Raw genomic sequence first — 56367 nt, 5'->3', positions numbered from 1 at the left:
ACGCGGCGCCTGCTCGAATCGCGCGGAGCGCTTTCCCTCAAGGACGACAAGCCATAGTCGTGCGTTCCGGCGTTTCGCCGTCGTGCTCGCGGGCTATGCCCTGTGCCTCGTGCCGAATCACCGCCATTCGGCGCTGACCCCTTGACGCCTCCGGCCTGGATCGTTGATCCGGGCCTGTGCATGCTGCGCACTTGCCAACGGCGGGTGTGTGGCTGAGTGGGGTGTAGGCGGTCTTGCTGTTCCCTTCACCGTATCACGGCGTTCTCGCCGTCAATGACTGCGCGTGCTCGCACGCTTGCGGCCTGCCGGCCGTCTTCGATCCATGACTGCTTGCGCTGCGCCGTGCTGGCCACGGTTCCGGGCAATTCCGCCCGAGCAACCGGAGTACGATCATGTCGCAACTGTCCTTTTCCTCATCCGATTTTTCGCTGTTGGTGCGCGACGCACACGGGCGCTATCTGCCGGCGTCGGCCGACGACATTCTGGAAGCGGCGCGCCACGTGATCGACCGGAAGATGCAGCGCGGTGCCGAGTTCACTTCTCCGGCGGCAGTCAAGGAGTACCTGCGCACCAAGCTGGCCGGCTTCGAGCATGAGGTATTCGCGTTGCTGTTCATGGACACGCGCCATCGGCTGATCGAATACCGGGAGATGTTCCACGGCACCATCGACGGTGCTTCGGTGTATCCGCGCGAAGTGGTCAAAGAGGCTCTGCGGCTCAATGCGGCAGCGGTGATCGTCAGCCACAACCATCCGAGCGGGAACCCGGAGCCAAGCGCTGCCGACCGGGCGCTGACCCAACGGCTCAAGGAGGCGCTGGGCCTGGTCGATGTGCGGGTGCTCGATCACGTCATCGTCGCGGGCAGCGCCACGGAGTCATTTGCCGAGCGAGGCTTGATCTGATCCTGGGGCTTCGGCCCCTTTTTGCTTCGACAAATGGAGGTGAAGGAAGGGGCCCCACTGAGTGTGTGGATGCAAAAGTCACCGAAGCGACTTCTGCACCGCTCAAGCACCGCCCCGTACTTCCTGCCATTGCTGACCATACGCATGAGTCGATGCTGAATGGCGCCCTTGCGAGAACCGGCTTCAGCCACTGGTGAACCAGTAGAAGATGAGGGGACACCCTTCCTTCGAGGGGAAGTGTAACCTAATACGCCTGCTTCAGCTCCTTCTTCTCTAAAGAATTGAGGAGATCAATATCCTTCCAATCCACTTGCGCATGGCTTGTACTAATACCTGCCAAAAATACCTGAAAATCCGCTTTGCTGGGCTGGGTAAATTGAAGGATTTTAAATAGGCTTTTTATCCAAGTGGTCTTTTGCTTATCAGGCACGTAGGGGCACGAAAGGAGATCGAGTAGGAGGTGGGCTTTTTCGCTATTCATCAAAATATCAGAAAGATCGGATAGTTTTTCCACTGCCGCATCCAAAAGCTTCTTTCGCAACCCTTGGTACATGTTGGAATCTCGCACATAGAACAGAGAGGCAACAATGGTAAAGTATGTCAATTTTCCCGCACTAACAAAAAGCTCATCAATAATCTCTGGTGGCAACAGGTGATTATCCCCCAGCTCCCGCGTTGCTAGCGCGATATTAAATGATTCAAGATGTACAAATCCTTCAATATCGCTGGCATGTTTCATGCCACATTGATCATGCAGTAACGAGCAGGTTAGATCGAAAATCTTTTGGTGTACGGTTGGATATCCGGCGGATAGATGTTTCTTGCTGAATCGTGCGGCCAAAATCAAGGATGTACTAAGTTTGTACGACGCACCAACCGAGGGAGCAACACTGTAAAGGAAGAACAACACATCGAGCAGCACAACAAACGCATCAACATATCCACTATCTTGGATGGCATCAGAGGGATCATCATGATTCACCAGCCTCTTGACTCGCTCAGTAATTACTGAAATTAAGAACGAGGCAATCTCATCGTAGGTCGCGTCATTTGAATGACATAGAGCCTTCAATGAGTCAATGTAGCTTTTGGTTAATTTCCACGTGTTATGAATTTCTCTGGGGCTGAGCACCCCCATCCCAGTTTGATCCAGAAACTTGTCAAAAAATGAATTGGCTTGTTGCCCAGCATCATAGACAAGCCTTGCCTTGGATGAGGAGAACGGCCTCCCTATGCATGTTGACTTTGCTGTATTTGTATGAAGATTGAAATCAATTAGAACGTCTGCATACTTATCATGAATTCTATTCGCAATGGACTCATTTCGAGCAAATATAAAAACATCATCTACGTAGCGTCGAAATTCATAGTCCTGCTTGAATTTTAAATCCGCTAGCGATTGAATTACCCTTCTATCAATTTCCTGAAATAGTATCTCAGCAAATACCCGGCTCACCTCAGGCCCTATTGGGATTCCATTGGTTTCATTATGATTCCCGTGACGAATGACCCCATCAAACTCTTGGGCAAAGGTCGAGGAGACAGAGACATGCGATTTTGTGAAGGGCTTATCCTTAACTGCCCAGGAAAGGCAGTGTGTATAGATACTGTCAAAACATTTTGTGACATCAAGCGTCTTTAAAAAAGAAAACCTCTTCTCCAGTGCAAGATAATCTCTCGAGTTGAAGAATTTATACAGACGGTCATATCCTCGATACGAAAAAAATGAGGGCGCATGCTTGGCATATCTATCGAGACCATCGAGAGCGATGGAGCCGGTTTTGTATTTATTAATATTTTCCCAGGAGCTTTTTGAATAAAAGCTGCTTGCAACCGTTTTTGGCGCGCGGATAGATGCCGGACTTATTGAGCAATAATGAATTATTAGTTGCTCATATTTTTCATAGAAGATCCTGGCTTTCCATTGAGAAGCTGGATGCAATAGAGCAAGACGCCGAAAGCTCTTTGAGTCCTTCTTGATTTTATATGTATATGGTATGGTCGAGTTTGGTGGTTTACTGACCCCCTCATACAAAACCAGAGATTTGATGACGGCACGTTGCACGTGTCCGACGCTATCTAGGGCGGCAATCTGATCATAGAGACCATCATTTGAAAAAACGATTGGGGTTTCAAATGGGGTAGTCTCAGTAATAAGAACCCTGTTGTAGTCGCTGCGACGAATTCTATTTTTCTTCATTTTATCGCCCTAGTAAATCCAGCAGCTCTGGATCTGAGATATTCTTGTCGCCGAGAAGTGAACGAAGCTGCGGCTACTGTGCCCCTTTGCAAAACTTCGCGTTAGCAATTGACGTTTCTGATGCGCAGAAAGCATTGCATTCGTTACCGGAAAAACTCGGCCATTTTTCGAGAGCACTGCATTTCTCAGAAATCTATCCAATTCCTTCAGACCGGCAGCACCTTCTGATACCAATGGATAGCTATGATATATTCCAGCGATTTTCTTCCCGCCAGCTTTCGGGTTGTAAACACTGAAATTCTGCGTCAAAAATGCTACGCGATCACGGAGTAATCCCCAGTCATTCGACTTGGCATAGCTTAGAAATGATCGAACAATTCTTGTTTTCATTCGTTTGATCTTTTTCCTTGCAATATCCACGTGGACTTTTCGATAAAGCTCCCCATCCTTCGTTTTTCCCGCTTCCTGTTTCGTGGGATTTTTGACCAAAAACTGATACCCAAGATAGTCGAACTGAAGGAGGTTTGGCGCGATTGCGGAACTTTCCTTTTCCACCCTGGCCGCCGCTGCGACAATATTTTTCTTATCTGGATTTAATTCAAGTCCGGGAGGAAGCCAAGTGCACAAATCACGCAGAAAATCTTTCTCCTCCTCTCTTGCCGACGAGACAATAATTATGTCATCGACATAGCGAGAGTAGTAAAATGTATTGCTGGCCCAGCGTACCTTCTGATCGAAATCCCGCATCAAAATTTCCGATAGGACAGCACTAATAGACAGCCCCCTTGGTACGCCACGGCCTCCAATTGCAGCATGGGCGTTAAGCAGAGACTCGATTAGTTTTCTGCTATGCGGACTCAAATTCTTGATGCTGGTAACAGCATCAAGGACATGATCCTTCTGGAAAGACTCGAAGAATGATCGAATATCCAGACGATAAACCCGATAGGGAACTCCTTCTTCTAAAAGGAGCTTGAGGTTTTTGACGATCTGAGATCGCCCATCCACGGCTAGTGAAGTACACCTCTTTAAGTTCAGTCGAAGTTTTCGCTCCACCAGCTCGTCTTGATGTCTGGCCAAGCGATAAACAGTTTTCCCTTTAAGAGGAAAGCCTGTCAGAGGTGCGGATGGGGGATCAAAATGGGAAATGGCAGATATAAGTGCTTGACTGAGGAGCTGGTCTCGCAAGGCAGCTTGACCAGCAGCAGGAACCCCGAGGAAATCTCTCTTCCATAGCACGCGTTCAAGCGTCTTGATACAAAAAGATTGATCGAATGAAGATGACCTCGACATCTACTCCTCCCCTTACTTCAAATCGTTAATCAAAAATGCAGCCTAGTACGGATGCCCGTGTCTCATAAGCCGATGTCACTTCATCGCGAAAATCAATAGCGTGTACAAATAGATATTAAGCGAAACACATGCTTGCGTCTCCGCTTCGCAGACCGCGCTGCTCCAGGTTCGCTATTCGCTCATCCCTGACGGGACTGGCTATCGCCAGCCTTCCACATCCCTGACGCCTCCGGCCCGGCTTCCAGCTTCGGGCCTGCGCGCTTCGCTTGCGTGCGGTCGGCACACAGGGATGGCCGTTGCCTTGTCCAGCCGTCTCCCCTGACTTCATCACCTTGCTCGCGACTGTAGCCCGCGGCCGTGTGCCGTCAAGGCGCGCAGGGCCGTGTCCTCGGCTGCGCCTGCGGGCCGCACCAACCCTGCACTTGTTTCCTTGACGGCCCCCGTCCGCGCGCTCCTGACCGTCGCGGGCGATGAACTCAGGAAAGACGGTGGCAACAGGGCCAACCGGGTTCCTCGTGCCGACCGCACCGAACAGCCGAAAGGCTGGGCTCCGAATCTAGGAATCCGGTGTGCGGTTTGAACAGCAAACCCTTTTCGTCAGGAGAAATGCCATGCAACTCGCATCCCGATTCGCTTCCCGTTCCCCGTCGCTGCGCAGCGATTACCCGCTGTCCGATGACCAAATCCGCCGTGTGGCCCCGTCCATCTTCGCGGACGCCCCGCACGAAAGCCGTTCCGAGCGGTACGCCTATATCCCGACCGCCGCTGTGCTGGCGGAACTGCGCAAAGAAGGGTTCCAGCCCTTCATGGTGGCGCAGACCCGAGTGCGCAACGAAGACCGCCGCGACTTCACCAAGCACATGATCCGGCTGCGCCATGCCAACCAGATCAATGATGCAGAAGCCAATGAAATCGTCCTGCTGAACTCGCACGACGGCACCAGCAGCTATCAATTATTGGCTGGCCTGCTGCGCTTTGTCTGCCAGAACGGATTGGTATTCGGCGACACCGTGGCCGATGTGCGCGTACCCCACAAGGGCGACGTGGCCGGGCACGTCATCGAAGGCGCTTACGAAGTGTTGAGCGGCTTCGACCGGGTGAAGGAATCCCGCGATTCCATGCGCGCCATCACCTTGAACGATGGCGAATCCGAAGTGTTCGCCCGCGCCGCGCTGGCCCTCAAGTACGACGACACCGACAAGCCCGCACCCATCACCGAATCGCAAATCCTGATGCCGCGCCGGTTCGACGACCGCCGCCCGGACTTGTGGAGCGTGTTCAACCGCACGCAAGAGAACCTGACTCAAGGAGGCCTGCGCGGGCGCAGCGCCAACGGACGCCGCCAGCAGACCCGCCCCGTGCAGGGCATTGATTCCGATGTGCGCCTCAATCGCGCCCTCTGGATGCTGGCCGATGGCCTGCGCCAGTTGAAAGCCTGACCCCCCCACGCGGCAGGGGCAGGCAGCAGCCCTTGCCGCTTCTCTCGCTGCTGCATCCCAACCGCTAGGAGTTATCACCATGAACGCCGTTACCCAAACCGAAACCCGCGCCATCGAAACCACCGCCGCGCCGCTGGAAGTGGCTGACCCGACCAAGAACCTGATTTTGGTTCCGCTCTCGCAGTTGCTGCCGCGCCGTTCCAAGCGCAACGCACGCAAGACCCCGCGCCTGTCCGTTCCCGAACTGGCTGCGAGCATCGCCCGCATCGGCCTGCTTCAAAACCTTGTCGTTATCCTCGCCGCCGATGGCGAACAATACGAAGTGGTGGCCGGCGACCGCCGCTTGACCGCATTGAAGCTGCTGGCGAAGAAGAAGCGCATCGCCGCCGACTTTGAGGTGCCTTGCCTGCTGGTGCCGGACGCTTCGGCCCGTACCGTCAGCCTCGCGGAAAACCTGCTGCGCGAGCAGATGCACCCGGCCGACCAGTTCGAGGCGTTCGCCGCACTGGTCAAGGAAGGCCGTCCCATCGAAGACATTGCCGCCGACTTCGGCGTGTCCCCGCTGGTAGTGCAGCGCCGCTTGAAGCTGGCCAACGTCTCGCCGCGCCTGCTGGCCGACTACCGGGCTGGAGCCGTCACGCTGGAACAGTTGATGGCCCTGACCATCACCGACGACCACGCCGCGCAGGAAGCCGCGTTCTACTGTGCGCCCGAATGGCAGCGTGGCGCATCCGTGCTGCGCGAACGCCTGACCGAACGCGAAATCGACGCCACGCATCCGCTGGTGCGCTTCGCCGGGCTGGACGCCTACACGGCGGCGGGCGGCGGCCTCCGCCGCGACCTGTTCGCGGAAGGCGATGCCGGAACCTACCTGACCGACGCCGTGCTGCTGGAAACGCTGGTGCGCGGCAAGCTGGATGCACTGGCCGGGGACGTGCGCGCCGAGGGTTGGGCGTGGGTCGAAGCCGTGCCGCACATGAGCTACGCCGAGCGGCAGGCGTTCCAGAACGCACCGCGCCAGCGCCGCGAACCGAGCGCCCGCGAAGCCCGCCGCATCGCATCGCTGCAAACCCGCCTCGATAAGATCGACGCCGAACTGGAAGAAGCCTATGACGCCGAGGACGAGGACAAGACCGAGGCGCTGGAACCGCGCCGCGAACAGGTCGCCGGGGAACTGCAAGCCGTGGAGCAAGCCTTGCAGGGCTATGCCCCGGACGTGCGCGCCGTGGCCGGTGCCATCGTCACCCTTGACCGCAGCGGCGAAGCCGTGATTCATCGCGGGCTGCTGCGCGAAGCCGAAGCCAAGGCGCTGCGCACGCTGGAACGCTTGCGGCAGGGGTTCGGCAGCGCGGAAGGCGAAGCCGGGAACGACGACGAAGGCGAGGACGCCGAGCAGCCCAAAGCCGCGAGCCTGTCCGACCGGCTGGCGCAGCGCCTGAGCGCGCACCGTACCGCCGCGCTGCAAATCGAAGTCGCCCGGCATCCGCAAGTCGCGCTGGCCGCGCTAGTGCATGGCATGGTGCAGACCGTCTTGCAGGACAGCCACTACGGCCGCGACCTGCCGCTGGGCGTGCGCCTGACCGTGCAAGACCGGCTGGAAGGCATGGCCCCCGACTGGCCCGATTCGCCTGCCGCCGTGGCCCTGCGCGAGTTGCAGCAGGTTGCGGGCGAAGCGCTGCCGCAGGACAGCGCCGAACTGTTCGGCGTGCTGCTGGCGATGGAGCAAGGCGAACTGGTGCGGTTGCTGGCGGTATGCGTGGCGGCGACCGTGGACGTGGTGACGTCCCGCGCCACGGCGCACCAGCCGGGCGCGGAACTGGCGCAGGCCGTGGGACTGGACATGGCGGCATGGTGGCAGCCCACCGCCGAAGGCTACTTCAAGCACGTTTCCAAGGCGGTGATTCTGGAAGCCGTGGGCGAGTTTGCGCCGTCGCACGCTACCCGGTTGGCGAAGTTGAAGAAGGCCGACATTGCCAGCGAGGCGGAACGGCTGGCCGATGGCACGGGCTGGATGCCCGCAGTGTTCAAGAGCGGACACGACACGGAGCCGCAGGAAGATGCGCAGGACGTGGATGCGTCGGAAGATGCCGCCGACGAAGTGGAGGCCCACGCACTCGCCGCGTGAGGGTGCAGCATGGCCCCGGCGTGATGCGCCGGGGCTTCACCAAAACCGGGCGCGGTAGGTCTGCCGCGCCCGGTTTCAACGTCCACAGCAAAATCGCGCCGTCGCCGCCTTCGACCAGGCGGCGACGGCGCGCGCGCAAGCGTATTGCGCGCGGTACGGCGATCGGTGCCCGCTGGCGCGGGCAAGGTTTCGATGGCTCCCCGCCGCAATGGGCGGAGCTTGTGGGGCTACGCCCCGGCTTGCTGCGGCAGGTTGTGCCAAGGCGTGCCGTCCTCGACGCTGGCGGCTCGCGCCTCTACGTCACGAAGGGCGGTTCACCGACACGCCGCCCGGCCTTGCCTATGGAACTTCCACGCCACGCCTCAAGTACGTCGCCGCAAGCGGCGGCGGGGGCGTTCTCGCCTGTCGTTGGGAGATTGACCTTGCCCGCGTCAGAGCACAAGCCAGTGCAGCCGTCACGCGGGGATGCCGAGTTGGCCACGTCTCCATTCGGGAGCGGGCGGCCGGTGCGTCCTTGGCTTGTCGTGAATCCTGGCGAGGGAACGGCTGCGCCTTGGGCTTCATGGCCGCAACCTTCCAGCGAAAACAATTTCCCCTGCGCTGCGCGCATTCCTCGCGGCAAAAATTGTTTTCGCTTCCAGGTTCTCCACGGTGTTGCGACCGCTGCGCGGTGCGGCCAGCCCATCCCCCGCCGGCCGGATCACAACAAGGACGCACTGGCGCGACCTTGTTCAACCCGAAAGGAGAAACATCATGGCTAACATCGGCACCTTCACCGCAGAGAAAGACGGCTTCACCGGCACGCTTCGCACCCTGACGCTCAACGTCAAGGTCAAGCTGGTTCCCAACGACAAGGGCGACACCGAGAACGCCCCCGACTTCCACCTTCAGGCGGCCGGCCACGAGATCGGCGCGGCGTGGAAGAAGACCAGCCAGGCCGATCGTCCGTACCTGTCGGTTTCGCTCGATGACCCTTCGTTCCCGGCGACGGTCTATGCCCGCCTGATCGAGAACGAGGACGGCACGCACGACCTGATCTGGTCGCGCAGCAAGCCCAAGGCGGCCTGACGGCCGCCCACCGCGCCCCGCCCATTGCGGCGGGGCGCAACTCTATGCACGCATGACCTTATTCCAGTCGATGCTATGACCGGCAGCTTCAAGCTCACGCGCAAGTGCCTGTTTCCAGCCCCCGCCGCTATCCATCGTCTCCCAAACGACACCGGCGAAATCGCTTGGAATTTCCACCGCCCCGCGTTTGAGAGCACATACCTTGTCTCTGCCCAGGCGACCAATGAAGTACCCCAACTCCAAAAGCACATTCTGACGGGCTCTGGGCTCAGGCGTTCCTCCTTTTACGCAGCCCTCATCGTCTGGCGTAAGCAGAACTACTGCGAAACCAACGTCACTGTGAGCAACCACTTTTTCGATAATCGTTCGGCCTTGGTTAGCCTGTTCGTGCAAGATGATGGCTTCAAGCCCGATTCGCTCAAGAAATCGTGCCACTGTTTCACGAGCACCATCATCGTGACCATGAACAATAAAGACCTTACGCGAAAATTGAGCTTTTAACATGGCATCCGTGCTCCCCTTGGCCTGGATATAACTCTTGTAATCTCGCACAAAGGGAATGATTAGCTGACCAGTAAGTGCGTGGATTCCAGCAATGACCTTTTTTCCGGAATAGAAAAAATGGTGTCCGAAGTTGGTAGCGTAGCCGGGATCTGCCGCCAGCTTTTCGATTAAAAGCAACGTCAACCCCAGCGCCTGTTTGGGCTCATCTGGCCAAGCAAGCTGGGCGCTTCCAACCATGCTGCCCCCGGTCTTTTCACTTTCAGCGATGAACGCCTCAACGTCGAGACCTTCCGTGAGCTCGGCGTTGTATGGCTCAAGGTCGGGATGTCGTAGCAGTTGAGCCAATTTTTTGAGAGGTCTTTCGTACGTTTGAAGCTGTGAGGACTGCAAGTCTAGAACTGCATTGTTTATTTCCGAGAATAAGTCTTTAGCCATCACTCATCCCCGTCCGACTTCAATCTAGCTTCGGCCGCTTTTTCAAGAATACTCTCCCGATACTTTTCCTTCATTTGTTCTGCGAGAGGGCCAACGATAGGGTTCGAAGAATATTCCCCTAAGCGCTCGTCGATCATTCGATTGACCGATTGAATTGCGCCCTCAATGCTGGCGGGATCATTTGGATCAAAGTTTACGACTCCCAGTTCGCCGTCCAACTCGCTCAAGGCGCGCTGCGCATCTTTCAGGTTTTTCTGAAGCTTATCCAGTCCGGTAATTTTGAACACGACTCACCTCCTTTTATTTATTCTGAGGATCGGAAAATGATGAGACTTCCCGAGCAATGTGATCCATTAGTTCGTGGACGCTTTTTGGATCACTACCTGCATACGCAAGGACCAGAAGCGTGAGTGGGTGAACATCCAGCACGGCACAAACATCTTCAATTTTATTCAATGTTGGGCTTTTCAGCCCTCGCTCCAGAGAGCTGAGGTAAGTCCGGCTGGACACATCCGAGAACGCCTCCTGGCTCAGACCACGCGCCTTTCTGATCCGCCGCAGTGCATCGGGCAACGATGGCTTGAACGCTGTCATTCTGAACTTTCCCCAAAATCCAGAATGACAACCTGTTGCGCCCTATAGGGCTACAATCTATAGTGTGCATTTTCATGTCTTTGCTGAAATCCGCAACTGCGGATTTCGCCGGAATCGGGAGTCGCGTCCGTGCCTTTCCTGACCGCCACAATTCCGCTTCTGCGTTTCCGTGCATATACGGATTCGATGGCTTGTGCCTTCGTGCTTTCTCGCCAAAGCACGCATCCGCTTCAGCGGTTCCGCGCTTCGGTGGAAAATCGTATCCGTGCATGCTCGGGTGCGTGGGGATTCGAGTCATGACACAGCCGCTCGTCACCGCTGAACAGCGGGCGCAACTGCTCGCCGTCGGCGAGGCACGCACCGCTGGTCGGAGCATCGACCCGATGCCGACGGTACGGCTGTTCACTCCTGACGCGCACGCCACCTGGCTGCTGGCCGCGCTCGATCCGGTCGATGGCGATACGGCATGGGGGCTGATCGACTTGGGAATAGGCATGCCCTGCCTGGGCCATGTGAAGCTGTCCGATCTGGCGTCCATCGTCGGGCCGCACAAGCAACCTGTGATGCGCGATCGCTACTTCCAGCCGGCGCGGCTGCTGTCGGAGTATCTGCGGCTGGCCGAGGAAAACGGCTCGATCACCGACTGACCAACCCCAGCCAACGACAGCGCATTCTGACTATTTCAGTCTTACCCAAGACCCGGAAGGTCTAAATCCACACTCTTGCACCGAAGCGGTGCGCTTCTGCTGGAAACAGTCATGATCTTTGGCGCGGGCTGCTGCACGGTGCTCCATGCTGCGCACCATTTTCGTGGCGGCGCAGCCGTCGCATTCAGACGATTTCCGCAATGCCCTGGAGCGAATCAGTCTTGACACCAGCAGTTACAGCTTACCCCGATCTCGATGACGACTTGATGGCGACTCGATAGCTCCCGCATGGCGGAATCCGTGGCGACGTTCCTGCTGAATGACAGGAGGTTGCGTCATGGCTGACCCGAGCGCCGAACACTGGTATCCAACCGCCGCGTATCTCTACACGCTGCACCTCGACGGCCCCGCGCTGGCGTGGGAATACCTGCGCCGCCACCCCGACTACCGCCGCGACTGGCTGCGCCGTCGCCGACAGCCAGAGGCCGCCGGACGCTGGGGACTGCGCCTGCTGGAAGATCCTGCCCTGGATGCGCGCGACGCGCACCCGACCTGGTTCCCTGACCATGATGCCGTCGTGCAGCTCTACCCGGACGCCGACCCGCCGCCGGATGCGGCGGCCTTCGCGTTCTGGCGCATTCCCGGCCAGAAGCATCTGATCCACGATGGCAAGCGCTTGGTGGTGCTGGCACGCTGGCCGGGCTGCTGCCTGCGGCTGGTGATCGCTCCCGGCCTGGCCGATGGCATGGCCTACGCCTATGCCATCCGAGCCTGCACCACACCTTGCGTCCGCTATCAGGCGCTGGCGGCCGAGCTGGACAAGCTGGCCACCGCTGGCGACGCCTTACCCGCGGGAATGGCACGGCCACGACCGACACTCGCCACATTGCTGGAGTTGAACACGCTCCAGGCGCTCGACGGCACCCTGGCGGGCGCGTCCTTGCGTGAGGTGGCTGAAGGGCTTTTTGGCGTGGATGCCGTCGTGGCCGACTGGCACAAGGACAGCGCTGTGCGCGCTCGTGTACGTCGGCTGGTGCGGCGTGGCGAGGCGCTGATGCGCGGTGGCTATCGCAGCCTGGCGCAGCTTCCGCCGGTTGCATCGCAGTAAGGGGGACGTTTTGCAGCCCCTGCATTTCGTCCCTTAGCAAGAAGCCCATCTTTCTTGAAAGTGCCTCTATCCGGCCGCGTGGTGTGGCCGGGCTTGATGGAGGACCATCCCATGCGACCCGCTCCCTTGCGGCCTGCCGCCGCTGCTGTCGCTGCGCCCGCGCAGCCCCAACGCTATCTCACCAACGACGAAGCCGCCGACTACCTGCGGCTGTCGCCGCGCACGCTGGAGAAACAGCGCGTGATCGGCGGCGGGCCGAAGTTCCGCAAGTTCGGCCGCCGCGTCATGTACGCTGTAAGCGACCTCGATGCCTGGGCCGATGCACGCAGCTTTGATGCGACTTCCGACCCGGAATATGCCGAGCGGCACGCGGGCGACTACCGTGACGGCCGTTGACCTCTGGCTCGCCGATGGCCATCGCCATGTCCAGCCCATCGCTGCCGCTGCGGCAGCGACCAGCGCAGCAGCGGGAACAGCTCGAACTGTTCCGCGCGCTGCCGGGCGACATGGCGCCGCGCGACAGCCAGGACTTGATGGCCTTTCCGTTCTTCTCGCTCGCCAAGTCGCGGCGCACGGCACCGATCGACTTCCGGGCGGGTGGCATCACCATCCGCGTGGAAGGGACGCAGGAACACGGCATCGCGACGATCTGGGATGCCGACATCCTGATCTGGGCCGCCAGCCAGATCGTCGAAGCCAAGGACGCGGGCATCAAGCCATCCCGGCTGATGCAGGTGCGTCCCTACGAGATCCTGCGCTTCATCGGACGCGGTACGTCGCTGCGCGACTACCAGCGTCTCAAGGCCGCGCTCGACCGGCTGCAATCGACCACGGTGGCCACGTCCATCCGCGAAACCACGGGAAGGCGCTTGCATCGCTTCTCGTGGATCAACGAGTGGAAGGAACTGGCCGACGCCAGCGGCACACCGCTGGGCATCGAGCTGATCCTGCCGGACTGGTTCTATGCGGGCGTGGTGGACGCCGCCCTGGTACTGACCATCGACCCGACGTATTTCCGGCTCACTGGCGGCATCGAACGCTGGCTGTACCGCTTGGTGCGCAAGCACGGCGGGCGGCAGGAACACGGCTGGCAATTCGATTTCCAGCACCTGTACCGCAAGTCGGGCAGCGTGGCGCGTTTCTACGACTTCGCCGCCGATCTGCGCACGTTGGTGGCGCGGCAGTCGCTGCCCGGCTACGTCCTGGGCATCGAGCGGATGCCCGGCGAGAAAACCGAGCTGCTGACCTTCCGGCCCGTGCCGCCCACGGCACGGGGATAAGTGCGGGAAAACCTGTTAATTCACTCGTGCTATCAGGCAACAGAAGGCTCGTGCTATCAGGCAACAAATCCTCGTGCTATCAGGCAACAAAATTGGCCGCAAACCCGCGCCAGCATTGGGTTTCGCCGGCCTCTAACATTCCTAACTTAAATTCTCTAACTTTTAGTAGAGAAGCACCGCTTCGGTGGACAACCACCCAACGGCACGGAATGCAGAAGCGAAAGGCTGGCTTTCCAACACGGAGGGCCGCGCCATGATTCTCGCTCTGCTCAACCAGAAAGGCGGTGTCGGCAAGACCACGCTCGCCACGCACATCGCGGGCGAACTGGCGCTGCGCGGCCAGCATGTCGTCCTGCTCGATGCAGACCCGCAGGGTTCATCGCTGGACTGGACGCAGCGCCGGAGCCAGCAAGGCTTGCCACGGCTGTTCAGCACCGTGGGCCTTGCCCGCGAAACGCTGCATCAGGAGGCGCCAGAACTCGCCAGACGGGCCGATCACGTCATCATCGACGGCCCGCCGCGCATCGCCGCCCTGGCGCGCTCCGCGCTGCTGGCGGCCGAGCGCGTGCTGATCCCGGTGCAGCCCAGCCCCTATGACGTGTGGGCCAGCGCCGAGATGGTGGCGCTGATCCGTGAAGCGCAGGTGTTCCGGCCTGCGCTGCGCGCGGCCTTCGTCATTAACCGGCGCGTCAGCACCACCATCATCGGCCGCGAGGCGCGGCAATCGCTCGCAGAACAGCCGCTGCCCGCGCTGCGCTCGGAAGTGCATCAGCGCATCGTGTTCGCCGACAGCGTGGCCGCTGGCCGGCTCGCCCGTGAGACGGCACCCGACAGCGCCGCCGCCCGCGAAATCACCGCCTTGGTGGACGAACTGCTGCGGTGGCCGACATGACGGCGAAGCAGCCACCACGCGGCAAGCGCGTCGGCATCGGCGCACGTCCGCCAGCGAATCCGCACGCAGAAGCGTGGATTCGCCAAGGCGATGCCGATGCGCTGGGCAAAGGCGACCTTTACACGGCGCGCCTGACCCTGGACATCACGCCCGCCATGCGGGCGCGCATCAAGGTCTCGGCCTTCACGCAAGGCGTGACCGTGGCCGACCTGCTGCGCGCCCTGCTGGAGCGGGAGTTTCCCGAGCACCACAGGGAGAACACACCATGACCGCATCCGCCTTGCCTGCCGCGAACGCGACACCGGTTACGCAATTGCCTGCGCTTTCGGCACTCGCCGGACAGGCCGGCAACGTGCCGCTGACGCGCGTTTCACTGGCCTACATCGAGGCCCGTTTCAAGCTCTACCTGCGCTTTGGAGAACCGGCGCGCACGCTTCGCCTGGACGGCTGGCGGCGCTGCGCCGTGTTCCTGCCGAACGCGATGCTCTGCCGCATCCGCTGGCAGGCCAACGACTACGGCACGATCCGCTGGCAGCTCATGGTGATGCAGGCCGCCACGCCGCTCGATGCTGCGCAACGCATCCCCGGCGTGCAGCCGGGCGCACGCCTGCTGCTGCACGCCGAAGGCGATGCCAACGTGCGCGCGGTGCTGAAACGCATCGACGGCATCGAGGCGCTGGGCATCGCACCGGCCGCCGTGTCTCCCGCGTACTGGCGCACGCTCGCCAACCGGCTTGCGGCGCGCTCGCCGTTGCCCGAATACACCGCAGAGCGGCACGCCGCTTGGCTGGCCGGGAGGACATTCACATGACAGCCATTTCCACAACCGGCGCCGCGCCGAGTCCTCGTTCGCGCCTGCGCGCTCGCATCGTGCTGGCGGGCTTCGCCGCCGTCGGCCTCGCTGCGCTGGCCTGGGCGGCTTTTGTGTCGCCGCTACCGCGCCTGACCTACAACCCGTCCGACAGCGTGGCGATCGGTTGGTATCGAATCGAACTGTTCGACCCGCGCACTGCCTCGCTGCCACGTCCGCTGTCCGTGGGCAGCATCGTGCTGGTGCCGCTGCCCGCCAAGGCCGCCATGTTGGCCGCGCAGCGCGGCTACCTGCCGACGCGCGTGCCGCTGCTCAAACGTGTGGGCGCAGTCGCGCCGCAGCACGTTTGCATCGTTGCTGGTCAGGTACGCATCGACGGCGAGCCTGCGGCCGCCGCGCTGCCTGCCGACCGGCTGGGCCGGCCGCTGCCATCCTTGCAGCTTTGCCGCCGCCTCGAACCGGGCGAGCTGTTCCTGTTGAGCGTGACCAATCCGGCGTCGTTCGACAGCCGCTATTTCGGCCCGGTCAGCGCATCCGCCGTGATCGGCGTCGCGCATCCGGTCTGGCTGGAGACACGCCCATGATGGCCGTCGATTCGCTGCACGTTGCCGTGCATCTCATCGTGCCATCGGGCATGTCGTTCCGGCTGCTGTTGCCGTGTCGTCGCGCGTGCAGTGCGAGCGTATCCGCGCCGCACTTCGCGCTGTCTCCGGCGCAGCCGTCCAGCGTGCAGGCGTCTTGCCTCGAACGTGCCCGGCCTGCGGCCATCGCCGCGTTCGCCGGCGGGCTGACTGCAAGCAGCGCAGCGCCGCCGGGCCGCCGACGCCCGGAGCGACAGCGAGGGGCAAAGGCGGAAGGCAAGACAAAAGGACGCGGCACGGGGCCGCGTCGAAAGCCTGTCTGCACGTGGGGGTGGCGCGGCACGGAGCGGCTTCGCCGCCGTGCCGCGTGGGGCGCGAGGCCCGCGCCGATGCAGGCGTGCCCGCGTGCTTCGCACGCCCGGACACGCCAGAGCTTGCAGGGAGCGCAGCCATGACCGACCGCCGCGATGACGATTTCCGCATCCGACCCAGTGCCCCGAAGAACCGGGGCCAGGGCTTCGTCTCCAGGGTGCTCAAGCAGGCAGGCAAGGCCAGCAGTGGCAAGTCGTCGATGCGCCGTCCCGCAGCCGGCGGCAGCAGCGCACGCGCTGGCCAGCGGCCCGGCTCTCGACTAGGGCGCGGGCATACGGCGGCACGCTTCGCAGGCGCGAAGCTCACGCCTATGTCGCGGCGCGTGACCATCAAGACGTTGCTGGTCAACCAGCAACGGGCCAGCCCGCAATCACTCGCCAAGCACCTGCGCTACATCGAGCGCGACGGCGTGGGCCGCGATGGCGAGCCGGGCCAAGCCTACGGGCCGCTGACCGATGCCGCCGACCTCGACGCCTTCAAGGAACGCTGCGCCGACGATCGGCACCATTTCCGCTTCATCCTCTCGCCGGAGGACGGCGCGGAGCTGGAAGACCTGCGCACCTACACGCGGCACCTGATGGGCCGCATGGAAGCCGACCTGGGCACGGGCCTCGATTGGGTAGCCGTCAACCACTGGAACACCGACAACCCGCATACGCACATCGTCGTGCGCGGGCGCGACGACACCGGCAAAGACCTCATCATCGCGGGCGACTACATCGCCGACGGGTTCCGCCATCGTGCCGCCGAACTGGCGACCGAACGGCTGGGGCCGCGCACCGAACTGGAGATCCAGCAGACCTTGCGACGCGAGGTGGATCAGGAGCGGTGGACGAGCCTGGATCGCACCTTGAAGCGCGAGGCCGGCGATGATGGCCTGGTGCATGTCGAACGGCTCAATGAACCCCGACTGCAACGCCAGCGCTTGCTGCTGATCGGCCGCCTGCAACGCTTGCAGCTCCTGGGCCTGGCTGACGAGATGCAGCCGGGCACCTGGGCTGTCCATGCCGATGCCGAAAAGACCCTGCGCGCCCTGGGCGAGCGTGGCGACATCATCCGCACCATGCAGCGGGCCATGCGCGGCGAGCCGCGCGAGCTGGCGGTGTTCGAGCCGGGCCAAGATGCTGATGGAGGTGGCCGAACCATTCTCGGCCGCGTGGCAGCGAAGGGGCTGGCCGACGAGCTGCGCGACCGGGGCTATCTGGTCATCGACGGCGTGGACGGCAAGGCCCACTACGTCGCGCTCAACGCACACGATGAACTGGCGAACTATCCGGCCGGCGCCGTAGTGGAGGTGAAGGGATCGGCCGACGTGCGCGCAGCCGACAAGAACATCACCGCACTGGCGAGCGGCGGCCTATACCGCACCGACCATCACCTGGCCGTCGCGCAGGGTCAGGCCGTGCCGGGCCGTGATCCGCAGGAAGTCGTCGCGGCCCACATCCGCCGACTCGAAGCCCTGCGCCGCGCCGGCATCGTGGAGCGCGTGGCCGAAGGGCTATGGAAGGTGCCGGACGATCTGCCCGAGCGTGGCCATCAGTACGACGCGCAGCGCCTGGGCGGCGTGGCCGTGGAACTGAAATCGCACCTGCCCATCGAGCGGCAGGCCCGCGTCATCGGGGCTACCTGGCTCGACCAGCAACTGATCGGCGGCGGCTCGGGCCTGGGCGACCTCGGCTTTGGCGGCGAGGCCAAGCAGGCGATGCAGCAGCGCGCCGACTTCCTGGCCGAACAGGGACTGGCCGAGCGGCGCGGGCAGCGCGTGATCCTCGCCCGAAACCTGCTGGGCACGCTGCGCAGCCGCGAGCTGGCGCAGGCCGCCAAGGACATCGCCGCCGAAACCGGCCTGGAGCACCGCCCGGTGGCCGACGGCCAGCGCGTGGCCGGCATCTACCGCCGCAGCCTCATGCTCGCCAGCGGTCGGTATGCGATGCTGGACGACGGCATGGGCTTCAGCCTGGTACCGTGGAGGCCAGTGATCGAGCAGCGGTTGGGGCAGCCGCTTGCGGCGACAGTGCGTGGCGGAACGACCTCATGGGAAATCGGGCGTCGGCTTGGGGTTTCTTTGGGCTAGTCACTTGAGGCTATGTGCCCCATGAACATGGCCCCTGCGCGTCGCCGGTTCGTGCAGATGGCGCGATGCTGAGGACAGCTCGGTCAAGATGCCGCACTGGCTGGCCTGCTGGGATTCACGGCAGCGTTCCCGCAAGGTCTTGAGCTGTCGTTCCAACGCTTTCAATTCCTTGATGCGGGTAGCCACATGGTCGATGTGCTCGTCGAGCAGGTCGTTCACCTGGGCGCAGTTCTCGTGCGGTGCATCCTTGAAGCGCAACAGAACCCGGATTTCATCCAGCGTCATGTCCAACCCCCGGCAGTGCCGGATGAAGGACAGCCGGTCAACGTGTTCTTCTGCGTACATGCGGTAGTTGCCATCCGTACGGGCCGTTTCGGGTAGCAAGCCTTCACGCTCGTAGTACCGGATCGTCTCTACCTGGGTATGTGCGGCCTTAGCCAGTTCGCCGATTTTCATGAGTTCATCTTCAGCGGTCGCGGGTTTTTCTCCAAGGCTCATTGTAGGCGCTTGACTCTGTAGTGGGTACAGGGTTTCCAATCTGACTGAAAAGGAGAATTTCATGAACTCTGCCCACCAACGCCAACACGCCGACGCTGCCTGCTGCGGGAGTGGCTGTGCAACAGTGCCTGTGGCGCCCGAGCCAACAGCGTCTGATGCAACGACTATTGGGCCGCAACGCTTTCGCATAGAAAACATGGACTGTGCCTCAGAGGAGTCGGAAATCCGCCGGGCGCTGGAAGGCATGGCGGGGATTCGCAGCCTGCGATTCAACCTGGGGGATCGAGAGCTTGCCATTGCCGCCGATGACCACGCGCTGCCCGAGGCCCTAGAAGCGATCCGCAAAGCGGGTTTCAAGCCAGAACCCCTCGGCGCGAAGAATGTCCAGCGCTTCCGCATTGCGAATATGGACTGTGCCTCGGAGGAGTCGGAAATCCGCCGGGCGTTGGACGGCATGGCGGGAATTCGTAGCCTGCAATTCAATCTGGGCGAACGCGAGTTGGCCATTGCCGCCGATGATCCTGTCTTGCAGCAGGCGCTAGACGCAATCCGCAAGGCAGGCTTCAAGCCGGAACCTCTTGGCGACACAGGCTCGTCGGCTGCTGCGGTTGCCTCGCCAACGGGCTTCTGGACGACATGGGGCAAGTCGCTGGGCGCCCTGGGGTTGGCTGTGGCGGCCGAGGGCTTGGCATTCGCCTTTCCAGACAGCGTACCTGTCAAGGCGCTGGGAATGGCGCTGGCCGCGGCGGCCATCGCGCTGTCGGGTTTCTCGGTTTACGGCAAGGGGCTGGCTGCACTGCGGCAGGGCCGCTTGAACATCAATGCCCTGATGACCGTGGCCGTGACCGGCGCTTTCCTGATCGGCCAGTGGCCCGAAGCGGCGATGGTGATGGCCCTATATGCGATTGCGGAAGCCATCGAGGCCCGCGCCGTGGATCGGGCGCGCGGCGCCATCAAGAGCCTGCTGGCGCTCGCGCCGGAGCAAGCTGAAGTGCGTCAAGACGATGGCAATTGGGTGCGCATGGGAGTCAAGGAAGTCACTGTGGGCATGACCGTGCGTATTCGCCCTGGCGAGCGCGTTCCGCTGGATGGCATCGTGAGCCTAGGTCAGAGCGCTATTGACCAGTCCCCCGTGACCGGCGAAAGCTTGCCGGTGGACAAGAGCCCCGGCGATGAAGTCTTCGCCGGCACCATCAATCAGGCTGCGGCGTTGGAAATCCGTGTCACGGCCCCCGCGTCCGACAGCACGCTGGCGCGCATCATCCACGCCGTTGAGCAGGCCCAGTCTTCCCGTGCGCCCACGCAGCGTTTCGTGGATCGCTTTGCCGCCGTCTACACGCCTGCGGTGTTCGTCCTGGCCGTTGCCGTTGCGTTGTTGGCGCCCTGGCTCATGGGGCTGACCTGGATGCAGGCCGCCTACAAGGCCCTGGTGCTGCTGGTCATCGCCTGCCCTTGCGCCTTGGTGATTTCCACGCCCGTCACCGTCGTCAGCGGTTTGGCCGCTGGGGCGCGGCGAGGCATCCTGATCAAAGGTGGTGTGTACCTGGAAGAGGCGCGCAAGATCAAGGCCGTGGCGCTGGACAAGACCGGCACCATCACCGAAGGCAAGCCCAAGCTGGTGGCCTTCGAGCCCGTGGACACAGGACTCGGCCAACAAGCCCTGGAGGGGCTGGCCAAGAGCCTCGCAGCGCGGTCGGATCATCCAGTGTCCAAGGCCATCGCAGATGGCGTGTCGTCCGCCACGCAAGAAGTGGATGAGTTTCAGGCTGTTGCCGGGCGCGGCGTGCAGGGGGTGATCGACGGCCATACCTATGTGCTGGCTAACCACCGCTGGATTGAAGAGCGCGGGCAGTGTTCGGCTGACCTCGAAGCCCGCCTTGCAGTGCATGAGCAAGCTGGCCGCACCGTCACGTTGTTGGCCAGCAGCGAACGGGTCATGGCCATCTGTGCAGTAGCCGACACCATCAAATCCTCATCCGCGCAGGCCGTGGCCGACCTGAAGGCATTGGGCGTGACGCCGGTGATGTTGACGGGCGATAACCTGGCGACGGCGCAAACCGTCGGCACCCAGGCGGGCATCGCCGAGGTGCGTGGCAACCTGCTGCCCGAGGACAAGTTGCAGGCCATCGGCGAGCTTCAGCAGCGCATGGGCGTCACGGCGATGACCGGCGACGGCATCAACGACGCCCCCGCGCTGGCGAAGGCTGACATCGGCTTCGCTATGGGCGGCGCGGGCACCCACACCGCGATGGAGGCCGCCGACGTGGTGGTCATGAACGACGACCTACGCCGCCTGCCCGAAACGATCCGGCTGTCCAGGCGCACCCACGCCGTGCTATGGCAGAACATCGCGCTCGCGCTGGGCATCAAGCTAGTGTTCCTGCTGCTGGCGATCTTCGACGATGCCTCCATGTGGATGGCCGTGTTCGCCGACATGGGGGCGAGCTTGCTGGTGGTCTTCAACGGGCTGAGGCTGCTCAGGCAGCAGGCGGGTCAGTAAAACCGAATATGGAGTGTTGAAAATGGGAATCCTGGATCGAATTTTTGGTGGGCATGGCGGCGGCCACGGCGGGGGGCATGGCGGCTCCCACGGGCATGGCAGTAGCCATGGCCACGGTGGCCCCAGCAGTCACGACTGGGGGCGCAATCCGGCGCCTTCGGCCAGCGGCATCACTTGCCCGCAATGCAAAGCGATCAATCCGAACGGCGCTCGCTTTTGCGGCCAGTGCGGGACATCGCTGGTGCCAGCGTCGTGCACGAAGTGCAGTAGCGTCATTCCGATCGGCGCGAAATTCTGTGCTCAGTGCGGCAACGCGGTAACTTAAGTCATGGTGATCTCGGCCTGGATCTACACCTTGATCCCGGCAGCGGCCGCCATCATCGGAGCTGCGGTCGCGGTGAACGTGCGGCCGGGGCCAACACTGGTCAGCGCGATTCAGCATTTCGCCGCTGGCGTCGTGTTCGCGGCGGCGGCCGGCGAAATCTTGCCCGACATCATGCACCGGGCCTCGCCTTGGGCGACGATGATCGGCGGCGGAATCGGCGTCGCCACCATGCTGCTGGTGAAGCATCTGGAAGCGTTGGCGAAGGGGCCGGCCGGTCTCCTGACCGTGATCGGCATCGACATCCTGATTGATGGCTTGGTGCTTGGTATCGGGTTTGCGGCTGGCCCAAAGGTCGGCTTGCTTCTGACCATCGCCCTGACCATCGAGGTTCTGTTCCTGGGATTGACAGTGGCCACGGAACTCGGCGAGAGCGTTCGCTCCCGTGCCAGGGTCGTCTGGATCACGGCCGCGCTCGTGCTCTTGCTGCCGATCGGGGCCTTGCTTGGAGCGCCGGTGGCGCTGTTGCCCAACCCTCTTCTGACTGGCTTCTTCGCGTTTGGTCTGATTGCGTTGCTCTACCTCGTGACCGAAGAACTGCTGATCGAAGCACACGAAACGCCAGATCGCCCCTGGGTGACGGCGATGTTCTTTGTCGGCTTTCTGGCGCTTCTCCTGCTGGAAGAAGTAATTGGCTAGTGGAGCCAGTCTGTTGGTGGTGCCCGATCCGTTGACTATTGCGCGCGCGGGGTGGGCACCATGAGCCCGATAGACGTGATGCCGTTGCTCGAATCGACCATCGTCCGCCCTCCGTGCATGCGGGCGATGGCAGCCACGATGGCCAAGCCCAGTCCATGATTGCGGGCGGCATCCGACCGCGCCGCATCTGCCCGGTAGAAGCGGTTGAACAGATTGGGCAAATGCTCGGCTGAAATCGTCTGCCCCTCGTTCACCACCCGCAGGGCGATCTCGCCGTCCAGCCGGTCGATTTGCACGACAACGGTGCTGTGCGGATGCGCGTGTCGGGTTGCGTTGCCGATCAGGTTGGATAGCGCGCGCTGCAACAGGCGCACATCGGCCAAGCCGGTGGCATCGCCGTCGATACGAACCTTCAGCCCGGCCTCTTCAATGGCCGCCTCGTGCAATTCCACCACCGCGCGCGCAACGCCGGCCAGACTGGCGACATGCTCGCGGCGGGCCTCAGCCCCACGGTCGGCTTGCGACAGAAAGAGCATGTCCTGCACGATCATCGACATGCGCTGGAGATCTTCGAGGTGCGAGCCCAACACATCTCGCAACGTGTCGGCATCGCGTGCTTTGCGCAAAGCAACTTCAGTGCCCCCCATCAACGTCGCCAACGGCGTGAACAGTTCATGCGCAACATCAGCATTGAAGGCTTCCAGTTGCCCGTACCCTGCGCTGTGGCGCCCCCTCGTGTCGCCTCAGTCGTCAAAGCGGCCACAACTCGCCGAATATCGAAGCGGCTCTGATTTGATGCAGGATGAACCTGAGAGGAGGCACGCTACGCGCACGGGGCTCTGAGAAAACCCAAGCAGCGAGGAGTGGCAAAGTAAAGCATGTAGCTGCTACACTGTTACCCCTATGCGCAAATGGCTGGCCATCGTCTTGCTGGTGTTCTTGCCGCTTCAATTCAGTTGGGCGGCAGTGGCCAGTTATTGCCAGCATGAAACCGGAGCTGCGGCCAAGCACTTCGGCCACCATGCGCATCAGCACAAGGCGGCCGACGGCCAGGATGCCAGCCCTGATCCGGCCAAGACCCTGGGTGGCGATCCTGATTGCGCGTCCTGTCATGCCGGGTGCTTCTCGGTCTTGTCAGGGGATGTCAAGCTGGCGTCGCCGGTCAGCCCGTCCCTGGATACGGGGTATCCCCCGGAGCACCTTGCTGCGCCTCCACCTGAACGTTTAGAGCGCCCTCAGTGGCGTGTCCTCGCCTGATCGGCGGGGAGCGCGTTCCTTTCCCTTCGTCCTCACCCCTGCCGTCGCGCATGGCGCGCTACGGTATCCAGCCGGCTTCGCGCGGCTGATGTGATGACGTTGCTGGCGATCATCTGGATCGCCCCCCCGCCGATTCCCTTGTGTATTTCAAATCACTGGAGAATCGGATGCTGAAGGATATTCACAATTACAACGCGAGGGCGGTTGCGGCAGGCTTGCTCCTTGCGCTCATGACGGGGACGGCTTTCGCTCAGTTATTGCCGACGGCACCAGCTCTTGGGCAGAGCGCCAACGGCGTAGAGCAGATTGAAGCAGCAACGCCCCTGACTCTGCAAAAGGCCGTCGCGCTGGCTTTGGAGGCGAATCTTGACCTAACTGTCGCCCAACGGGAAATCGAGGCGGTGGAGGGCCAGGTAATTCAGGGACGAGTACGTCCTAATCCCGAGCTGGCGTACTCGCTCGAAGACCAACGCACGCCAACCCGCACGCAAAGCGTCCAGATCAATCTGCCCATCGAGCTGGGGGGCAAGCGCGCTGCCCGCATTGCCGCGGCAGAGCGAGGGCGTGACGTCGCAGTTGAAGAACTGAACACGCGGCGCGTTGAAATTCGCGCCGCTGTGGTTGCCGCCTTCTTTGAGGCGCTGGCCGCCCAGGATCGCACGGCCTTGGCCCAGGACAGCGTTGACCTGGCCAGGCAAGCGACGGATGCCGTTGCCAAGCGCGTGACGGCGGGCAAGGTGTCCCCGGTCGAAGAAACCAAGGCTCGGGTGGCCGAGGCCGGCGTGCGGGTTGAACTGGCACAGGCGCAGAGCGAACAACGCAGTGCCCGCGCGCGGCTGGCCAGTTTGCTCGGGGCCAACCCGCCGCGTTTCACCCAGGTAGCGGGCAGCGTGGACGATCTTCCCAACGTCCCTTCGCTGGATGACATCCAGCAGCGCTTGTCGGCCTCATCGGCATTGCGCCGGGCGCAGTTGGAGATCGAACGCCGTCGGTCGCTGGCCGACGTGGAGCGCAGCAAGCAGACGCCCGATGTCACGGTCAGCCTGGGCGTGAAGCGTCCGAACGAGTTAGCGCGCAATCAGTTAATGCTCGGCATTTCCGTGCCGCTGCCTTTGTTCGACCGCAATCAGGGCAATCTGTTGGAAGCGTTGAAGCGTGAAGACAAGGCGAGGGATGAACTCCAGGCGTTGAATCTGCGCCTCAACACAGAGCTGTTGCAAGCCCGCGAGCGGCTGGCGTCGGTTCGCGGCGAGATCGACATATTGCAGCGAGAGGTGCTGCCAGGGGCCAAGAGCGCCTATGACGCGGCCACCGTGGGCTTTGGTTACGGCAAGTTCAACTACCTGGAAGTGCTGGACGCGCAACGCACCTACTTTGCCGCCAAGTCCCAGTACCTCAAGGCGCTCGCCGATGCGCACCGCGCGGCGGCGGACATGGATCGCGTGATCGGCGCATCCGAATCCACGACCACCCTGCCTGCAAACAAGGAATGAACATGAAACCCGAAACGAACAAACTGAACGTCGGCAAGAAGCAGTGGTTTGCCATCGCCGTGATCGCCGCAGTGGGCATAGGACTGGGCAGCGCCATTCTCGGCGGCAAGACGGATAAGAGCGCCGAGGGCGAGGGTCACGGCAGCCACGTTGAAGCCAAGGCCCACAGTGATGGTGAGCATCATGGCAAGACGGGCGCAGACTCCCACGAGGACGACAAAGGCCATGCGGACGGCGAGCACCACGAGGGGTCAAGCAAGGGGCCGCATGGCGGCAAGCTGTTCAAAGAAGGGGATTTCGGATTGGAAGCCTTACTCGCTGAGGACGGCGGCGAACCACGCCTGCGAATCTGGCTCTACGAAAAGGAAAAGGCGCTAGCCAGCAGCGCCGCCAAGGTCAGCGCTACCGTTACACGCCTGACTGGGGAGAAGCAGGCGCTCAACTTCACGCCCGACAAGGACAGCCTGTTGAGTCGAGAGATTGTCCCGGAACCTCATGCGTTCGAGATCAGCATCGTGGCTCAGACGGCCAACGCGCCTTTCACGTTCAGCTTCAGCCAGGAGGAAGGAAAAGTCGAACTCAGCGATGCGCAAATCAAGGCTGCATCCATCGGCATTGACACCGCAGGGGCTGCAAGCATCAAGTCTGCCCTGCAATTGCCGGGTGAGATTAGGCTGAATGAAGACCGCACCTCGCACGTTGTTCCGCGCATTGCGGGTGTTGTCGAAAGTGTGCAGGCCAGTTTGGGGCAAACGGTCAAGAAGGGACAGGTGCTCGCCGTTATCGCCAGCCCTGCCGCATCCGAGCAGCGCAGCGAGTTGCAGACGGCGCAAAAGCGGCGGGCATTGGCCCAGACAACTTTTGAACGCGAGAAGCGGCTGTGGGAACAGAAGATTTCCGCCGAGCAGGACTACCTGCAAGCCGGCCAGGCGCTGAACGAGGCGCAGGTCGCCGTGGCCAACGCGCAGCAGAAGCTGTCGGCCGTGGGCTTGGCCCCAGGTTCCTCGGGCGGGCTGAACCGCTTCGAGCTGCGTGCGCCCTTCGATGGCGTGGTGATTGAAAAGCACCTCAGCCTGGGCGAGGCCGTCAAGGAAGACGCCGCCGTGTTCACGGTGTCCGACCTGGGCCAGGTCTGGGCAGAGATCAACGTGCCCGCCAAGGATTTGCCGCTGGTCAGAGTGGGTGAAAAGGTCAGCATCAAAGCCACGGCATTCGATGCCAGCGCGCAAGGGACCATCACTTTCGTGGGTGCGCTGATCGGCGAACAAACCCGCATGGCCAAGGCTCGTGTGGTCTTGGCCAATCCCCAGGGCGCGTGGCGTCCCGGCCTGTTCGTCAATGTGGAAGTGATCGCGTCCGAAACCGCCGTGCCAGTCAGCGTGGCTAGCGACGCTATTCAGAGCGTGAGGGACAAGCCGGTCGTTTTCGTCAAGGTGAAGGACGGCTTTGTGGCCCAGCCTGTGCAGTTGGGTCGCAGCGATGGCAAGCGGGTCGAGGTACTGCAAGGTCTTCAAGCAGGGGCGGCATATGCGGCCGCAGGCAGTTTCGTCGTGAAGTCTGAACTCGGCAAAGCCTCTGCCGAGCACACCCATTGATGCCGGAGCTATGCCCATGTTTGAAAAACTTATTCGCGCGGCCATCGAGCACCGATGGCTAGTGTTGTTAGCCGCCATTGGCATGGCCGCCGTCGGCGTGTTCAGCTACCAGAAGTTGCCCATCGACGCCGTACCCGACATCACCAACGTCCAAGTGCAGATCAATACCCAGGCGCCGGGCTATTCACCGTTGGAGACCGAGCAACGGGTGACTTATCCCATTGAAACCGTGATAGCGGGCCTGCCCAACCTGGAGCAAACCCGCTCTCTTTCGCGCTACGGCCTCTCGCAAGTGACCGTGATCTTCAAGGACGGCACCGACATTTACTTTGCGCGCCAGTTGGTCAACGAGCGCATCCAGGAAGCACGGGATAAATTGCCGGTCGGCATCACGCCTGCGCTGGGGCCGATCTCCACCGGCCTGGGGGAGATTTACCTGTGGACGGTCGAGGCGAAGGACGGTGCGAAGAAACCCGACGGGATGCCCTACACGGCAACAGACCTGCGCGAGATTCAGGATTGGATCATCAAGCCGCAGTTGCGCAACGTGCCCGGTGTGACTGAAATCAACTCGATTGGCGGTTATGCCAAGGAGTATCAGATCGCACCTATACCCGCTCGCCTGGCTTCGCTCGGCGTTACCCTGCAAGACATCGTGACGGCACTGGATCGCAATAACGGCAACGTGGGTGCGGGCTATATCGAGAAGCGCGGCGAACAGTACCTGATCCGTGCGCCCGGACAAGTCAAGACCCTGGAAGACATTGGCAACGTTATCCTCAGCAGTGCGGGCGGCGTGCCGATACGGGTGCGTGACGTGGCGGACGTGGGGCTGGGGCGTGAACTGCGCACCGGCGCGGCCACGGATAACGGTCGCGAGGTGGTGCTGGGCACTGTGTTCATGCTCATCGGTCAGAACAGCCGTACGGTTTCGCAGGCCGTGGACAAGAAGATGGTGGAGATCAACCGCAGCTTGCCCGAGGGCGTGCATGCGGTGACGGTCTACGACCGCACCGTGCTGGTGGACAAGGCTATCGCCACGGTGAAGAAGAATCTGCTGGAAGGCGCGATCCTGGTGATCGTGATCCTGTTTCTGTTCCTGGGCAACATCCGCGCGGCCATCATCACGGCGACGGTGATTCCTTTGTCGATGCTGTTCACCTTCACTGGCATGGTGCATTACAAGGTGAGCGCCAACCTGATGAGCCTCGGGGCGCTGGACTTCGGCATCATCATCGACGGAGCGGTGGTGATCGTCGAGAGCTGCGTGCGACGCCTGGCCCATGCACAGGCGCACTACGGCAGGCCGTTGACGCGGGCGGAACGCTTTCACGAGGTGTTCCTGGCATCGAAGGAATCACGCCGCGCGCTGCTGTTCGGGCAACTCATCATCATGGTGGTCTACCTGCCCATCTTCGCCCTGACGGGGGTGGAAGGGAAGATGTTCCACCCGATGGCGTTCACGGTGGTGGCTGCACTCGTGGGGGCCATGATCCTGTCGGTGACTTTCATCCCGGCAGCGGTCGCCCTGTTCATCGGCCATCGGGTCAGCGAGACGGAAAACTTCCTGGTCGTGCAGGCCAAGCGCTGGTATGGCCCGCTGCTGGATCGCGTGATGGCGGCCAAAGCAGTGATGCTGGCGGCAGCCGCCGTGGCAGTGGTGCTGTGCGGCCTGATCGCCACCCGAATGGGCAGCGAGTTCGTGCCCAGCCTGAACGAAGGCGATTTCGCCATCCAGGCGCTGCGCATTCCGGGCACCAGCCTTTCGCAATCGGTTGCGATGCAGCAGCAACTGGAAGCCACGCTGAAGGCCAAGTTCCCCGAGATCGACCGCGTTTTCGCGCGCACCGGCACGGCGGAAATCGCGTCCGACCCCATGCCGCCGAACATTTCCGACGGCTACATCATGCTCAAGCCGGTGTCCGAGTGGCCGGAGCCGCGCAAGTCGCGCGACGAATTGCTGGCGGCCATTCAGGAGGTCGTGGGCAAGGTGCCGGGCAACAACTACGAGTTCTCGCAGCCTATCCAATTGCGCTTCAACGAACTCATTTCAGGGGTCCGTAGCGATGTGGCGGTGAAGATTTTTGGCGACGACATGGATGTCCTGAATAAGACGGGTGAAGAGATCTCGTCCATGTTGCAGAAGATTCCCGGCGCGTCCGAGGTCAAGGTGGAGCAAACCACCGGTTTGCCCATGCTGACCGTGAATATCGACCGCCAAAAAGCCTCGCGCTATGGGCTGAACGTGGCCGACATCCAAGATGCCGTGGCCACCGCCATCGGCGGGCGTGAGGCTGGCACACTGTTCGAGGGCGACCGCCGCTTCGACATCCTGGTTCGCCTGCCAGAGTCCTTGCGCAACGACGTGGAAAGCATGAAGCGCCTGCCGATTCCGCTGCCGCGCGGAACGGGTGGCACCGGCAGTGCCGAAGGACGGACGAACTTCATCCAATTGGCCGAGGTGGCGAGCTTCGAGCTGGCACCCGGCCCCAACCAGGTCAGCCGCGAAAACGGCAAGCGCCGCATCGTGGTGAGCGCCAACGTGCGTGGCCGTGACGTGGGCTCGTTCGTGGCCGACGCCGAGGCGGCGCTGGCACAGGTCAAGATTCCCACGGGCTACTGGACGAGTTGGGGCGGCACTTTCGAGAATCTGCAATCAGCCACGCAGCGTTTGCAGATCGTCGTGCCGGTGTCGCTGCTGCTGGTCTTCCTGCTGTTGTTCGCCATGTTCGGCAACGTCAAGGACGGCTTGCTGGTCTTTACTGGCATTCCGTTCGCGCTGACCGGCGGCATCTTGGCGCTGTGGCTGCGCGACATTCCTCTGTCGATTTCCGCTGCCGTGGGCTTCATCGCGCTGTCAGGTGTGGCCGTGCTCAATGGCCTAGTGATGATTTCCTACATCCGCAGCTTGCGCGAGGACGGAACGCCGCTGGATGAAGCCATCCGCGAGGGCGCGCTGACACGCTTGCGGCCGGTGCTGATGACGGCCCTAGTGGCGTCGCTGGGTTTCATCCCGATGGCGATTGCCACGGGAACAGGCGCGGAAGTGCAACGCCCGCTGGCTACCGTAGTGATCGGAGGCATCTTGTCTTCCACCGTGCTGACGCTGCTGGTGCTACCGATTCTGTATCGGCTGGCCCATCGCCCGGACGAGCAAGAAGAGGATGTCACGGCAGAGCCCGCACATGAGGGCGTAACCGCTTGAAAGGAACAACGATGAACGCCGTTACGGCACCACGACAGACTCCTTCGAGCTTTACAGGGACATCGACTCATGGAATTTCGTCACCTTCGGTACTTTCTGGCCGTTGCCGAGGAGCTGCACTTCGCCCGCGCTGCGGAGCGGCTGCATATCGAACAGTCACCACTGTCGCGCGCCATCAGGGAATTGGAAGAAGAGTTGGGCGCACAACTGTTCGTGCGTACCAGCCGCAGCACGCGCCTGACGCTTGCGGGCAAGCTGCTGATGGAGAACGCGCCTCGCGTGCTGTTGGCGCTGGACCAGGCGCGTGAGAGCGTGAAGGCAGCGGCCAATGGCTTTCACGGCCGGTTGCGCGTGGCGCTGTCCGACGGCATCACCCCCTCGCGCTTGCCGGCGCTGCTGGCGCGCTGCCGCGAGGAAGACCCGGAGATCGAGATCCGCCTGTTCGAGGTGCCGCTGGCCCAGCAGCTCAGCGGCCTGCGTGACGATCTATACGACGTGGGCTTCTCGATGGCCGACGAGGTGGGCGACGGCATCATCATCGAACCCGCCTGGGAGGATGAGCTGATGGTCGCCATGCCCGCGCGCCATGAACTACTGGCCCACAAGCGGGTACCGCTGGATGAAGTGCTGCAACATCCCCTGGTGCTGGGCGACCCGGCAGTTTGCGAAGGCCATGCCAAGCAGATCGACCGCATCCTGCGCAAGCAGGACCGGGAGCCCTTGATCGAACAGTACGTCGCCACGTTCGACGTGATGATGACTTTCGTGTCGGCCGGCTTGGCGCTAGGGCTCGCAGGCGCCGCGCACATCGCTTCCAGCCGCGAGCCGGGCGTGGTGGGCCGACCGCTCGCGGGAAAGTCGCCCATGCTCACTACCTATCTGCTGCGCCGCGACGCCGAGCCGTCGCAGGCGCTAGCCCGCTTTATCGAGCGGGTCGAAGCCCTGGGACCGGGAGACGCTTAGCCATTGGCCCCGTTTCACTTCGGAGGATTCAAGCCATGAACCTATCCAAGATCATCGCTATGTCGTCGCTAGCAGTTCTGCTGGTCGCCTGCGGCAAGTCTGAGCCGTCCAAGCCCGCTGCCGTGCCCAGCGTGGAGGAACTGGCTGCTGACCCCGTGCGTTTGCGAGAACTGCGCCAGCAGTGCAAGACGGATCGTCCGACGATGGGCGACGTGCTGTGCAACCGAGTGGCCGAGGCGACGAACCGACGTTTCCTGGGCGACGGCAAGGTGCCTTATACGCCACCGAAGGAACCGCCGAAGTTCTGATGGTCGGCTTGCCGCAACGCACCTGCGCGTGCCTGCGCCTTTTTGCGCGCTGCGCAGCAGCGCGCTCATTGTGGCGGTCTTTCGCCCCAGTTCTTCCCTGCCGGAAACCATGTTTTTTGCGGCATCAACCTGCCGATAACGGTCTTTGACCGGCACGCCCAGCGGCACTGATCCTCACGAGGGCGGCACATGCCTGTGCTGCGATCGGAGGCTGGATGATGCAGGGAACGAACGTGCTGTTCGGTCAGATTGCCGTGGTGTTCGGCATCGTGATCGCTGGGGTGTGGAGCGCCACGCAATGGACAGCGGCGGCCCTGGGCTACCAACTACGCCTGGGCTCGCCGTGGTTCGATTTCCTGGACACACCGGTCTATCACCCGTGGCGGTTGTTCGAGTGGTGGTTCTTCTTCGATGCCTACGCGCCGCGCGTGTTCGATACCGGCGGCGCCATCGCGGGCGGCAGTGGCCTACTGGCGGTTGTGGTCGCCATCGGCATGTCGATCTGGCGCTCGCGCCAGTCGCGCCTGGTCACGACCTATGGCTCGGCCCGCTGGGCCAATGTGGAGGACATTCACAAGGCGGGCCTTGACCACCCTGCGGGCGTGTTCCTCGGCCTGCATCGCCAACAGTACCTGCGGCATGAAGGCCCGGAACACGTCCTGACCTTCGCGCCTACGCGCTCGGGCAAGGGCGTGGGCCTCGTGGTGCCGACGCTGCTTTCCTGGCCTGCATCCGCCGTCATCCACGACATCAAAGGCGAGAACTGGCAGATCACCGCCGGTTGGCGCTCGCGCTTCTCGCATTGCCTGCTGTTCAACCCCACCGATGCGAAGTCAGCGGCCTACAACCCGCTGCTGGAGGTACGACACGGCGCGCATGAGGTGCGCGACGTGCAGAACATCGCGGACATTCTGGTTGATCCCGAAGGTGCGCTGGAGAAGCGCAATCACTGGGAAAAGACTTCGCACGCGCTGCTGGTCGGGGCCATCCTGCATGTGCTCTACGCGGGCGAAGACAAGACGCTGCGCGGCGTCGCCAACTTCCTCTCCGACCCGGCCAGCCCCTTCGAGTTGACGCTGCACCGGATGATGACCACGCCGCACCTCGGCGATGGGCCTCATCCGGTGGTGGCCTCGGCTGCGCGCGAAGTGCTCAACAAATCGGACAACGAGCGTTCCGGCGTGTTGAGCACCGCCATGTCGTTCCTCGGCCTGTACCGCGATCCCACGGTGGCCCAAGTCACGTCGCGGTGCGATTGGCGCATCGCCGACCTGATCGCGGCCGAGCATCCGGTATCGCTGTATCTGGTGGTGCCGCCTTCGGACATATCGCGGACGAAGCCGCTCATTCGCCTGATCCTCAACCAGATCGGGCGGCGCCTCACCGAGTCGCTCGATGGCTCCGATGGCATCGAGCGCCGCCACAAGCTGCTGCTGATGCTCGATGAGTTCCCTGCGCTGGGGCGCCTGGACTTCTTCGAGACGGCGCTGGCCTTCATGGCGGGCTATGGCATCCGCAGCTTCCTCATCGCGCAGTCGCTCAACCAGATCGACAAGGCGTATGGGCAAAACCACTCCATCCTCGACAACTGCCATGTGCGCGTGACGTTCGCCACGAACGACGAGCGCACCGCCAAACGGATCTCCGAGACGCTGGGCACCGCCACCGAGCTGCGCGCGCAGCGCAACTACGCGGGCCACCGGCTCGCGCCGTGGCTGGGCCACCTCATGGTGTCGCGCCAGGAAACCGCGCGTCCGCTGCTGACGCCGGGCGAAGTCATGCAGCTTCCGCCTGATGAGGCCGTGGTAATGGTGTCCAGCGTGGCGCCCATCAAGGCGAAGAAGCTGCGCTACTACGCGGACGCCAATTTCAAGCGCCGCGTGCTGCCGCCGCCCACGCTGGCGGACGGGCAGTACGCCGACGCGCCGCCGGCCCGCGCCGATGACTGGAGCGGGCTGGCAATTCCTGCGGTGCCGGCACCTCTCGTCGCGGAGACCGTTGGCGACCTTGGCAGCGCCGATGACGGCGGCCCGCGTCGCCAGCCCGAACTCTCCGAAATCGCCGCCTACGACCCCGAGCTGGCCGCGCCTGCGGCCGACCTTGGGTTGCTCGATGACGACGACCTGCCGCTTCCCCTTCCTCGCCAGCTCGACCCTGCCCTGCAACGCACGGCCCGGCTGGCATCCCTCGACCCTGATGACGGAATCGACCTATGACCCAACACCGCCTCAACGTGTTCATCCAGCCGGAGCACGCCAAGCGGCTCGATGAGCTGGCCGCCAAGAAGGGCGTGTCCAAGTCGTCCATCGTCGCGGCGGCGCTCGCATCGTGGCTGTCGCCCGATGCCGCCGACCAGCGCGAGGCGGCCATTGCCAAGCGGCTTGATCGCCTGTCGCGGCAGGCCGAACGCATGGAGCGCGACCAGAACATCCAGATCGAGACGCTGGCACTGTTCATCCGCTACTTCCTCACGGTGAGCACGCCCGTGCCCGAAGCGCATCAGGACGCAGCGCGCGCCCAGGGCAAGGCGCGCTTCGAGCAGTTCGTCGAACAACTCGGGCGGCATTTGCTGCGCGGTCGCAGTCTGGTGCGAGACGTGGTGGAAGAACTGCATCCAGACCCGGCACGCATGGACGACGCGCAGGAGCGCGCGTCATGAGCGCCGTTCCTTCCTTCACCGCCGTTTCACTGGATCGCCGCATCCAGATGCTGCGCACGGCGATGGGGCCACTGATCGCCGCCGCGCTGGAAGACCCCGACGTAGTGGAAGTCATGCTGAACCCGGATCGCACCTTGTGGATCGACCGGCTTTCGTCGGGCCGCGCGCCGATGGGTGTGGAGCTGTCCGAGGCCGACGGCGAACGAATCATCCGGCTGGTCGCGGCCCACGTCGGCGCCGAGGTGCATCGCGGCCAGCCGCTCCTGACGGCGGAGCTGCCCGAGACGGGCGAGCGCTTCGAGGGCATCCTGCCGCCCGCTGCGCCGGGGCCGGCCTTCGCTTTGCGCAAGCGCGCCTTTGGCGTGATCCCGCTGTCGCGCTACATCGAGGACGAAATGATGACCGCCGCGCAGGCGGGCTTGCTGGTGCGCGCCGTGCGCGAGCGCCAGAACATCCTGATTGCCGGTGGCACCAGCACGGGCAAGACCACGCTCGCCAATGCCTTGCTCGCCGAGATCGCCGCCACTGGCGACCGCGTGCTGGTGCTTGAAGACACGGTGGAGCTGCAATGCGCGGCCTGCGACCACGTACCGCTGCGCACGCGCGCAGGCGTGGTGTCGATGACCGAGCTGGTGCGCTCGTCCATGCGCCTGCGCCCGGATCGCGTCGTCGTCGGCGAGGTACGCGGCGCCGAAGCGCTGGATCTCATCAAGGTGTGGGGTACAGGCCATCCGGGCGGCATTGCCACGATCCATGCCGGCTCCGCGCTGGGCGCGCTGCTGCGTTTGGAGCAACTGATCCTCGAAGTGGCGGTGAACCCGCCCCGTGCGCTGATCGCGGAAGCGGTCAATGTGGTCATCCACATCGCTGGGCGCGGGCGCAAGCGCCGCATCGAGAGCATCGTCCGCGTCATCGGCTTCGATGGCGTGGGCTACCACCTGGCGGATGCGCTGGAGGCTCCATTCCCGGAGCTGCTGTCGCAGTCCGACCTTTCCTCCCCGTCCCCTGACCACTCTGGAGAACTTCCATGACGCACGCTGATGCTTTCCGTATTTCCGCAAATCCGCTTCCTCGGCCCGCACGGCTGGATGGCCTGGCTCGCCCGGCCATGCAGGGCTTGATGCTCGCTGCCTTCATGCTGCTGCTCGCAGGTACTGCGCAGGCCGCCGGTTCCTCGATGCCCTGGGAAGGGCCGCTGCAATCCATCCTCGAATCCATCCAGGGGCCGGTGGCGCGCATCGTCGCGGTCATCATCATCATCGCTACGGGCTTGGCGCTGGCCTTCGGTGATACCTCGGGCGGGTTCCGCAAGCTGATCCAGATCGTGTTTGGCCTGTCCATCGCGTTCGCCGCTTCGAGCTTCTTCCTGTCGTTCTTCAGCTTCTCCGGTGGGGCCGTCGTATGAACGGCCCACACGATGGAATACCCGGCTTCGAGGTGCCGCTGCATCGGTCGTTGACCGAGCCGATCCTGATGGGCGGTGCGCCGCGCACCGTGGCCATCACTAACGGCACCTTGGCCGCTGCTGTCGGGCTGGGCTTACAGATGTGGATTCCAGGCGTGGTGCTCTGGATCGTCGGCCATTCGCTGGCGGTCTGGGGTGCGCGTGTCGATCCGCAGTTCATGGCCGTGTTCGCGCGCCATATCAAGCACCGGCCGCTGCTGGACGTGTGAGGGGAATGCCATGCTGAACCTTGCCGAATATCGCCAGCGCCCGGCCTTGCTGGCTGACTGGTTGCCCTGGGCCGGGCTGATCGCACCGGGCGTCGTCTTGAACAAGGACGGCTGTTTCCAGCGCACGGCCCGGTTTCGCGGGCCTGACCTCGACAGCGCGACGCAAGGCGAGTTGATCGCCACGTCGGCGCGCTTGAACAACGCGCTGCGCCGCCTGGGTTCGGGCTGGGCACTGTTCATCGAGGCCGAGCGCCGCGCCGCCGCCGACTATCCGCACTCGGCGTTCCCCGAGCCGCTGTCGTGGCTGGTGGACGAGGAACGCCGGGCCACATTCGAGGACTCGGGCAATCACTTCGAGAGCGGCTATCACCTGACGCTGGTGTACCTGCCGCCCGAGGAATCGCACGCCCGCGCGGCGGGGATGCTGTACGAGAACCGGCCTACCGACGGCGTGGACTGGCGCGAGCGGCTGCAAGCTTTCGCCGCAGAAACGGATCGCATCTTTGACCTGCTCGACGGCGTGATGCCGGAAATCGCCTGGCTGGATGACAGCCAGACGCTGACCTACCTGCACGCCACCATTTCGACGCGGCGCTACCGCGTCGGCGTGCCCGAAGTGCCGTTCCACATCGACGCGCTGCTGACCGACTCCGCACTTGTCGGTGGCTTGGCGCCCATGCTGGGCGACCGGCACCTGCGCGTGGTGTCGGTGCGGGGATTTCCGCCCTCGACCTGGCCGGGGATTCTGGACGACCTCAACCGGCTTGGATTTGCCTATCGCTGGTCAACCCGGTTCCTGTGCCTCGACAAAGCCGAAGCGGAAAAGGAACTCGTCCGCCTGCGTCGCCAGTGGTTTGCGAAAAGGAAGAACGTCATCGCGCTGCTGCGCGAAACGATCTTCCAGCAAGAAAGCCCGCTGGTCGATACCGACGCGAGCAACAAGGCCACCGACGCCGATGCCGCCTTGCAGGAGCTGGGCAGCGATCAAGTCGCCTTCGGCTATCTCACCGCCACGGTTACAGTGCTCGATGCCGACCCGGCCGTGGCCGACGAGAAGTTGCGGATGGTGGAGCGGGCCATCCAAGGGCGCGGGTTCGTGACGATCCCTGAAACCTTGAACGCCGTGGATGCGTGGCTGTCCTCGCTCCCCGGCAATGCCTACGCCAATGTGCGCCAGCCCATCGTCTCGACGCTGAACCTGGCGCACATGATGCCGGTGTCGGCGGTATGGGCCGGCCCCGAACGCAATGCCCATCTTGACGGCCCGCCGCTGATCGTCACGCGCACCGATGGCGCCACGCCGTTCCGGCTGGTGACGCACATCGGCGACGTGGGCCACACGTTGGTCGCAGGCCCGACCGGCATGGGCAAGTCGGTCTTGCTCGCCACCCTGGCGATGCAATTCCGTCGCTATCGCGGCTCGCGCATCTTCGCCTTCGACATGGGCCGCTCGATGCGCGCCACCATCCTGGGCCTGGGCGGCGAGCACTACGACCTCGGGATGGATGGCGAAATCGCTTTCCAGCCCTTGGCTCGTATCGACCGCGAGGGCTACCGCACCTGGGTGGCAGAGTGGATCGAAGGCCGCTTGCGGCATGAGGGCGTGGTCGTCGGCCCCGAAGAGAAGGCCGCCATCTGGTCGGCGCTCGGCAGCCTCGCCGGTGCGCCGGTGGAGCAGCGCACGATGACGGGGCTGTCCGTGCTGCTGCAATCGAACACGCTGCGGCAGGCGTTGTCGCCTTATGTGCTGGGCGGTGCCCACGGCAAGCTGCTGGACGCCGACCATGACCGGCTCGGCATGGCCGACGTGCAGTGCTTCGAGATGGAGGAGCTGATGCACAGCAAGGCCGCCGTCATGGCGGTGCTGCATTACCTCTTTGCGCGCTTCGATGAACGCTTCGACGGGGCGCCCACGCTGCTGATCCTCGATGAAGCGTGGCTGTTCCTCGATGACCCGGTGTTTGCCGCGCGTATCCGCCAGTGGCTCAAGACGCTCAGGAAAAAGAACGTCAGCGTCATCTTCGCCACGCAGAGCCTTGCCGACATCAAGGATTCGAGCATCGCGCCCGCGATCATCGAGAGCTGCGCGAGTCGCATCTTCCTGCCGAACCCGCAGGCCACCGAGCCGCAGATTCGCACGATCTACGAGGGCTTCGGCCTCAACAGGCGGCAGATCGAGATCGTCGCCACCGCGCAGCCCAAGCGCGACTACTACTACCAATCGCGCCTCGGCAATCGCCTGTTCGACCTCGACCTGGGGCCGGCGGCGCTGGCCTTCGCGGGCGCGTCCACGCCGCAAGACCAGCGCGACATGGACGCGGTGCTGGCCGACGCCGGCGTGCCCGGCTTCGCGGGCGCCTGGCTGCGCCATCGCGGCCTCGATTGGGCGGCCGACCTGCTGCCCTCGTTCCCCGGCCTCGCGCCGGGTTCCCTCGCTGACCAACCCCTGGAGAACCAGCCATGAAGAAACGTCTCATCGCCGCCGCCATCGCGGCCATGCTTTGCACCGCCACCGCCCATGCGCAATGGGTCGTGATCGACCCCACGAACCTCGTGCAGAACACGCTGACCGCGATCCGCACGCTGGAGCAGATCAACAACCAGATCCAGCAGCTCCAGAACGAAGCGCAGATGCTGATGAACCAGGCGCGCAACCTCGCCAGCCTGCCGTCCAGCGTGGTCGGCCAGTTGCGCGCCAATCTGGCGACCACACAGCGGCTGATCGCCCAGGCCAGAGGACTGGCCTACGACGTGACGAATCTGGATCGGGAGTTCCAGCGCCTGTATCCCGAGCAATATGCCGCCACCGTCAGCGGCAACCAGATGTACCGCGACGCGCAGGAGCGCTGGAAGAACACGCTCAACGGCTTGCAGACCACCATGCAGATGCAGGCCCAGGCGTCGCAGAACCTGAGCGACGACGAAGGCGTGCTGGCCGACCTCGTGGGCAAGAGCCAATCGGCCGTGGGCGCCTTGCAGGCCATGCAAGCCACCAATCAGCTTCTGGCTTTGCAGGCCAAGCAGTCCATCCAAACGCAACGCCTGAGCATCACCCAGGATCGCGCCGCGTCGCTGGAGTTGGCGCGGCAGGCTGCCGCCGTGGAGCGAGGCCGCGAGGTGAACCGGCGTTTCCTGGGTGAAGGTACGCCGTACACGCCGCAGACCGTCGATTTCTACGGCCGGTGACAGGTGTTGCCATGACCCGCGCGCCTGCTTTCTGCGGTCTCGTGCTCTTGCTGGCCGGTTGCGGCCAGCAGGAGGTGCCTTCGGTCGATGCACTCTCGGCCCATCCGGCGCGGCTGCGCTTGCTCAAGGAGCAATGCCGCGCGGGTCAGCTCGACGGCGCGTTATGCGCGCAGGTGGTCAAGGCCGACCTGCGCCGCTTTTTCTCCGGCAAGGCCGGGCCTGATGAGTACCGGACGCTGGCCGAATTGCCGCCGATTCCGGCCAGCTTCGATGAACCCACCGAAGACGGCGAGGCGGTGGCAGCGGCCTTGCCGGGGCAGGAGGACTCGCCATGAATGACATTTCGATCATTGATCGCTTCCTCGATGTGTTCTCGCGCTACATCGACTCGGGCTTCGGCCTGCTGCACGGGGAGGTGGCGTTCCTCACAGCCACGCTGATCGTCATCGACATGACGCTCGCCGGGCTGTTCTGGGCCATGAGCCATGCCAGCGGCCAGGGCGAGGACGTGATCGCCAAGCTGATCCGCAAGGTGCTGTACGTCGGTGCCTTCGCCTACATCATCGGCAACTTCAACACCTTGGCGAGCATCGTGTTCCGCTCGTTCGCCGGGCTGGGCCTGACGGCCAGCGGCTCGACCCTGAGCATGGGTAACTTCTTGCAGCCGGGACGGCTCGCCAAAGTGGGCATCGACGCCGGGGCGCCCATTCTTGAGCAGATCAAGGAGATGGCGGGCTTCCCCGAGGTGTTCATTCACATCATGCCCATCGTCGTGCTGTTCTTCGCATGGATGGTGGTCATCGTCAGCTTCTTCGTGCTCGCGGTGCAGCTCTTCGTCACGCTGATCGAGTTCAAGCTGACCACGCTGGCGGGCTTCGTGCTGGTGCCGTTCGCCCTCTGGAACAAGACGGCATTCCTGGCCGAGAAGGTCTTGGGCAACGTGGTGTCGTCGGGCATCAAGGTGCTGGTACTGGCCGTCATCGTCGGTATCGGCTCGGGGCTGTTCTCCGAGTTCAACATCCCGGCAGGTTCGGAGCCTTCGATCGACCGGGCGCTGGTCATCATGCTGGTCTCGCTGTCCATGCTGGCCCTGGGCATCTTCGGGCCGGGCATTGCGACCGGGCTGGTGTCCGGCGGCCCGCAGCTTGGCGCGGGCGCGATGGCCGGTGCTGCCATCGGCGCAGCCGGAACCGCCGTTGCGGTCGGCGCTGCTGCTACGGGTGTCGGCGGCGCCGTGGCGGCCGGAGCGCGTATGGCGCCCGCAGCCGCCAAAGCAGGGGTCAGTGGCGCCCGTTCGATGGCATCGACCGCCAGCAGCGCCAAGTCGGCCTATCAGGCGGGCTCCGCTTCGGCCGGTGGCGGCCTCCAGGGCGCCGCCGCCGGTGTGGGCAATGTCGCCAAGACTGGCGCGCAGGCAGCCGGGCAGAAGGTGGCCCAAGGCGCACGCTCGATGAAGGAGCGCGTCGCCGCCGCCTTCCGGCCTGATGACGCCGGATCGGCGTCGGGGGACAGTGCCGCACGGGCTGCGAGCGAATCTCCCGTCACAGCCCCATCCACCGCACAACCCGCTTGGGCCAAGCGCCTGCACCGCAGGCAGCAGCTCACCCATGCCGCCACGACCGCCGCCCACACGCTGCGCGGCGGCGACGGCGGCAGCTCCAGCCAGGGGCCAAGCCTGCGTGATTCCGATTCCTGATCTTCAAGGAGAACCCTCATGCGATTCAAAAGACCGCAGGTGCGCTACGCCGATACGCCGCAGCCTGCCACCCCCTACCAATCCGCCGCGCAGGTCTGGGACGACCGTATCGGCTCGGCCCGCGTGCAGGCCAAGAACTGGCGCTTCATGGCCTTTGGCTGCCTCACGTTGGCCGTGCTGATGGCGGGCGGGCTGGTCTGGCGCTCGGCGCAGTCCATCGTCACGCCCTACGTTATCGAGGTGGACAACGCGGGCCAGGTGCGCGCGGTCGGTGAAGCCGCTACGCCGTATCGGCCCAGCGATGCCCAGGTGGCCTATCACCTGGGCCGCTTCATCGGCCTGGTGCGCTCGCTGTCCATCGACCCCATCGTGGTGCGGCAGAACTGGCTGGATGCCTACGACTACACCACTGACAAGGGCGCCGTGGTGCTCAACGAGTACGCCCGCGTGAACGATCCGTTCGCGCGCATCGGCAAGGAGTCGGTGACGGTGCAGATCACCAGCGTGACCCGCGCCAGCGACACGTCTTTCAACGTGCGCTGGACGGAGACGCGCTTTGTCAATGGCGCGCTGGATCGCACCGAACGCTGGAACGCCGTGGTTTCCATCGTGCAGCAGACGCCGCGCACCGAGCAGCGCGTGCGCAAGAACCCTCTGGGTATCTACGTCAACGGGCTGTCGTGGAGCCGCGAACTGGAAGGAAACGAAGGAGCAAAGCCATGAATGATCTTTTCCGTAAATCCGCCTTGCCGATCATGTTGCTTGCCCTCGCGGGCTGCGCCACGCAGGGCAAGCCGCCGCCGTCCATTTCGCTCGATGAGCCGGCGCAGGCGCAGCCGCTGCCGGAGCCGCCTGCGCCTGTGGAAGTGGTGGCCGTGCCGCAGGTGCTGCCGATGCCGGCGCAGATGAAACCTGTGCCGGATGCCAAGCCCACGCCGGAACCCGCCGATGAAACCGTGCGTGTGTCCCGCGCCAACGCCGAGGCGCGCATTGCGCCCACGCGCGAGGGCTACGTCAACGCGATCCAGGTCTGGCCCTTCACCGATGGCGCGCTGTATCAGGTCTATGCGGCCGTGGGCCGCGTGACGGTGATCGCGCTCCAGCCCGGCGAGGAACTGGTGACGGTGGCCGCTGGCGATACCGTGCGCTGGATCGTCGGGGACACATCGAGCGGCAGCGCTGACGCGCTGCGCGTCAATGTGATGGTCAAACCGATCCGCTCGGGCCTGAAGACCAATCTCGTCATCACGACCAGCCGGCGCACCTATCTGCTGGAGCTGACCTCTACCGAAAAGACGTGGATGGCGTCGGTGTCCTGGGAGTACCCGAAGGACAAGATGCTGGCCTTGCAGCGCCAGGCGCAGGCGGCCAGCGCCGCCGCGCCGGTCGATGCCGGGCTGTCGTTGGAGAAGATCCGGTTCCGCTATGCGGTCAGCGGCAGCAATCCGCCTTGGAAGCCGCTGCGCGCCTTCGATGACGGCGAGAAGGTCTATATCCAGTTTCCGCCGGGCATCGCCCAAGGCGAACTGCCGCCGCTGTTCGTCATCGGCGCCCAGGGCGATGGGCAACTCGTCAATTACCGCTTCCGGCCGCCGTACTACATCGTGGATCGCCTGTTCGGCGCCGCCGAACTACGCCTGGGCGGGGACAAGGGCGATGTGGTGCGGATCGAACGTACCGATGGCACGCGGAGGAACTGAGCATGAGCCAGGACGATTCCCCTGACTTTGCGCCGCAGGCGGGCAAGGTCGCGCCCGAGGCGGTGGCGCTGCGCGCCCAGCCGCGCCCGGTCACACGCCTGAACCGGCGCACGCTGGCCATGCTCACCGGTGGCCTGTCGGTCGCCGTGCTCGGGGCCACGATCTGGTCATTGCAGCCGCACCGGCGCGGCGCAGGCGAGCAGACCGAGCTTTACAACGTCGATCGCGTCTCGAAGTCCGAGGGGCTGGATGGCCTGCCTTCGGATTACTCCAAGCTGCCGCGAAAGGTGCCCGAGCTGGGGCCGCCGCTGCCGGGCGACCTTGGCCCGGCCATCGTGAAGGCGCAGCAGCCGGTGACGCCCACCTACGCGCCGCCGGGCCACGACCCGGAGGATGCACGGCGCAAGGAAGCTGAAGCGGCAGCAGCTTCCTCGGTGTTCTTCCGCTCGGGCACGCCTGGCAAGACCGCCGCGCCAGCGGCTGCGCAAGTCGCTGCGGCTGGCCAAGCATCGGCCTTGGCGGGCTTCGACCCGCTCGCCGCCGGGCCGGCCTCGACGGCGGCCCAGCCCGCCGACCCGACCGCTGTGCAGAATCGACAAGACCAGAAAGAGGCGTTCCTGAAAGGCGGCTCTACGGAAACCCGCAATTCCGGGAATCTGAAAATGCCGTCCTCGCCGTATCAGGTGATGGCCGGGACGGTGATCGCTGGCGCGCTGGTGACAGGCATCAAGTCCGATCTTCCGGGCGACGTGATCGCCACGGTGACGGAGCCGGTCTACGACACGGCCACGGGCAAGTTCCTGCTGATTCCGCAGGGCTCGCGCATCCTGGGCCGCTACAACAGCCAGGTCAGCTATGGACAGAGCCGGGTGCAGGTGGTTTGGAACCGCATCATCCTGCCGGACACGTCCTCGCTGACGCTGGACAACCTCGTCGGCACCGATCCGGCCGGCTATTCGGGCCTGGAAGACGGTGTGGACTACCACTGGAGCCGCATCGTCGCCGGTGCGGCGCTGACGACGCTGCTGGGCATCGGCGCCGAGTTGGCCGCGCCGGAGAACCGGCAGGACGGCAACCGCATCGTGATCGCCGGGCGCGACAGCGCACAGGACAGCATCAACCAGGTCGGGCAGGAGATGACCCGGCGCAACATGAACATCCAGCCGACGCTGACCGAGCGGCCCGGCCTGCCGGTGCGGATCATCGCCAACCGCGATCTGGTGCTGCGTCCGTACCAGCCAATGTTCTTCCAGCGGGGAGCGATGCAATGAGCACGACCAAGAAACTGCGGCTCGGGCCACTGCCCAAGACCGAGAGCGTCAAGCTGACCTTCGCTTGCCCGGCCAGCCTGAGGGCCACCCTCGACCGCTATGCCGCGCTGCACGCGCAGGCATATGGCGAGACCGTCGATGCAACGACGCTTATCCCGCACATGCTGGAGGCGTTCATGGCGGGGGATCGGGGATTCAGGAAGGGCACGGCGACACGGAGCGCGCCAACGAAGCCGACATGATGGCGTCGCGTACCAATGGCATCCGTCGAACGCGCAGCCCCAGGCTGCGCGTTCTTCATTCTCTGGATGCCGCACGCAAAGCCTCTTGGGCTATGATGGTGCGACAGGCCCGCCGTTCCTCGGCAATCCCGCACGCTCCAGCGCGATCCGGCTTTCCCTCCCGACGCTCCTATGTGGCTCCTAGCCCACAAGGCCGCACTTCCGCAAAGTGGCCTGAAAACGAGCTAACCTACTGTCCCATATACGGTTTCAAGCTCTGCGTGATTTGCACGAAGGACTTGACACCAGAACTTTTTTGTTTGCGACAGCTCCTTGCGTAGGTCCATCAAGCTTCCGCAGAACACTTGAGTCATCTGAGATTGGGCGGTGGTAGCTTTGCGTCTAGCAGTTCACGGAGCCTTTCGGCGTCCCTCGACTGCTGCTCGACCAGTTGACGCAATTGCGCAGCCTCAAGGGCTTGCTGCTCTGACTGTTTCTGCTGAGCCACCAACTGTTCTCGAAGAAGGGATTCGGTCGTACGCTGGGCGGCGGAGTTCTCGCGATCAATATCGCGTGCCACGGAAATCTGCCACCATGTCGCAAGAAAAGACACGACGACTGACGCAATGACCGCCCATTTCGTCCACCAAAGGCTGCGACCCGCGTGCCGGAATGCCTCCTCCGCCTGTTTCTGATCACTCTCGACCTGCTTAAACCACGCGGGCAAGACATCTTGCACCATCGTCTGGTTCAGGCCACCAACGACTTCGACCAAGGCATCCATTCGCCGCACCGCTTCGCGAGAGTTCTCCGCACTCTCTAATGTGGCGCGGCCAAGAACCGTTTCTTCCGGCCGCGACAGCGCGGGCATGACCGGGATATCCATGGATCGGGGAGTTTCAAGTCGGGCGAAGCTCGCGCCGCGACTAAGGTCGCGTAGCGTTTCTGTCGTAGGACGAAAGCCAGCTAACGCTTCGCGTGGCGAACGGTCCAAGAGCCCCGCCGATCCGAGACTGGTCTTGAAGCTGTCCAGCGCACCCAGTGATTCACGAATGCTGGCCAAGCCGGCCATCTGGCCTTGCAACTTCTGCAAGGTGTCCTTTTGCAGGAACGCATAGCTGCCGCCAATGGAATTGTGCATGTCGTCGAGCATCTTCCGATTGCGCTCGGCTTCCTGCTCGCGTCCGCGTTTCACGGCCTTGCCAAGCTCAGCACCGGCAGCGCCAGGGGGCAACTCACCCCATCCGCTTTTCTTCGCAATGACAGGCGCCAGTGCGGCATAGTCGGCGTCGACCATCGCATCCACATCATCGTCCGCCAGCGGCGAACTGTCCCGCTTCTGCTGCACTCGGCTAGACAACCTCCTCACGGCAGCCTTCCCCAGTTCCGCTTCGTCGTCGCCCTCAAGGTGCTCCCAGTCAGAACCATAAACATGCCGCACATACAACATCCCCAGCGACGTAGGCACCGCGGCCTTCTCTGGCAGCAGACTGCTGAGGGACACCTTCTTGGACGGTGAATTCGGCGAGGGCGTGGAACTTTCACTCATACCAAAATTGTGCCCGACGCCAAAGATCCGCAGATAACTCTCGCGCCAAATGCGAACAGGTGACTGGGCCGGCCTATACGAGAAGCGCGTGCGAAGGAGCGTGAGAGCACAGATGACTTGGTCGGTCCGTGATCGCCGTCTACCCTATGGGCCCGCCGGCGCGGCCCCACCATCTACGGTTGCGCCCCCGGGCTCGGCCAGCTCTTGTGCTTTGATGGCACCAGGCCCGCCGACGAGTTTCAGAGAAATCTTGTCGGGCTGCGTGTAGGGCACTTTCGCAGCGGTCACCGCTTCTGCCGATACGATGCCCAGCTCGACAAGATGGTCCTCCATCTCTGTCGCGACTTGGATCACGATGTTTGCGCGCTGCCAGACCGAGGAGACAAGGGCAATACGGAACATACCGGCGCCGAGCGCCTTCTCGTACGCCAAAGCTCTCTGCCGCTGCTCCGAATTGAGATGGAAATAGCGGGAATACAACCCGACTCTGATCACCTCTTCTGCCTGAACAGGCGGTGTCTGCTGGGGCATCCCCATCGAGCCCCAAAAAACGGCTCGCGTCCAGCTTGTTCTGCGCTCCTTCGCCCACGGGTGTAGATGCTCATTGAACTGGGAAACGACATTCAGCACTCTCAGGAAGTTGATTTCCTCATCATTGGCGTAAAACGGTCGGAATCGCAAGGCAAGACGTTCAAACAAGGGCTCCGGCAGATTCTGAAAAGTAATCTCAAGCTCCGAGCTGACCGAGGCGTTCATGAGATCGACAATAGTCGACCCGGGGGTATGCGCAGACGACGGAAACACAGGCCTGAGCCGAAGGCTCGGGCCTTGCCCTATATCAGGAAGTTCGGCCACCACGTGCCTCAGCAACTGCGCGGTCTCCCAGAAAAGAGTTAGTCGAGCTTCATCCTTGGCCTGATCAGGCAACTTGAGTGCCGGAACCGTCATTTCAGGGATGCTCCAGGTTCCCCAACTCGATCATCGGCAATCACGTAGACCGTCATCGCCGGACCTAGAAGTCGAACTCACGGTTCGGACCTTGAGCCACATCGCCCCATATCCTGTTGGGCAGTTCATGTCGGCTGAAGAACACCAAGTGGTACAGCGGTCGATTTCCTTCGTCGCGCACCAGAGGCATGCGCCGACTGATAGAAAAGCCTAGGCCACGTACCAGACCGCACCAGTAGTCAAAAAATGCTTCGTCGGCATCCCCGCGCACGAACGCGAGAGGGTCTACATGTTGCCGCCAGCCGGGGGCCGCATCGTCGAAGCGCGCACGCTCGGGGTTGTACTCCATCAGCACGTTGCGTCGAAGGTCCATGGTGCTGAAATGAACCGCGAAATCCACAAACTTCAGACGCGCCAGTTTTTCGATCACCTTGAACGAAAGATACTGGAGGTTGTAGGGATCCAGATAGGCGAGACAGAGTGCACCTTTTGGAATCGTCCCGAGCACCTGATCCACCGTGGATTCGGCGGCCCCTGGGAAGGCCGTTGCCGGAGCCCCTACGGCCCGCAGCCGCTCTGCACAGGCCGATGCCCGAGCGGCGTCCAGATCACCGACGAGACAGGAGGTGAAGGCAATATCGTCGCGCAGTGAATGCTGCCATGCGACCTGAGCGCCACCGGGACGCGTCATCGCCTCGCCTTTGACCTGAATGCGTCCGGGACCACAGAACAGATCGACATAGATGCGCTGCTTGAACTTCTCGCGCGCTCTCCTCGTGCCTTCCACATACTTGGCCAGGAAGGTGTGCTTCATCTCTGGAACCCACCGGCCAACCCCCTCGCCGGCCCGCCCAAACTCCACCGGCAGATGTGGCAAAGGGTCATCGTTGTGAGCGAGGGAAAAACTCACTGCTCACTCCTTTGCGGAACGCAGAACAGGGAGCCCTGCCGGTTTCGTTCGATCCAATCCGTATCCCGCATGTATCGCGCAAGCCGCCGAACCGTTCCATCCTCGGATCGAATGACGATGTCTTTCTCACCGGACAACCGCTCAAGTGCGTCCTTGTACATGAGCGAGGTGCCCGGGGACGTATTGCAGGTCGAGGCATAAAGCTCACCGATCTGCACAGGCTGTCCTCGCCCAAAAATATTCTCCGCCAAGTGCTGGGGCAACACATCAGCGGACAGGTTCTGTGCCACGTCGTCGAACACGAATCCTCCTTTGAACTGCTGACGGAAGCCCATCATGTGGGTCGCAAGCATGTCAAGGCCCGCACCACCGTAGTGGATGGAATCGTTCTGGTGTTCCCAGTGCACCTGCTTCATCACGTCCTGCGCACGCGGATGCCGCGAAAGATGGACAAGCCAGTACTCGCCTTGACCGCTCCCCTCTCCCCGAATGAAGAATGGCGTGAAGTACTCAGCTCCGCAATCTTTCACCAAGGCCTGGTACAGGGCAGCTTGAATGAAGCGCCGCCAATCCGCCGAGTCCTCTTCTTTGATCTGCTCGACCGTTCTACCCCCTAGCGCCGAGCGGATGTCGATGGCCAGCTTGCCAGAGACCTTGTCCGTGAACTCATCGTTGGTGTAGGTGGCAAAGGCCGAAACATGGAACGTCAGGACCACCTCGCTCTTCGGTGATTCAGCAAATATCTTTTGAATCAGCGGCGCCGGCACGTCGCTGTACCCATACTGATCCAGAAAGAAAAGCGCCGTGTGCGCTCGGGGGGTATGGGCCTCGATCAACCGAAACACGGCTGGCGATGCCGAGACAAAGTCGTCATGAATGACGTGAATGGATTGGCCGACTTGTGCACCGTATCCTCTGTCATGCAAAACCTGCTTCAGGTGCGACAGCGCCCGAGCATCCTTGTCGATGAAGATGTACCGCACATCCAGATCGATGGGTTTTGTTCTCTGGGCGTTGACCCTGACACTGGCCTCCCGGACCGCATCCAGCATGCGCAGCGGAGAGCCAAGGATCTCTGTACCCAGCCCTTTGAGCGTGTAGAGCCCGCCCCCGCAAAATCCGTCAACCAACGTGATTCGGAGTCGCTCCCGCCCCCGGGCATTGAGCGTTCGCTGCTCGAAGTACCGAATCAGGTAGCCAACCAGCACCTCATGCTTCGTCACACTATGCGGATCGATCTCTGCCGGTCCGTTCCTCCAATCGTAGTGACTCTGTGCCAAGCGCAAGCCTTTCTGCGGTACTGAAGTCGATCGACGCTACACCGTGTTTCCCGGGCTCGGAAACTGATCCCAATGCCGGCCGCCCAAAGAGCGGCCAGCCTTGCCTTTTCCGACAGCGGCGAGTTTGATCTCTGAGCCATCACGCCTGACGATGTGGATCGGGGTCCGGCCCGTCACGGCGTCGGCAGCTTGCTCTATGGGAGCCCAGTGCCCCCATTGCTTGAAATGGAACGCGACGCCGGCCGCATTGCATTGTTTGCGGAGATCTTCTGGCCATTGCGGATCCATGGGACGCGCACCTGGCCCTGACTCACCGCCAGCGATGACCCAATCCACACGCGTGCCGCCCTCCCCTGCCTTCAACCACGGGCGCAGATCCAGAGGCCCGAGCAAGGGCTCGCACGACAGGAACCGGACCGCCGGCGTGTTGAACTCCAGAAGATACTTCAGCCGTTTGCCTGCGGCATCCTGATTTTCGACGGTTGCACCAAGCCAAACGTTGGAAGGCAATTCGTAGCCCTTTGGCAGTTGCTTGCGCACGAGATGGATTCGCTTGGTCAGGAGCAGCCAATCAAGATGGGGCGTGGCCGCGATGAGGTCCAGAAGGCGGAGCCGATGCGGAACCAGATCCTTGCGGTTCTCGAACACATCCGCCATGGACGCACAAAACACGCGCCGTCTGGTCTTGCTCTCCTTTGCCTCCCGGTCCCACTTCAAGGGCTCCTTCCAATGGGCGTCACCAAAAAAGCGCCGCTCCGATTTCGCGCCCCAAACGTCTTCCCCGAGGCGCTTCGCCCAGGTTTCGGCATAGCAATGGTCACACGCATCGGACACGCGCACGCAACCCCACCATGGATTGAAGGTGTGGTGCGTCCACTCGATACGGGTGTCTTTTCCCATTGTTCACTCTCTTGGTGCATTGTAACAATTCACTGGTTTTTTGCACAGTATCAACACACTGTCATGGGAAAATCCCGAAGTTGGGAATTGCCGCGTCAAGTCCTCGCCCCTCACATGACGTCGATGTGTTGATGGATCCTGTCCAGCAGTACCTTGAAGTCCGGCTGCCCCTGGTAGTACAGCGAGGCTGTCTTGCGATATTCCTGCGCAAAGCGCTGACGCTGATCGGCGTCGGCCAGCAAAAAAGCAGGATTGCGGGCAATGGCCTGCTCGTCGCCGGTCCGGAACCGCTGCGCCTTGCGCTCCTGGTAGGCCGGCGTCCTCATGAAGGCCTGGACCTCATCCAACTCCAGAAGGCAGTACACGTCGTAGTAGTGCCGCAGGAAGTTGGCGGGAAACGCCTGGGCTTCATCGAGTCGGCGGTACTTGGTGGAGATCGTTTGCAACTTCTCGACGAAGGTGTGCGTGGGGGCATAGCACGGCACGGCCACCGCACGGTTGTCTTCCACCGTCACACTGCGCTCCATGGCCACATCCAGCGCCCAAGACGAAATCGTGACCGGCCGATTTGGAGCGGTGTCGTCGAATCCGAGTTCCAGCAAGATGCCGTCCTTGACGCCGGCAAGCGCGGGGACACGCGACGCGTAGATCAAGCGGATGCCGGCGCTGCGCATCTTGTCGTCGTCAAACTGCGTGTCGCGCTCCACACTGTCGATGCCCGGAATACGGATCCGTGCAGCCAGCGCGTCGTAGTAAGCACGCCGCGATTCAACATGCGCAGGCTTGTCCTGGTTGCGCCCCGTCTTCACGTCCATGCCATCCGGCGGTTCAATGCGGAGGTCGATGTCTTCGGAGAAGCGGTGAATGACACCGAATCCCTTTGACAAGGACGTACCGCCCTTCAGCTCGAACTGATAGCCTTGAGCCTGCAGGCCCCAGAGGCAATGCATGATCCAGTAGTCCTTTTCGACCAACATGGGATCGAGGCCGCGCTCGTCTGCGACCACTGCCAGCAACTGATCGAAGTCCCGTCGTTCGTGCAGGAACTCAACCATCCACCCACTCCCGCAGACGCTTGCGCGTGGCCACGCTGCCATAGTTGTCGGCTGCATGCTGCAGACGGCTCGGATTGAAGGACGACAACCTGTTGCGCGCCTGGCTCAGCACCGCATCGCGATCCTCTGCCAGTTCATCCAGGTTGTTCAGCAGGTCCACGAACAGGAACTCAGGGGTCAGCTTCCTTGGAAAGCGTGGCTTCACACGAAAATCGAACTGCCGGTTTCCTAGCTTGAAGACGCCGTGGCGCTTGTGGTTGTAGACCAGCGTGCGGTTGTAGAGCTGGGTCGTACCCAGGCCCACGGCGTTGTATGCCGAGGGGGAGAACACCAGGAAATCCTTGTCGCGAAGAAACCCACCCACCACCTGCTCGTCGGCGGGAGGCAGCGGCCCGAAGCTGGAATGCTTGGGCGCGTGGTAGAGCCCTTGCGCGAGCTTTCTCAGCTTGCCGCTGGCCACCAATTCACGCAGATGCCGGTCCACCGCCGTAGACAGCCGCGCGAGATCTTCACGTCGATAGACGCGCCCCGACCGCAATTCGCCGGCGAGATGGGCAGCGCCTCCTCGCAAAGAGCCAGCAGAAGACTGAACAGCGGTCGACATGACAGATTTCTCATTGAAATTTCATGCATTTTAACACCTACTACTGGATTGCCGGCGAGGGCTCTTAAACACCCGATCGCGCGCCATGAACGCTTCCAGCATGTGCGGAATCAGCGTCGCGGCATCCACGGCGTCGCCATACGTCTGTGCGTGCAATGCGGCGTAGCGCTCGAGTTCGGCCTTCAGGCTAGCCGGACACGCGAAGGTCAGCTTGATGCTCTCGGTCTTCGGCAGCGGCCCCAGCCGCAGTTTCTTGGTCGTGCTCATCGCATGGCTCCCCGATTGAAGAACAGCGGCTGGTACGGCCGCAGCACCAGATCGCGGTTGACGATGATCCGCACCGGCAGGCCCGGCCGCTCGGTCAGCGTCGGCTGGATGTTCATATGGCGCCGGGTCATCTCCTGGCCCACCTGATTGATGCTGTCCTGCGCGCTGTCGCGCCCGGCGATCACGATGCGGTTGCCGTCCTGCCGGTTCTGCGGCGCGGCCAGCTCGGCGCCCACGCCCAGCAGCGTGGTCAGCGCCGCGCCAGCAAAGACGCGATCCCAATGCCAATCGACGCCATCCTCCAGGCCGGCGTAGCCAGCCGGGTCGGTGCCCGCGAGGTTGTCGAGCTTCAGCGAAGACGTGTCGGGCAGGATGATCCGGTTCCACACCACTTGCACACGGCTCTGCCCGTAGCTCACCTGGCTGTTGTACTTGCCCATGAGGCGCGAGCCCTGCGGGATCAGCAGGAACTTGCCCGTTGCCGAGTCGTAAACCGGCTCCGTCACCGTGCCGATCACGTCGCCCGGCAAGTCCGACTTGATGCCCGTCACCAGCGCGCCCGCAATCACCGTGCCCGCCATGACCTGGTACGGCGAAGCCGGCATTTGCAGATTGCCGGAATTGCGGTTTCCGTAGAACCGCCTTTCAGGAAAGCCTCTTTCTGGTCTTGCCGGTTCTGCACAGTGGCGGGATCGGACGGCTGGGCCGCCGTCGAGGCCGGCCCGGCCGCCAGCGGATCGAAGCCCGCCAAGGCACTGCCGGGCGAAGCTGCAGCAACTTGGGCTGCGCCAGGCGCCGCGGTCTTGCCCTGGTTGCCCGAGCGGAAGAACACCGACGAAGCCGCCGCCGCATCGGCCTCCTTGCGCAGCGCATCCTCCGGGTCGTGGCCCGGCGGCGCATAGGCCGGCGTCACCGGCTGCTGCGCCTTCACGATGGCCGGCCCAAGATCGCCGGGCAGCGGCGGCCCCAGCTCAGGCACCTTCGCCGGCAGCTTGGAATAGTCCGACGGCAGACCGTCGAGCCCTTCGGACTTCGAGACGCGATCGACGTTGTAAAGCTCGGTCTGCGCGCCGGTGCCGCGCCGGTGCGGTTGCAGCGACCAGATCGTGGCCCCGAGCACGGCGACCGACAGGCAGCCCATCAGCATCGCCAGCGTGCGCCGGTTCAGGCGTGTGACCGGGCGCGGCTGCGCGCGCAGCGTCACCGCCTCGGGCGCGACCTTGCCCGCCTGCGGCGCGGCACGGTCGGGGGTATCGTCCTGGCTCATGGTCAATTCCTCCGCGTGCCGTCCGTGCGTTCGATCCGCACCACATCGCCCTTGTCCCCGCCCAGGCGCAGCTCGGCCGCGCCGAACAGCCGATCCACGATGTAGTACGGCGAGCGGAAACGGTAGTTCACCAACTGCCCGTCGCCCTGCGCCCCGATGACGAACAGCGGCGGCAACTCGCCCTGGGCGATGCCCGGCGGGAACTGGATATAGACCTTCTCCCCGTCATCGAAGGCGCGCAGCGGCTTCCACGGCGGATTGCTGCCGCTGACCGCATAGCGGAAGCGGATCTTCTCCAGAGACAGGCCAGCATCAATCGGCGCGGCGGCGCTGGCCGCCTGTGCCTGGCGCTGCAAGGCCAGCATCTTGTCCTTGGGGTACTCCCAGGACACCGACGCCATCCACGTCTTCTCGGTCGAAGTCAGCTCCAGCAGGTAGGTGCGCCGGCTGGTGGTGATGACGAGATTGGTCTTCAACCCCGAGCGGATCGGCTTGACCATCACGTTCACGCGCAGCGCGCCGCCACTGCCGCTTGACGTGTCCCCGACGATCCAGCGCACCGTGTCGCCGGCGGCGACCGTTATCAATTCTTCGCCCGGCTGCAGCGTAACCACCGTCACACGGCCCACGGCCGCATAGATCTGGTACAGCGCGCCTTCGGTGAAGGGCCAGACTTGAATCGCATTGACGTAGCCCTCCCGTGTAGGGGCAATGCGCGCCTCGGCATTGGCGCGGGCTACGCGCACGGTTTCATCGGCAGGTTCTGCTGCGGACTTCGCATCGACACTGGGCATGGGCTTCAACTGCGCCGGCATCGGCAACACCTCAGGCACGGTCACGACCTCCACCGGCTTCGGCGCCTCGGGCAACGGATGGGCCTGTACCGGCTCATCGAGCGGGATCACCGGCGGTGGCTTGCCCGGCGTGGCGCAGCCCGCGAACAGGACAGCCGATGCCAGCAGGATCACCGACACCGCGGATTTACGGAAAACTGCATTCATGGTTTTGCTCCTTCGTTTCCTTCCAGTTCGCGGCTCCACGACAGCCCGTTGACGTAGATACCCAAGGGGTTCTTGCGCAGGCGCTGCTCGGTGCGCGGGGTCTGCTGCACGATGGAAACCACGGCGTTCCAGCGCTCGGTGCGGTCTAGCGCGCCGTTGACGAAGCGCGTTTCCGTCCAGCGCACGTTGAAAGACGTGTCGCTGGCACGGGTCACACTGGTGATCTGCACCGTCACCGACTCCTTGCCGATGCGCGCAAACGGGTTGTTCACGCGGGCGTACTCGTTGAGCACCACAGCGCCCTTATCGGTGGTGTAGTCGTAGGCATCGAGCCAGTTCTGCCGCACCACGATGGGGTCGATGGACAGCGAGCGTACGAGGCCGATGAAGCGGGCCAGGTGGTAGGCGATCTGTGCATCGCTGGGCCGGTACGGCGTAGCGGCTTCGCCAACCGCGCGTACCTGGCCTGCGTTGTCCACCTCCACGACGTAGGGCGTCACGATGGATTGCGCCGAGCGCCATACCAGGCCGCCGGCCATCAGCAGCGCGAGCGTCAGGCAACCGAAGGCCATCAGCCGCCAGTTCTTCGCCTGCACACGCGGCGAGCCGATACGCTCGTCCCACACCTGGCCGGCAGCTTGGTACGGCGTGGCGGGCTGCGGTGTGTCGGCATAGCGCACCTGCGGTTTTCTGAATCGCATGCTCAGTTCTCCTTGGAAATCGCCTTATTCGTCGGTACCGCGTAGGCTCGGGCCTTGCCCGGAGCCACCACCGTCGCCACCGCGCAGCGTGTGGGCGGCGGCGGTCGCGGCGTGGGTGAGTTGCTGGCGGCGATGCAGCCGCTTGGCCCAAGCGGGCTGTGCGTTGGCTGCGTCGTAAACGGCTTCGCTTGCGGCGGCATGGCCGGATGCCCCAGCTCCACCGGCTGCCGCGCCTTCGTCAGCGACCGGGCCGTTCCAGCCAGCGCGGAACGGTGCGGCCATCCGTTGTCCGGCAGCGGAAGCGCGGGATGCAGCCGCGCGCCCGGTGGACTGTGCGCCGGTCTTGGCAACGTTACCCAGGCCGGCCATCACCCCCCTTACACCACCGCCTGCTGCGGTGGAACCGGCCTGGAACGCCGACTTGGCCCTGCTGGCCGCCGACGTGGCGGCACGCGCACTGCCGCCGGCCAGCTTGGCGGCGGCCGGCGCCATGCGCGCCCCGGCCATGACCGCGCCGCCCACGCCGGTCGCGGCGGCACCAATGGCAACGCCGGTGCCGACAGCGCCGACCGCAGCCCCGGCCATCGCGCCCGCGCCAAGCTGCGGCGCACCGGACACCAGGCCCGTGGCGATGCCGGGGCCGAAGATCCCGAGCGCCAACAAGGTGAGCGAGGCCAGCATGATGACCAGCGCATGGTCGATGGACGGCTCGGCGGGATGGACTTGGAACTGAGCGAACAGGCCCGATCCAATGCCGACGATCACGGCCAGCACCAGCACTTTGACGCCGGCGGACACGACGTTGCCCAGCACCTTCTCGGCGAGGAAGCTGGTCTTGTTCCACAGTGCGAATGGCACCAGCACGAACCCAGCGAGCGTGGTCAGCTTGAACTCGATCAGCGTGATGAAAAGCTGGATCGCCAGCACGAAGAAGCACAACACCACGACCAGCCAGGCGAGGAACATCACCACGATGGGATCGAGATTGGCGAACACCTCGGGAAACCCGGCCATGTCACCGATCTGCTTCAAGATCGGCGCTCCGGCGTCGATGCCGGTTTTGGCGAGCCGGCCCGGCTGCAAGAAGTTCTCCATCGTGATGGCCGAGCCAGTGGCCATGATGCCCAGTCCCGCGAATGAGCGGAACACGATACCGGCCAGCCAGTTGAAGTTGTTGATGATGTAGGCGAAGGCGCCAACGTAGAGCACCTTGCGCAGCAGCTTGGCAATCACGTCCTCGCCTTGGCCGGTGGCGTGGCTCATGGCCCAATACAGCCCGGCGATCGTCATGTCGATGACGATCAGCGTGGCGGTCAAGAACGCCACTTCGCCCCGCAACAGCCCGAAACCCGAGTCGATGTAGGTGGCGAAGGTGTTGAGGAACTGGTCGATGATGGTCACGTCATTCATGGCGTGCCCTCCGGTTCAATGGGCGGTGCCGGCGCTACGCCATTCGCCGGCTCATCGAAACTCGGCGGGATCGGCGGCAGGTCGGCCAGCGTCCGGTATTCATCTGGCCCGGCCTCACCGGAAAAGAAGCGCCGCCGGAAGGCTTCGGCGGCGGCGCGGCAAACGTCCTCGCCCGTGGCCTGCACGATTACCTGTGGATTGGCCGCGCATTGCGTGCGCAATGCCTTGAGCCGCACAGGATCGGCGGCTAGGGCGTCGGCAAGGGTGTTGGCCGGCTGCTTGCCGCAAGCGGCCAGGAGCGCGGCACACAGGATGAGGACGCCTCGCATGACGGCCTCCCGTCAGTCGCGGTAGAAGTTCACGGACTGTGGCGTGTACGGCGTGCCGTCACCCATGAAACGCCGCCGTACTTCGCGGGCGCGCTCCGTTGCAGCCGATTGCCGCGCCAGCTCCAGCGAGGCGGCACGGTCTTGTGTGATCTGGAGCCGCTGGGTCTGGATCGACTGCTTGGCCTGCAAGGCCAGCAGTTGGTTTGTGACCTGCATGGCTTGCAGCGCGCCGACTGCGGACTGGCTCTTGCCCACGAGGTCGGCCAGCACGCCTTCGTCGTCGCTCAGGTTCTGCGACGCCTGAGCCTGCATCTGCATGGTGGTCTGCAAGCCGTTGAGCGTGTTCCGCCAACGCTCCTGCGCGTCGCGGTACATCTGGTCGCCGCTGACGGTGGCGGCGTATTGCTCGGGGTACAGGCGCTGGAATTCCCGATCCAGATTCGTTACGTCGTAGGCCAGGCCTTTGGCCTGCGCGATGAGGCGCTGGGTGGTTGCCAGATTCGCGCGCAACTGGCCCACCACGCTGGACGGCAGGCTGGCCAGGTTGCGCGCCTGGTTGATGAGCATCTGCGCC

Annotated in this window: 55 protein-coding genes and 2 pseudogenes (1 of these 57 only partly in view); 36 read left to right on the top strand and 21 right to left on the bottom strand. The window is 63.2% G+C overall.

Annotation, left to right across the window (positions count from 1 at the left end; translation table 11 throughout):
* Positions 1–57: the end of a PDDEXK nuclease domain-containing protein gene (locus K320_RS0104345; RefSeq protein WP_014861256.1), read on the top strand. 1110 nt of this gene lie to the left of the window's left edge; 57 of the gene's 1167 nt are visible here — the last part of the coding sequence; the start codon falls outside the window, past its left edge; it ends in the stop codon at positions 55–57.
* A 335-nt stretch (positions 58–392) separates the two neighbouring features.
* The gene (radC, locus tag K320_RS0104340; RefSeq protein WP_014861255.1) at positions 393–902 is read left to right on the top strand and encodes a RadC family protein; all 510 of its coding nucleotides are present in this window, start codon (positions 393–395) and stop codon (positions 900–902) included.
* Between the two features lie 244 nt (positions 903–1146).
* Here the strand turns inward: radC and drt3b are convergent, their stop codons facing one another.
* Both drt3b and drt3a read right to left on the bottom strand, forming a co-directional pair.
* Positions 1147–3102 (bottom strand): antiviral reverse transcriptase Drt3b, encoded by a 1956-nt coding sequence (gene drt3b / locus K320_RS0104335; RefSeq protein ID WP_029695799.1) that lies wholly within the window; start codon positions 3100–3102, stop codon positions 1147–1149.
* Positions 3103–3111: 9 nt separating this feature from the next.
* Positions 3112–4395 (bottom strand): antiviral reverse transcriptase Drt3a, encoded by a 1284-nt coding sequence (gene drt3a / locus K320_RS18580; protein ID WP_084301164.1) that lies wholly within the window; start codon positions 4393–4395, stop codon positions 3112–3114.
* Between the two features lie 611 nt (positions 4396–5006).
* Here drt3a and K320_RS0104325 point away from each other — a divergent pair.
* The 3 genes from K320_RS0104325 to K320_RS0104315 all read left to right on the top strand — a co-directional run bounded on the left by K320_RS0104325 (position 5007) and on the right by K320_RS0104315 (position 9027).
* The gene (locus tag K320_RS0104325; protein ID WP_024537635.1) at positions 5007–5834 is read left to right on the top strand and encodes a DUF932 domain-containing protein; all 828 of its coding nucleotides are present in this window, start codon (positions 5007–5009) and stop codon (positions 5832–5834) included.
* Positions 5835–5913: 79 nt separating this feature from the next.
* A complete protein-coding gene (locus K320_RS0104320) occupies positions 5914–7959 on the top strand; it encodes a ParB/RepB/Spo0J family partition protein (protein ID WP_024537634.1) in 2046 nt (681 codons plus the stop codon).
* Between the two features lie 753 nt (positions 7960–8712).
* Positions 8713–9027, top strand: coding sequence for a DUF736 domain-containing protein (locus tag K320_RS0104315; RefSeq protein ID WP_014859397.1), 315 nt, complete (start codon positions 8713–8715; stop codon positions 9025–9027).
* 42 nt (positions 9028–9069) lie between these two features.
* Here the strand turns inward: K320_RS0104315 and K320_RS18570 are convergent, their stop codons facing one another.
* Genes K320_RS18570 through K320_RS18565 form a run of 3 tightly spaced genes read right to left on the bottom strand, consistent with a single transcriptional unit; the run spans position 9070 to position 10560 of the window.
* Positions 9070–9966 carry a TIR domain-containing protein gene (locus K320_RS18570; protein WP_062166963.1) on the bottom strand — a complete coding sequence of 299 codons (897 nt, stop codon included), beginning with the start codon at positions 9964–9966 and terminating at the stop codon, positions 9070–9072.
* On the bottom strand, positions 9966–10253 hold the full coding sequence (locus tag K320_RS0104305; RefSeq protein WP_014859395.1) for a hypothetical protein: 288 nt from the start codon (positions 10251–10253) through the stop codon (positions 9966–9968). The genes K320_RS18570 and K320_RS0104305 overlap by 1 nt, the downstream gene beginning before the upstream one ends.
* Positions 10254–10266: 13 nt before the next feature.
* On the bottom strand, positions 10267–10560 hold the full coding sequence (locus K320_RS18565; protein WP_079390835.1) for a helix-turn-helix domain-containing protein: 294 nt from the start codon (positions 10558–10560) through the stop codon (positions 10267–10269).
* Between the two features lie 296 nt (positions 10561–10856).
* Between K320_RS18565 and K320_RS0104300 the strand changes: the two genes are divergently transcribed.
* The 9 genes from K320_RS0104300 (at position 10857) to K320_RS0104260 (ending at position 18325) form a co-directional block, all read left to right on the top strand.
* A complete protein-coding gene (locus K320_RS0104300; protein ID WP_014859394.1) occupies positions 10857–11207 on the top strand; it encodes a DUF2958 domain-containing protein in 351 nt (116 codons plus the stop codon).
* 337 nt (positions 11208–11544) lie between these two features.
* Positions 11545–12315 (top strand): DUF2285 domain-containing protein, encoded by a 771-nt coding sequence (locus K320_RS0104295; RefSeq protein ID WP_014859392.1) that lies wholly within the window; start codon positions 11545–11547, stop codon positions 12313–12315.
* A 111-nt stretch (positions 12316–12426) separates the two neighbouring features.
* On the top strand, positions 12427–12711 hold the full coding sequence (locus tag K320_RS0104290) for a helix-turn-helix transcriptional regulator (RefSeq protein ID WP_014859391.1): 285 nt from the start codon (positions 12427–12429) through the stop codon (positions 12709–12711).
* Positions 12712–12737: 26 nt separating this feature from the next.
* Entirely contained in the window at positions 12738–13595 is an 858-nt protein-coding gene (locus tag K320_RS0104285) for a replication initiator protein A (protein WP_024537632.1), read from the top strand.
* 253 nt (positions 13596–13848) lie between these two features.
* Complete coding sequence (parA, locus tag K320_RS0104280) at positions 13849–14487, top strand: ParA family partition ATPase (RefSeq protein ID WP_024537631.1); 639 nt, start codon at positions 13849–13851, stop codon at positions 14485–14487.
* The gene (locus K320_RS0104275; protein ID WP_014859387.1) at positions 14484–14756 is read left to right on the top strand and encodes a hypothetical protein; all 273 of its coding nucleotides are present in this window, start codon (positions 14484–14486) and stop codon (positions 14754–14756) included. The genes parA and K320_RS0104275 overlap by 4 nt, the downstream gene beginning before the upstream one ends.
* A complete protein-coding gene (locus K320_RS0104270) occupies positions 14753–15298 on the top strand; it encodes a DUF2840 domain-containing protein (protein WP_014859386.1) in 546 nt (181 codons plus the stop codon). The genes K320_RS0104275 and K320_RS0104270 overlap by 4 nt, the downstream gene beginning before the upstream one ends.
* Positions 15295–15882, top strand: coding sequence for a S26 family signal peptidase (locus K320_RS0104265; protein ID WP_024537630.1), 588 nt, complete (start codon positions 15295–15297; stop codon positions 15880–15882). The genes K320_RS0104270 and K320_RS0104265 overlap by 4 nt, the downstream gene beginning before the upstream one ends.
* A 448-nt stretch (positions 15883–16330) precedes the next feature.
* Complete coding sequence (locus tag K320_RS0104260) at positions 16331–18325, top strand: relaxase/mobilization nuclease domain-containing protein (RefSeq protein ID WP_024537629.1); 1995 nt, start codon at positions 16331–16333, stop codon at positions 18323–18325.
* Here K320_RS0104260 and cadR read toward each other — a convergent pair whose 3' ends face one another.
* Positions 18326–18781, bottom strand: coding sequence for a Cd(II)/Pb(II)-responsive transcriptional regulator (gene cadR, locus K320_RS0104255; protein ID WP_024537628.1), 456 nt, complete (start codon positions 18779–18781; stop codon positions 18326–18328).
* A 103-nt stretch (positions 18782–18884) separates the two neighbouring features.
* Here cadR and K320_RS0104250 point away from each other — a divergent pair, with 103 nt between their 5' ends.
* The 3 genes from K320_RS0104250 to K320_RS0104240 are packed head-to-tail and all read left to right on the top strand — an operon-like array spanning position 18885 to position 22344.
* A complete protein-coding gene (locus tag K320_RS0104250; protein ID WP_027477924.1) occupies positions 18885–21323 on the top strand; it encodes a heavy metal translocating P-type ATPase in 2439 nt (812 codons plus the stop codon).
* Between the two features lie 22 nt (positions 21324–21345).
* Positions 21346–21648: a double zinc ribbon domain-containing protein gene (locus tag K320_RS18550; protein WP_082136747.1), complete on the top strand. Its 303-nt coding sequence runs from the start codon at positions 21346–21348 to the stop codon at positions 21646–21648.
* Positions 21649–21651: 3 nt separating this feature from the next.
* Positions 21652–22344 carry a ZIP family metal transporter gene (locus tag K320_RS0104240; RefSeq protein ID WP_009523279.1) on the top strand — a complete coding sequence of 231 codons (693 nt, stop codon included), beginning with the start codon at positions 21652–21654 and terminating at the stop codon, positions 22342–22344.
* Between the two features lie 35 nt (positions 22345–22379).
* Here K320_RS0104240 and K320_RS0104235 read toward each other — a convergent pair.
* Positions 22380–23072, bottom strand: a pseudogene (locus K320_RS0104235) (ATP-binding protein); the annotation flags it as partial.
* A gap of 175 nt (positions 23073–23247) precedes the next feature.
* On the opposite strand from K320_RS0104235, the gene K320_RS18545 reads away from it, so the two are divergent.
* The 19 genes from K320_RS18545 (at position 23248) to K320_RS0104145 (ending at position 43593) form a co-directional block, all read left to right on the top strand.
* Positions 23248–23601 carry a hypothetical protein gene (locus K320_RS18545; protein WP_083840419.1) on the top strand — a complete coding sequence of 118 codons (354 nt, stop codon included), beginning with the start codon at positions 23248–23250 and terminating at the stop codon, positions 23599–23601.
* A 167-nt stretch (positions 23602–23768) separates the two neighbouring features.
* Entirely contained in the window at positions 23769–25094 is a 1326-nt protein-coding gene (locus K320_RS0104230) for a TolC family protein (RefSeq protein WP_024537625.1), read from the top strand.
* A 2-nt stretch (positions 25095–25096) separates the two neighbouring features.
* Positions 25097–26689, top strand: coding sequence for an efflux RND transporter periplasmic adaptor subunit (locus K320_RS0104225; RefSeq protein ID WP_024537624.1), 1593 nt, complete (start codon positions 25097–25099; stop codon positions 26687–26689).
* A gap of 16 nt (positions 26690–26705) precedes the next feature.
* Positions 26706–29894 (top strand): CusA/CzcA family heavy metal efflux RND transporter, encoded by a 3189-nt coding sequence (locus K320_RS0104220; protein ID WP_024537623.1) that lies wholly within the window; start codon positions 26706–26708, stop codon positions 29892–29894.
* Positions 29895–29963: 69 nt separating this feature from the next.
* Positions 29964–30857 (top strand): LysR family transcriptional regulator, encoded by an 894-nt coding sequence (locus tag K320_RS0104215; RefSeq protein ID WP_009523286.1) that lies wholly within the window; start codon positions 29964–29966, stop codon positions 30855–30857.
* 35 nt (positions 30858–30892) lie between these two features.
* Positions 30893–31165 (top strand): EexN family lipoprotein, encoded by a 273-nt coding sequence (locus K320_RS0104210; protein WP_009523287.1) that lies wholly within the window; start codon positions 30893–30895, stop codon positions 31163–31165.
* A 218-nt stretch (positions 31166–31383) separates the two neighbouring features.
* Entirely contained in the window at positions 31384–33381 is a 1998-nt protein-coding gene (locus K320_RS0104205; RefSeq protein WP_024537622.1) for a conjugal transfer protein TraG, read from the top strand.
* On the top strand, positions 33378–33824 hold the full coding sequence (locus tag K320_RS0104200) for a ribbon-helix-helix protein, CopG family (protein ID WP_009523289.1): 447 nt from the start codon (positions 33378–33380) through the stop codon (positions 33822–33824). Before K320_RS0104205 ends, K320_RS0104200 begins: the two co-directional genes overlap by 4 nt.
* Positions 33821–34855, top strand: coding sequence for a P-type conjugative transfer ATPase TrbB (gene trbB / locus K320_RS0104195; RefSeq protein ID WP_024537621.1), 1035 nt, complete (start codon positions 33821–33823; stop codon positions 34853–34855). The genes K320_RS0104200 and trbB overlap by 4 nt, the downstream gene beginning before the upstream one ends.
* Positions 34852–35229: a TrbC/VirB2 family protein gene (locus K320_RS0104190; RefSeq protein WP_009523291.1), complete on the top strand. Its 378-nt coding sequence runs from the start codon at positions 34852–34854 to the stop codon at positions 35227–35229. The genes trbB and K320_RS0104190 overlap by 4 nt, the downstream gene beginning before the upstream one ends.
* Positions 35226–35498: a VirB3 family type IV secretion system protein gene (locus K320_RS0104185; protein ID WP_009523292.1), complete on the top strand. Its 273-nt coding sequence runs from the start codon at positions 35226–35228 to the stop codon at positions 35496–35498. The genes K320_RS0104190 and K320_RS0104185 overlap by 4 nt, the downstream gene beginning before the upstream one ends.
* Before the next feature lie 10 nt (positions 35499–35508).
* The gene (trbE, locus tag K320_RS0104180; RefSeq protein ID WP_024537620.1) at positions 35509–37962 is read left to right on the top strand and encodes a conjugal transfer protein TrbE; all 2454 of its coding nucleotides are present in this window, start codon (positions 35509–35511) and stop codon (positions 37960–37962) included.
* The gene (trbJ, locus tag K320_RS0104175) at positions 37959–38684 is read left to right on the top strand and encodes a P-type conjugative transfer protein TrbJ (RefSeq protein ID WP_009523294.1); all 726 of its coding nucleotides are present in this window, start codon (positions 37959–37961) and stop codon (positions 38682–38684) included. Before trbE ends, trbJ (K320_RS0104175) begins: the two co-directional genes overlap by 4 nt.
* A gap of 11 nt (positions 38685–38695) precedes the next feature.
* Positions 38696–39019, top strand: a complete 324-nt coding sequence (locus K320_RS0104170) for an EexN family lipoprotein (RefSeq protein ID WP_009523295.1) — start codon at positions 38696–38698, stop codon at positions 39017–39019.
* Positions 39016–40380 (top strand): P-type conjugative transfer protein TrbL, encoded by a 1365-nt coding sequence (gene trbL / locus K320_RS0104165; RefSeq protein WP_024537619.1) that lies wholly within the window; start codon positions 39016–39018, stop codon positions 40378–40380. The genes K320_RS0104170 and trbL (K320_RS0104165) overlap by 4 nt, the downstream gene beginning before the upstream one ends.
* Before the next feature lie 18 nt (positions 40381–40398).
* Positions 40399–41103 (top strand): conjugal transfer protein TrbF, encoded by a 705-nt coding sequence (gene trbF / locus K320_RS0104160; RefSeq protein WP_024537618.1) that lies wholly within the window; start codon positions 40399–40401, stop codon positions 41101–41103.
* Positions 41100–42080, top strand: coding sequence for a P-type conjugative transfer protein TrbG (gene trbG / locus K320_RS0104155; protein ID WP_024537617.1), 981 nt, complete (start codon positions 41100–41102; stop codon positions 42078–42080). The genes trbF (K320_RS0104160) and trbG (K320_RS0104155) overlap by 4 nt, the downstream gene beginning before the upstream one ends.
* Before the next feature lie 2 nt (positions 42081–42082).
* Entirely contained in the window at positions 42083–43351 is a 1269-nt protein-coding gene (locus K320_RS0104150; protein WP_024537616.1) for a TrbI/VirB10 family protein, read from the top strand.
* On the top strand, positions 43348–43593 hold the full coding sequence (locus K320_RS0104145) for a DUF2274 domain-containing protein (RefSeq protein ID WP_024537615.1): 246 nt from the start codon (positions 43348–43350) through the stop codon (positions 43591–43593). The genes K320_RS0104150 and K320_RS0104145 overlap by 4 nt, the downstream gene beginning before the upstream one ends.
* A gap of 349 nt (positions 43594–43942) precedes the next feature.
* Here K320_RS0104145 and K320_RS0104140 read toward each other — a convergent pair whose 3' ends face one another.
* From K320_RS0104140 to trbJ (K320_RS0104075), 14 genes and pseudogenes are all read right to left on the bottom strand, one after another.
* Positions 43943–45121, bottom strand: a complete 1179-nt coding sequence (locus tag K320_RS0104140; protein ID WP_034342626.1) for a hypothetical protein — start codon at positions 45119–45121, stop codon at positions 43943–43945.
* 144 nt (positions 45122–45265) lie between these two features.
* On the bottom strand, positions 45266–46069 hold the full coding sequence (locus K320_RS0104135) for a hypothetical protein (RefSeq protein ID WP_024537613.1): 804 nt from the start codon (positions 46067–46069) through the stop codon (positions 45266–45268).
* A gap of 64 nt (positions 46070–46133) precedes the next feature.
* Positions 46134–46979 (bottom strand): three-Cys-motif partner protein TcmP, encoded by an 846-nt coding sequence (locus K320_RS0104130; protein WP_024537612.1) that lies wholly within the window; start codon positions 46977–46979, stop codon positions 46134–46136.
* Positions 46976–48259 carry a three-Cys-motif partner protein TcmP gene (locus tag K320_RS0104125; protein WP_024537611.1) on the bottom strand — a complete coding sequence of 428 codons (1284 nt, stop codon included), beginning with the start codon at positions 48257–48259 and terminating at the stop codon, positions 46976–46978. Before K320_RS0104125 ends, K320_RS0104130 begins: the two co-directional genes overlap by 4 nt.
* Positions 48260–48295: 36 nt before the next feature.
* Entirely contained in the window at positions 48296–49159 is an 864-nt protein-coding gene (locus tag K320_RS0104120; protein WP_024537610.1) for a DUF5131 family protein, read from the bottom strand.
* 110 nt (positions 49160–49269) lie between these two features.
* Positions 49270–50214, bottom strand: a complete 945-nt coding sequence (locus tag K320_RS0104115) for a nucleotidyl transferase AbiEii/AbiGii toxin family protein (RefSeq protein ID WP_024537609.1) — start codon at positions 50212–50214, stop codon at positions 49270–49272.
* A complete protein-coding gene (locus K320_RS0104110) occupies positions 50207–50818 on the bottom strand; it encodes a hypothetical protein (RefSeq protein ID WP_024537608.1) in 612 nt (203 codons plus the stop codon). Before K320_RS0104110 ends, K320_RS0104115 begins: the two co-directional genes overlap by 8 nt.
* Before the next feature lie 30 nt (positions 50819–50848).
* The gene (locus K320_RS0104105) at positions 50849–51085 is read right to left on the bottom strand and encodes a DUF2274 domain-containing protein (protein ID WP_024537607.1); all 237 of its coding nucleotides are present in this window, start codon (positions 51083–51085) and stop codon (positions 50849–50851) included.
* Positions 51082–52352 (bottom strand): annotated as a pseudogene (locus K320_RS17990) (TrbI/VirB10 family protein). Before K320_RS17990 ends, K320_RS0104105 begins: the two are co-directional and overlap by 4 nt.
* Before the next feature lie 2 nt (positions 52353–52354).
* Positions 52355–53353 carry a P-type conjugative transfer protein TrbG gene (trbG, locus tag K320_RS0104095; protein WP_024537606.1) on the bottom strand — a complete coding sequence of 333 codons (999 nt, stop codon included), beginning with the start codon at positions 53351–53353 and terminating at the stop codon, positions 52355–52357.
* The gene (trbF, locus tag K320_RS0104090) at positions 53350–54054 is read right to left on the bottom strand and encodes a conjugal transfer protein TrbF (RefSeq protein WP_024537605.1); all 705 of its coding nucleotides are present in this window, start codon (positions 54052–54054) and stop codon (positions 53350–53352) included. Before trbF (K320_RS0104090) ends, trbG (K320_RS0104095) begins: the two co-directional genes overlap by 4 nt.
* A gap of 24 nt (positions 54055–54078) precedes the next feature.
* Positions 54079–55464, bottom strand: a complete 1386-nt coding sequence (gene trbL, locus K320_RS0104085) for a P-type conjugative transfer protein TrbL (protein WP_024537604.1) — start codon at positions 55462–55464, stop codon at positions 54079–54081.
* Entirely contained in the window at positions 55461–55793 is a 333-nt protein-coding gene (locus K320_RS0104080) for a hypothetical protein (RefSeq protein ID WP_024537603.1), read from the bottom strand. Before K320_RS0104080 ends, trbL (K320_RS0104085) begins: the two co-directional genes overlap by 4 nt.
* A 12-nt stretch (positions 55794–55805) precedes the next feature.
* Positions 55806–56367 (bottom strand): P-type conjugative transfer protein TrbJ (gene trbJ, locus K320_RS0104075; protein WP_024537602.1); only part of this gene is annotated, 562 nt, incomplete at its 5' end.

Origin of the sequence: Comamonas badia DSM 17552 (assembly GCF_000484635.1) — a bacterium.
In the GTDB taxonomy this organism is placed as follows: Bacteria; Pseudomonadota; Gammaproteobacteria; order Burkholderiales; family Burkholderiaceae_C; genus Comamonas_C; species Comamonas_C badia.
The sequence above is the reverse complement of the archived record's forward strand: the minus strand, read 5'-3'. Positions and strand labels throughout refer to the sequence as shown.

Bases quoted from the DNA above. Each gene is read 5' to 3' on its own strand.
- radC (WP_014861255.1), top strand. From the start codon at position 393: ATGTCGCAACTGTCCTTTTCCTCATCCGATTTTTCGCTGTTGGTGCGC.
- drt3b (WP_029695799.1), bottom strand. From the start codon at position 3,102: ATGAAGAAAAATAGAATTCGTCGCAGCGACTACAACAGGGTTCTTATT.
- drt3a (WP_084301164.1), bottom strand. From the start codon at position 4,395: ATGTCGAGGTCATCTTCATTCGATCAATCTTTTTGTATCAAGACGCTT.
- K320_RS0104325 (WP_024537635.1), top strand. From the start codon at position 5,007: ATGCAACTCGCATCCCGATTCGCTTCCCGTTCCCCGTCGCTGCGCAGC.
- K320_RS0104320 (WP_024537634.1), top strand. From the start codon at position 5,914: ATGAACGCCGTTACCCAAACCGAAACCCGCGCCATCGAAACCACCGCC.
- K320_RS0104315 (WP_014859397.1), top strand. From the start codon at position 8,713: ATGGCTAACATCGGCACCTTCACCGCAGAGAAAGACGGCTTCACCGGC.
- K320_RS18570 (WP_062166963.1), bottom strand. From the start codon at position 9,966: ATGGCTAAAGACTTATTCTCGGAAATAAACAATGCAGTTCTAGACTTG.
- K320_RS18565 (WP_079390835.1), bottom strand. From the start codon at position 10,560: ATGACAGCGTTCAAGCCATCGTTGCCCGATGCACTGCGGCGGATCAGA.
- K320_RS0104300 (WP_014859394.1), top strand. From the start codon at position 10,857: ATGACACAGCCGCTCGTCACCGCTGAACAGCGGGCGCAACTGCTCGCC.
- K320_RS0104295 (WP_014859392.1), top strand. From the start codon at position 11,545: ATGGCTGACCCGAGCGCCGAACACTGGTATCCAACCGCCGCGTATCTC.
- K320_RS0104290 (WP_014859391.1), top strand. From the start codon at position 12,427: ATGCGACCCGCTCCCTTGCGGCCTGCCGCCGCTGCTGTCGCTGCGCCC.
- K320_RS0104285 (WP_024537632.1), top strand. From the start codon at position 12,738: ATGTCCAGCCCATCGCTGCCGCTGCGGCAGCGACCAGCGCAGCAGCGG.
- parA (WP_024537631.1), top strand. From the start codon at position 13,849: ATGATTCTCGCTCTGCTCAACCAGAAAGGCGGTGTCGGCAAGACCACG.
- K320_RS0104275 (WP_014859387.1), top strand. From the start codon at position 14,484: ATGACGGCGAAGCAGCCACCACGCGGCAAGCGCGTCGGCATCGGCGCA.
- K320_RS0104270 (WP_014859386.1), top strand. From the start codon at position 14,753: ATGACCGCATCCGCCTTGCCTGCCGCGAACGCGACACCGGTTACGCAA.
- K320_RS0104265 (WP_024537630.1), top strand. From the start codon at position 15,295: ATGACAGCCATTTCCACAACCGGCGCCGCGCCGAGTCCTCGTTCGCGC.
- K320_RS0104260 (WP_024537629.1), top strand. From the start codon at position 16,331: ATGACCGACCGCCGCGATGACGATTTCCGCATCCGACCCAGTGCCCCG.
- cadR (WP_024537628.1), bottom strand. From the start codon at position 18,781: ATGAAAATCGGCGAACTGGCTAAGGCCGCACATACCCAGGTAGAGACG.
- K320_RS0104250 (WP_027477924.1), top strand. From the start codon at position 18,885: ATGAACTCTGCCCACCAACGCCAACACGCCGACGCTGCCTGCTGCGGG.
- K320_RS18550 (WP_082136747.1), top strand. From the start codon at position 21,346: ATGGGAATCCTGGATCGAATTTTTGGTGGGCATGGCGGCGGCCACGGC.
- K320_RS0104240 (WP_009523279.1), top strand. From the start codon at position 21,652: ATGGTGATCTCGGCCTGGATCTACACCTTGATCCCGGCAGCGGCCGCC.
- K320_RS18545 (WP_083840419.1), top strand. From the start codon at position 23,248: ATGCGCAAATGGCTGGCCATCGTCTTGCTGGTGTTCTTGCCGCTTCAA.
- K320_RS0104230 (WP_024537625.1), top strand. From the start codon at position 23,769: ATGCTGAAGGATATTCACAATTACAACGCGAGGGCGGTTGCGGCAGGC.
- K320_RS0104225 (WP_024537624.1), top strand. From the start codon at position 25,097: ATGAAACCCGAAACGAACAAACTGAACGTCGGCAAGAAGCAGTGGTTT.
- K320_RS0104220 (WP_024537623.1), top strand. From the start codon at position 26,706: ATGTTTGAAAAACTTATTCGCGCGGCCATCGAGCACCGATGGCTAGTG.
- K320_RS0104215 (WP_009523286.1), top strand. From the start codon at position 29,964: ATGGAATTTCGTCACCTTCGGTACTTTCTGGCCGTTGCCGAGGAGCTG.
- K320_RS0104210 (WP_009523287.1), top strand. From the start codon at position 30,893: ATGAACCTATCCAAGATCATCGCTATGTCGTCGCTAGCAGTTCTGCTG.
- K320_RS0104205 (WP_024537622.1), top strand. From the start codon at position 31,384: ATGCAGGGAACGAACGTGCTGTTCGGTCAGATTGCCGTGGTGTTCGGC.
- K320_RS0104200 (WP_009523289.1), top strand. From the start codon at position 33,378: ATGACCCAACACCGCCTCAACGTGTTCATCCAGCCGGAGCACGCCAAG.
- trbB (WP_024537621.1), top strand. From the start codon at position 33,821: ATGAGCGCCGTTCCTTCCTTCACCGCCGTTTCACTGGATCGCCGCATC.
- K320_RS0104190 (WP_009523291.1), top strand. From the start codon at position 34,852: ATGACGCACGCTGATGCTTTCCGTATTTCCGCAAATCCGCTTCCTCGG.
- K320_RS0104185 (WP_009523292.1), top strand. From the start codon at position 35,226: ATGAACGGCCCACACGATGGAATACCCGGCTTCGAGGTGCCGCTGCAT.
- trbE (WP_024537620.1), top strand. From the start codon at position 35,509: ATGCTGAACCTTGCCGAATATCGCCAGCGCCCGGCCTTGCTGGCTGAC.
- trbJ (WP_009523294.1), top strand. From the start codon at position 37,959: ATGAAGAAACGTCTCATCGCCGCCGCCATCGCGGCCATGCTTTGCACC.
- K320_RS0104170 (WP_009523295.1), top strand. From the start codon at position 38,696: ATGACCCGCGCGCCTGCTTTCTGCGGTCTCGTGCTCTTGCTGGCCGGT.
- trbL (WP_024537619.1), top strand. From the start codon at position 39,016: ATGAATGACATTTCGATCATTGATCGCTTCCTCGATGTGTTCTCGCGC.
- trbF (WP_024537618.1), top strand. From the start codon at position 40,399: ATGCGATTCAAAAGACCGCAGGTGCGCTACGCCGATACGCCGCAGCCT.
- trbG (WP_024537617.1), top strand. From the start codon at position 41,100: ATGAATGATCTTTTCCGTAAATCCGCCTTGCCGATCATGTTGCTTGCC.
- K320_RS0104150 (WP_024537616.1), top strand. From the start codon at position 42,083: ATGAGCCAGGACGATTCCCCTGACTTTGCGCCGCAGGCGGGCAAGGTC.
- K320_RS0104145 (WP_024537615.1), top strand. From the start codon at position 43,348: ATGAGCACGACCAAGAAACTGCGGCTCGGGCCACTGCCCAAGACCGAG.
- K320_RS0104140 (WP_034342626.1), bottom strand. From the start codon at position 45,121: ATGAGTGAAAGTTCCACGCCCTCGCCGAATTCACCGTCCAAGAAGGTG.
- K320_RS0104135 (WP_024537613.1), bottom strand. From the start codon at position 46,069: ATGACGGTTCCGGCACTCAAGTTGCCTGATCAGGCCAAGGATGAAGCT.
- K320_RS0104120 (WP_024537610.1), bottom strand. From the start codon at position 49,159: ATGGGAAAAGACACCCGTATCGAGTGGACGCACCACACCTTCAATCCA.
- K320_RS0104115 (WP_024537609.1), bottom strand. From the start codon at position 50,214: ATGGTTGAGTTCCTGCACGAACGACGGGACTTCGATCAGTTGCTGGCA.
- K320_RS0104110 (WP_024537608.1), bottom strand. From the start codon at position 50,818: ATGTCGACCGCTGTTCAGTCTTCTGCTGGCTCTTTGCGAGGAGGCGCT.
- K320_RS0104105 (WP_024537607.1), bottom strand. From the start codon at position 51,085: ATGAGCACGACCAAGAAACTGCGGCTGGGGCCGCTGCCGAAGACCGAG.
- trbG (WP_024537606.1), bottom strand. From the start codon at position 53,353: ATGAATGCAGTTTTCCGTAAATCCGCGGTGTCGGTGATCCTGCTGGCA.
- trbF (WP_024537605.1), bottom strand. From the start codon at position 54,054: ATGCGATTCAGAAAACCGCAGGTGCGCTATGCCGACACACCGCAGCCC.
- trbL (WP_024537604.1), bottom strand. From the start codon at position 55,464: ATGAATGACGTGACCATCATCGACCAGTTCCTCAACACCTTCGCCACC.
- K320_RS0104080 (WP_024537603.1), bottom strand. From the start codon at position 55,793: ATGCGAGGCGTCCTCATCCTGTGTGCCGCGCTCCTGGCCGCTTGCGGC.